The 57,085-nt window shown below is 69.9% G+C and carries 54 protein-coding genes (1 of these 54 cut by a window edge); 16 read left to right on the forward strand and 38 right to left on the reverse strand.

What is annotated here, in order from left to right; all coding sequences use genetic code 11:
- Positions 1-125: 125 nt before the first annotated feature.
- From A5730_RS21320 to A5730_RS21330, 3 genes are read left to right on the forward strand one after another with little or no spacing between them, the layout of a single operon-like run.
- Entirely contained in the window at positions 126-1,298 is a 1,173-nt protein-coding gene (locus tag A5730_RS21320; protein ID WP_067904960.1) for a thiolase family protein, read from the forward strand.
- A 7-nt stretch (positions 1,299-1,305) separates the two neighbouring features.
- Positions 1,306-2,394 (forward strand): NmrA family NAD(P)-binding protein, encoded by a 1,089-nt coding sequence (locus A5730_RS21325; protein ID WP_067904963.1) that lies wholly within the window; start codon positions 1,306-1,308, stop codon positions 2,392-2,394.
- Positions 2,391-2,882, forward strand: a complete 492-nt coding sequence (locus tag A5730_RS21330) for a DUF302 domain-containing protein (RefSeq protein WP_067904966.1) — start codon at positions 2,391-2,393, stop codon at positions 2,880-2,882. The genes A5730_RS21325 and A5730_RS21330 overlap by 4 nt, the downstream gene beginning before the upstream one ends.
- A 27-nt stretch (positions 2,883-2,909) precedes the next feature.
- On the opposite strand, the gene A5730_RS21335 is transcribed toward A5730_RS21330, so the two are convergent.
- The 9 genes from A5730_RS21335 to A5730_RS21375 form a co-directional block, all read right to left on the reverse strand.
- A complete protein-coding gene (locus A5730_RS21335; RefSeq protein WP_067904970.1) occupies positions 2,910-4,004 on the reverse strand; it encodes an amidohydrolase family protein in 1,095 nt (364 codons plus the stop codon).
- Positions 4,005-4,205: 201 nt separating this feature from the next.
- Entirely contained in the window at positions 4,206-4,742 is a 537-nt protein-coding gene (locus A5730_RS21340; RefSeq protein ID WP_067904973.1) for a hypothetical protein, read from the reverse strand.
- A gap of 19 nt (positions 4,743-4,761) precedes the next feature.
- Positions 4,762-6,258: an NAD(P)/FAD-dependent oxidoreductase gene (locus tag A5730_RS21345; RefSeq protein ID WP_067904976.1), complete on the reverse strand. Its 1,497-nt coding sequence runs from the start codon at positions 6,256-6,258 to the stop codon at positions 4,762-4,764.
- Positions 6,259-6,333: 75 nt separating this feature from the next.
- Positions 6,334-7,440, reverse strand: a complete 1,107-nt coding sequence (locus tag A5730_RS21350; protein ID WP_231994751.1) for an AraC family transcriptional regulator — start codon at positions 7,438-7,440, stop codon at positions 6,334-6,336.
- Positions 7,441-7,491: 51 nt separating this feature from the next.
- Positions 7,492-8,775, reverse strand: a complete 1,284-nt coding sequence (locus tag A5730_RS21355; protein WP_067904979.1) for a fatty acid desaturase — start codon at positions 8,773-8,775, stop codon at positions 7,492-7,494.
- Between the two features lie 87 nt (positions 8,776-8,862).
- The gene (locus tag A5730_RS21360) at positions 8,863-10,056 is read right to left on the reverse strand and encodes a ferredoxin reductase (RefSeq protein WP_369829908.1); all 1,194 of its coding nucleotides are present in this window, start codon (positions 10,054-10,056) and stop codon (positions 8,863-8,865) included.
- Positions 10,057-10,155: 99 nt separating this feature from the next.
- The gene (locus A5730_RS21365) at positions 10,156-10,659 is read right to left on the reverse strand and encodes a hypothetical protein (protein WP_067904982.1); all 504 of its coding nucleotides are present in this window, start codon (positions 10,657-10,659) and stop codon (positions 10,156-10,158) included.
- Positions 10,660-10,786: 127 nt separating this feature from the next.
- Positions 10,787-11,647 carry a polyphosphate kinase 2 gene (ppk2, locus tag A5730_RS21370; RefSeq protein ID WP_067904986.1) on the reverse strand — a complete coding sequence of 287 codons (861 nt, stop codon included), beginning with the start codon at positions 11,645-11,647 and terminating at the stop codon, positions 10,787-10,789.
- Positions 11,648-11,690: 43 nt separating this feature from the next.
- Positions 11,691-13,109: a wax ester/triacylglycerol synthase family O-acyltransferase gene (locus A5730_RS21375; protein ID WP_067904989.1), complete on the reverse strand. Its 1,419-nt coding sequence runs from the start codon at positions 13,107-13,109 to the stop codon at positions 11,691-11,693.
- A 175-nt stretch (positions 13,110-13,284) separates the two neighbouring features.
- Between A5730_RS21375 and A5730_RS21380 the strand changes: the two genes are divergently transcribed.
- Complete coding sequence (locus tag A5730_RS21380; protein ID WP_067904993.1) at positions 13,285-13,824, forward strand: Rv3235 family protein; 540 nt, start codon at positions 13,285-13,287, stop codon at positions 13,822-13,824.
- Between the two features lie 5 nt (positions 13,825-13,829).
- Here A5730_RS21380 and A5730_RS21385 read toward each other — a convergent pair whose 3' ends face one another.
- The 5 genes from A5730_RS21385 to A5730_RS21405 form a co-directional block, all read right to left on the reverse strand.
- Positions 13,830-14,987, reverse strand: a complete 1,158-nt coding sequence (locus tag A5730_RS21385; protein ID WP_067904996.1) for a cation:proton antiporter — start codon at positions 14,985-14,987, stop codon at positions 13,830-13,832.
- A 4-nt stretch (positions 14,988-14,991) separates the two neighbouring features.
- A complete protein-coding gene (locus A5730_RS21390) occupies positions 14,992-15,474 on the reverse strand; it encodes a cation:proton antiporter regulatory subunit (RefSeq protein WP_055399072.1) in 483 nt (160 codons plus the stop codon).
- A gap of 69 nt (positions 15,475-15,543) precedes the next feature.
- Positions 15,544-16,299 carry a methanethiol S-methyltransferase gene (gene mddA / locus A5730_RS21395; protein ID WP_067905201.1) on the reverse strand — a complete coding sequence of 252 codons (756 nt, stop codon included), beginning with the start codon at positions 16,297-16,299 and terminating at the stop codon, positions 15,544-15,546.
- A 69-nt stretch (positions 16,300-16,368) separates the two neighbouring features.
- Positions 16,369-17,916, reverse strand: coding sequence for an HD domain-containing phosphohydrolase (locus A5730_RS21400; protein ID WP_082946945.1), 1,548 nt, complete (start codon positions 17,914-17,916; stop codon positions 16,369-16,371).
- A 33-nt stretch (positions 17,917-17,949) separates the two neighbouring features.
- On the reverse strand, positions 17,950-18,696 hold the full coding sequence (locus A5730_RS21405; RefSeq protein WP_067905002.1) for a hypothetical protein: 747 nt from the start codon (positions 18,694-18,696) through the stop codon (positions 17,950-17,952).
- Between the two features lie 93 nt (positions 18,697-18,789).
- On the opposite strand from A5730_RS21405, the gene A5730_RS21410 reads away from it, so the two are divergent.
- Complete coding sequence (locus tag A5730_RS21410) at positions 18,790-19,323, forward strand: hypothetical protein (protein WP_156745883.1); 534 nt, start codon at positions 18,790-18,792, stop codon at positions 19,321-19,323.
- Between the two features lie 9 nt (positions 19,324-19,332).
- Here the strand turns inward: A5730_RS21410 and secA are convergent, their stop codons facing one another.
- From secA to A5730_RS21475, 13 genes are all read right to left on the reverse strand, one after another.
- A complete protein-coding gene (gene secA / locus A5730_RS21415) occupies positions 19,333-22,158 on the reverse strand; it encodes a preprotein translocase subunit SecA (RefSeq protein ID WP_067905007.1) in 2,826 nt (941 codons plus the stop codon).
- Positions 22,159-22,237: 79 nt separating this feature from the next.
- Positions 22,238-22,909: a ribosome hibernation-promoting factor, HPF/YfiA family gene (gene hpf, locus A5730_RS21420; RefSeq protein ID WP_067905010.1), complete on the reverse strand. Its 672-nt coding sequence runs from the start codon at positions 22,907-22,909 to the stop codon at positions 22,238-22,240.
- 323 nt (positions 22,910-23,232) lie between these two features.
- Entirely contained in the window at positions 23,233-23,865 is a 633-nt protein-coding gene (locus A5730_RS21425; protein ID WP_067905013.1) for a ComF family protein, read from the reverse strand.
- Between the two features lie 35 nt (positions 23,866-23,900).
- On the reverse strand, positions 23,901-25,658 hold the full coding sequence (gene lpqB / locus A5730_RS21430) for an MtrAB system accessory lipoprotein LpqB (protein ID WP_156745884.1): 1,758 nt from the start codon (positions 25,656-25,658) through the stop codon (positions 23,901-23,903).
- Positions 25,658-27,343, reverse strand: coding sequence for an MtrAB system histidine kinase MtrB (mtrB, locus tag A5730_RS21435; RefSeq protein WP_082946939.1), 1,686 nt, complete (start codon positions 27,341-27,343; stop codon positions 25,658-25,660). Before mtrB ends, lpqB begins: the two co-directional genes overlap by 1 nt.
- A 13-nt stretch (positions 27,344-27,356) precedes the next feature.
- A complete protein-coding gene (gene mtrA / locus A5730_RS21440; protein WP_007168097.1) occupies positions 27,357-28,043 on the reverse strand; it encodes a two-component system response regulator MtrA in 687 nt (228 codons plus the stop codon).
- An 80-nt stretch (positions 28,044-28,123) separates the two neighbouring features.
- Positions 28,124-28,756 carry a dTMP kinase gene (locus tag A5730_RS21445; protein WP_067905021.1) on the reverse strand — a complete coding sequence of 211 codons (633 nt, stop codon included), beginning with the start codon at positions 28,754-28,756 and terminating at the stop codon, positions 28,124-28,126.
- Positions 28,757-28,861: 105 nt separating this feature from the next.
- Positions 28,862-30,334, reverse strand: coding sequence for an adenosylhomocysteinase (gene ahcY / locus A5730_RS21450; protein ID WP_055399088.1), 1,473 nt, complete (start codon positions 30,332-30,334; stop codon positions 28,862-28,864).
- Between the two features lie 97 nt (positions 30,335-30,431).
- Entirely contained in the window at positions 30,432-31,055 is a 624-nt protein-coding gene (locus A5730_RS21455; RefSeq protein ID WP_055399178.1) for a TetR family transcriptional regulator, read from the reverse strand.
- A 50-nt stretch (positions 31,056-31,105) separates the two neighbouring features.
- Positions 31,106-31,288, reverse strand: a complete 183-nt coding sequence (locus tag A5730_RS21460) for a rubredoxin (RefSeq protein WP_055399090.1) — start codon at positions 31,286-31,288, stop codon at positions 31,106-31,108.
- On the reverse strand, positions 31,285-31,458 hold the full coding sequence (locus tag A5730_RS21465) for a rubredoxin (protein ID WP_067905024.1): 174 nt from the start codon (positions 31,456-31,458) through the stop codon (positions 31,285-31,287). Before A5730_RS21465 ends, A5730_RS21460 begins: the two co-directional genes overlap by 4 nt.
- Entirely contained in the window at positions 31,455-32,708 is a 1,254-nt protein-coding gene (locus tag A5730_RS21470) for an alkane 1-monooxygenase (RefSeq protein WP_067905027.1), read from the reverse strand. The genes A5730_RS21465 and A5730_RS21470 overlap by 4 nt, the downstream gene beginning before the upstream one ends.
- A gap of 240 nt (positions 32,709-32,948) precedes the next feature.
- Positions 32,949-34,460, reverse strand: coding sequence for an APC family permease (locus A5730_RS21475; protein ID WP_067905030.1), 1,512 nt, complete (start codon positions 34,458-34,460; stop codon positions 32,949-32,951).
- Positions 34,461-34,559: 99 nt separating this feature from the next.
- Here A5730_RS21475 and A5730_RS21480 point away from each other — a divergent pair, with 99 nt between their 5' ends.
- A complete protein-coding gene (locus A5730_RS21480; RefSeq protein ID WP_197506312.1) occupies positions 34,560-35,942 on the forward strand; it encodes an NAD(P)/FAD-dependent oxidoreductase in 1,383 nt (460 codons plus the stop codon).
- On the opposite strand, the gene manA is transcribed toward A5730_RS21480, so the two are convergent.
- The 4 genes from manA to A5730_RS21500 all read right to left on the reverse strand — a co-directional run bounded on the left by manA (position 35,920) and on the right by A5730_RS21500 (position 40,236).
- On the reverse strand, positions 35,920-37,146 hold the full coding sequence (manA, locus tag A5730_RS21485; RefSeq protein WP_067905037.1) for a mannose-6-phosphate isomerase, class I: 1,227 nt from the start codon (positions 37,144-37,146) through the stop codon (positions 35,920-35,922). The two genes, A5730_RS21480 and manA, sit on opposite strands and share 23 nt — an antisense overlap.
- Positions 37,147-37,154: 8 nt before the next feature.
- Positions 37,155-38,255, reverse strand: a complete 1,101-nt coding sequence (locus A5730_RS21490; RefSeq protein ID WP_067905040.1) for a TobH protein — start codon at positions 38,253-38,255, stop codon at positions 37,155-37,157.
- Positions 38,252-39,649, reverse strand: coding sequence for a phosphomannomutase/phosphoglucomutase (locus A5730_RS21495; RefSeq protein WP_067905043.1), 1,398 nt, complete (start codon positions 39,647-39,649; stop codon positions 38,252-38,254). Before A5730_RS21495 ends, A5730_RS21490 begins: the two co-directional genes overlap by 4 nt.
- Before the next feature lie 122 nt (positions 39,650-39,771).
- Positions 39,772-40,236, reverse strand: coding sequence for a DUF3499 domain-containing protein (locus A5730_RS21500; RefSeq protein WP_082946940.1), 465 nt, complete (start codon positions 40,234-40,236; stop codon positions 39,772-39,774).
- 172 nt (positions 40,237-40,408) lie between these two features.
- Here A5730_RS21500 and A5730_RS21505 point away from each other — a divergent pair, with 172 nt between their 5' ends.
- Complete coding sequence (locus A5730_RS21505; protein WP_047322002.1) at positions 40,409-40,831, forward strand: metallopeptidase family protein; 423 nt, start codon at positions 40,409-40,411, stop codon at positions 40,829-40,831.
- Positions 40,832-40,851: 20 nt separating this feature from the next.
- On the opposite strand, the gene A5730_RS21510 is transcribed toward A5730_RS21505, so the two are convergent.
- A complete protein-coding gene (locus A5730_RS21510) occupies positions 40,852-41,190 on the reverse strand; it encodes a WhiB family transcriptional regulator (RefSeq protein ID WP_055399109.1) in 339 nt (112 codons plus the stop codon).
- Positions 41,191-41,542: 352 nt separating this feature from the next.
- Here A5730_RS21510 and cofD point away from each other — a divergent pair, with 352 nt between their 5' ends.
- Genes cofD through A5730_RS21530 form a run of 4 tightly spaced genes read left to right on the forward strand, consistent with a single transcriptional unit; the run spans position 41,543 to position 46,025 of the window.
- Entirely contained in the window at positions 41,543-42,544 is a 1,002-nt protein-coding gene (cofD, locus tag A5730_RS21515) for a 2-phospho-L-lactate transferase (RefSeq protein WP_067905049.1), read from the forward strand.
- Complete coding sequence (locus A5730_RS21520) at positions 42,541-43,881, forward strand: coenzyme F420-0:L-glutamate ligase (protein ID WP_067905054.1); 1,341 nt, start codon at positions 42,541-42,543, stop codon at positions 43,879-43,881. Before cofD ends, A5730_RS21520 begins: the two co-directional genes overlap by 4 nt.
- A 27-nt stretch (positions 43,882-43,908) precedes the next feature.
- Complete coding sequence (locus tag A5730_RS21525; RefSeq protein WP_067905056.1) at positions 43,909-45,492, forward strand: class I SAM-dependent methyltransferase; 1,584 nt, start codon at positions 43,909-43,911, stop codon at positions 45,490-45,492.
- The gene (locus tag A5730_RS21530; RefSeq protein ID WP_067905060.1) at positions 45,489-46,025 is read left to right on the forward strand and encodes an NUDIX hydrolase; all 537 of its coding nucleotides are present in this window, start codon (positions 45,489-45,491) and stop codon (positions 46,023-46,025) included. The genes A5730_RS21525 and A5730_RS21530 overlap by 4 nt, the downstream gene beginning before the upstream one ends.
- 87 nt (positions 46,026-46,112) lie before the next feature.
- Here A5730_RS21530 and A5730_RS21535 read toward each other — a convergent pair whose 3' ends face one another.
- Genes A5730_RS21535 through rfbD form a run of 3 tightly spaced genes read right to left on the reverse strand, consistent with a single transcriptional unit; the run spans position 46,113 to position 48,970 of the window.
- Entirely contained in the window at positions 46,113-47,192 is a 1,080-nt protein-coding gene (locus A5730_RS21535; RefSeq protein WP_067905063.1) for a sugar phosphate nucleotidyltransferase, read from the reverse strand.
- The gene (locus tag A5730_RS21540) at positions 47,185-48,093 is read right to left on the reverse strand and encodes a glycosyltransferase family 2 protein (RefSeq protein WP_055399121.1); all 909 of its coding nucleotides are present in this window, start codon (positions 48,091-48,093) and stop codon (positions 47,185-47,187) included. Before A5730_RS21540 ends, A5730_RS21535 begins: the two co-directional genes overlap by 8 nt.
- Positions 48,086-48,970 (reverse strand): dTDP-4-dehydrorhamnose reductase, encoded by an 885-nt coding sequence (gene rfbD, locus A5730_RS21545; RefSeq protein ID WP_067905066.1) that lies wholly within the window; start codon positions 48,968-48,970, stop codon positions 48,086-48,088. Before rfbD ends, A5730_RS21540 begins: the two co-directional genes overlap by 8 nt.
- Positions 48,971-49,069: 99 nt before the next feature.
- On the opposite strand from rfbD, the gene A5730_RS21550 reads away from it, so the two are divergent.
- The 4 genes from A5730_RS21550 to ctpC all read left to right on the forward strand — a co-directional run bounded on the left by A5730_RS21550 (position 49,070) and on the right by ctpC (position 53,810).
- Positions 49,070-50,542, forward strand: a complete 1,473-nt coding sequence (locus A5730_RS21550) for an LCP family protein (protein WP_067905069.1) — start codon at positions 49,070-49,072, stop codon at positions 50,540-50,542.
- On the forward strand, positions 50,530-51,249 hold the full coding sequence (locus A5730_RS21555) for a TIGR03089 family protein (RefSeq protein ID WP_197506310.1): 720 nt from the start codon (positions 50,530-50,532) through the stop codon (positions 51,247-51,249). The genes A5730_RS21550 and A5730_RS21555 overlap by 13 nt, the downstream gene beginning before the upstream one ends.
- Positions 51,250-51,338: 89 nt before the next feature.
- Positions 51,339-51,620, forward strand: a complete 282-nt coding sequence (locus A5730_RS21560) for a DUF1490 family protein (protein WP_067905072.1) — start codon at positions 51,339-51,341, stop codon at positions 51,618-51,620.
- Positions 51,621-51,632: 12 nt separating this feature from the next.
- A complete protein-coding gene (ctpC, locus tag A5730_RS21565; RefSeq protein ID WP_067905075.1) occupies positions 51,633-53,810 on the forward strand; it encodes a manganese-exporting P-type ATPase CtpC in 2,178 nt (725 codons plus the stop codon).
- A gap of 9 nt (positions 53,811-53,819) precedes the next feature.
- On the opposite strand, the gene A5730_RS21570 is transcribed toward ctpC, so the two are convergent.
- On the reverse strand, positions 53,820-54,599 hold the full coding sequence (locus tag A5730_RS21570) for an alpha/beta fold hydrolase (RefSeq protein WP_067905078.1): 780 nt from the start codon (positions 54,597-54,599) through the stop codon (positions 53,820-53,822).
- 172 nt (positions 54,600-54,771) lie between these two features.
- On the opposite strand from A5730_RS21570, the gene A5730_RS21575 reads away from it, so the two are divergent.
- The gene (locus tag A5730_RS21575; protein ID WP_067905081.1) at positions 54,772-55,965 is read left to right on the forward strand and encodes a CoA transferase; all 1,194 of its coding nucleotides are present in this window, start codon (positions 54,772-54,774) and stop codon (positions 55,963-55,965) included.
- 4 nt (positions 55,966-55,969) lie between these two features.
- On the opposite strand, the gene A5730_RS21580 is transcribed toward A5730_RS21575, so the two are convergent.
- Positions 55,970-56,410 carry a response regulator gene (locus tag A5730_RS21580; protein ID WP_067905084.1) on the reverse strand — a complete coding sequence of 147 codons (441 nt, stop codon included), beginning with the start codon at positions 56,408-56,410 and terminating at the stop codon, positions 55,970-55,972.
- On the reverse strand, positions 56,407-57,085 hold the 3' end of the coding sequence (locus A5730_RS21585; RefSeq protein WP_369829909.1) for a CHASE3 domain-containing protein. 857 nt of this gene lie beyond the right edge of the window; only the last 679 of its 1,536 coding nucleotides appear in the window; its start codon lies off the right edge, out of view — the gene reads right to left on this strand; it ends in the stop codon at positions 56,407-56,409. Before A5730_RS21585 ends, A5730_RS21580 begins: the two co-directional genes overlap by 4 nt.

Consider the following 57,085-nt stretch of genomic DNA (forward strand, 5'->3'; position numbering starts at 1 on the left):
GGTCGGCCAGCGGTCCCTGCAGCAGTGTCATAGATCACCTCCCCGGCTGGGTTGCTTTTAGTGTACCCAGATGTTTACCTGAGTACAGCGATCTATACCTAGATGCTGGGACTCGAGGAGGAGCCATGAACCGCGACGCCGTCATCGTCGGAGCCGTCCGCACGCCCATCGGCAAGGGCAAACCCACCGGCGCCCTGCACGACGTGCTGCCGGCCGACCTGCTGGCGCACAGCCTGCGGGAAGTGGTGGCCCGCACCGGCGTGGACCCGGGGCAGATCGACGACGTCATCGCCGGAGCCGTCGCCCAGGTCGGCGACCAGGCCGTGAACATCGCCCGCAACGCGCTGCTGGGCGCGGGATTCCCGGAATCGGTTCCCGGCGTCACGATCGACCGGCAGTGCGGCAGCAGCCAGCAGGCCATCAGCTTCGCCGCCCAGGGCGTGATTTCCGGCGCCTACGACCTCGTCGTCGCCGCCGGTGTGGAGTCGATGGGCCGCGTCCCGATGGGCACCTCGGTGCTGCCGGGCAGCAACCCGTTCGGCGACGACATGACGCGGCGCTACCCCGACGGTCTGGTGCCGCAGGGCATCAGCGCCGAGCTGATCGCGGCGCGCTGGGGCTTCTCGCGCACCCAGCTCGACGAGTTCTCCGCCGCCAGCCACGACAAGGCCGCCCGCGCCACCAAGGACGGGCTGTTCGACAACGAGCTGATTCCAATCGCCGGGCTTGCCACCGACGAATTCATCCGCCCCGGCACCACCGTCGAGACGCTGGCCGGCCTGTGGCCCGCGTTCTACAGCGAGGCGATGAAAGCCCGCTTCCCGCAGATCAATTGGGAGATCACCGCGGGCAACTCCTCGCCGCTGTCCGACGGCAGCGCCGCGGTCATGATCACCACCAGTGAAACGGCCAAGAAGCTCGGCCTGCGCCCGCTGGCCCGCATCCACACCACCACCGTGGTGGGCTCCGATCCGCTCTACATGCTGACCGGGGTCATCCCGGCCACCGAGAGGGTGTTGAGCCGCGCCGGCCTGACGCTCGCCGACATCGACCTGTTCGAGGTGAACGAGGCCTTCGCGCCCGTCGTGCTGGCCTGGGCGCAGGACACCGGCGCCGACCTGGCCAAGACCAACGTCAACGGCGGCGCGATCGCGATCGGCCACCCGCTGGGCGCCAGCGGCGCGCGCATCATGACCACTCTCGTGAACGCGTTGCAGCAGCGCGGAGGCCGGTACGGGCTGCAGACGATGTGCGAGGGCGGCGGCATGGCCAACGCCACCATCATCGAGCGGTTGTGAGACGACGATGTCCTCGCAGCGCACCTCGAAGCTCTTCGTCATCGGCGGCACCGGCGCCCAGGGCATGCCCGTCATTCGTGCCCTGGTCGCCGACAAGAAATACTCGGTTCGATTCCTGAGCCGCGACCCCGCGTCCCGGCGGGCCAAGGAGCTCCTCGCCCTCGACAACGTCTCCGTCCTGGAAGGTTCGTTCGCCGATGAAGCGGTCCTGCGCGAAGGGTTCCGCGGCGCCGACGGAGCGTTCATCAACATCGACGGGTTCAACACCGGCGAGAAGACCGAGATGTATTGGGCGATGCGCGCTTACGAGATAGCCGTCGAAGAAGGCGTCAGGTTCTTCGTCTACGGCAACCTCGACTATGGGCTCAAGAAGTCGGGATATGACTCCCGATTCCGCACCGGCCACTATGACGGCAAGGGCCGCGTGGGTGAGTGGATCCTGTTTCAGAATCAGGTGAACGGCAATCGAATGGGCGCGGCGGTGTTCACGACCGGCCCGTACATCGAGATGGTGATTTCGCCCGGGACGCCGATGGCACCCAGCATCGAGGACGGCGTGGTGACGTGGCGGGTTCCGCTCGGCGAGGGAGCCGTACCCCACGTGGCTCTCGAAGACTGCGGGTATTACGTCCGTTGGCTTTTCGACCATCCCGAGCGCGCGAATGGCCTCGATCTCGAAGTCGCCATTGACCAGATCCGCTACGCCGATCTTGCCGCGGCGTTCGAGAAGGTCACCGGGCGTCCGGCCCGCTACATCGACACCGATCTGGACACCTACTGGCGCGAGGGTCCCCTCAGCAGAGCCGCGGATGCACCCGCCGGGTACAACGCGGACCCGAACGACAAGAGCACCATGAACATCCGCGACAACTTCACCGGGTTCTGGAACTTGTGGAGGTACGAGATCATCAAGCGCGATTACGCCCTGCTCGACGAGATTCACCCGCATCGGATCAAGAGCGCCGAGGAGTGGCTCCGCCGAGAGGACCGGTTGGGACGAGAGCTGGGCAAGGGCGGCCTGTGGGAGCGGGTTCAACCGGAGAACCGGACCCCGATCCTCAAGATCGGCGAGGACCGAAGGACGGGAAGATTATGACCGAGACGGTTTTCAACGGCGTGCGCGTGCGTTACGAGAGCGCCAAGAGCTACGACGAGGTGCTCGCCGCGCTCCTGGCCGACATCGGCGAGCGACCCGTCCCCATCAACGACATCGCGGCGGCCACCGACTGCTGGGACGCTTACCGGCAGCGCGTCGAAACGCACGTCGGGCCAAGCGGATTCATGCTGTTCGGCGCCTTCGATCACGGGGCGTGGATCGCCAAGGCCGGCATCGACCGCAGGGTGACCCGCGTCATTCTCGGCAACCCGCTGATCGCGATCACGATGCTGCGCCACGACGTGACGGCGGGCCTGTTCGCCCCGGTCGAGCTGCTGATCACCGACGAGGGCGAAGGCAGCAGCCTGACCTACGTCAAGCCGTCGTCGCTGATGGTCGTCGAACCCAACCCCGAATTGCTGAGCGCCGCACTGCAACTCGACGCCAAGCTGGCCGCGCTGGCCGAAAAGGTGACCGGCGGGGCCTAACCCCATACGCCGCCGGATGGTGCGCGGTCAGGGTTTCTGTGGCTCGCGACGGCCCAGCAGGAGCCGCTCGGCGTTCAGATGGGCCAGCTTGGACTTGTCTTCGGCGCTCAGGGGTGCCCCGTTGATGAAGGCCCGCGCGTCTCGGTAGCCGGCGGTCGCCCCGGCGAGATCCGGGCCTCCTCCCCCGAGCGCGGCGCTGTACGGGTCGTCTTGGGCGAACATCAGGCGATCCGGTCCCAAAACGTCGAGCGTTTGTCGCAGCATGCGGTGGCTGAAGACGCCACCGGCCGTGACGTACACGTTGTTGGTAATGTAGTCGAGGACGCGTCGGTCCAGGCCGGTGTCGGTGATGCTGAGGGCGTCGGCGCGATCGGCGAAAGAGACGAGCATCTCCCCCCAGTGGCCGAGGATGATCTGCAGGTCGGGATGCCGGTCGAATGTTCCGGCGAGGATCAGCCGCAACGCGGCGAGACCTGCCTCGGCGTGCCAGCCCCACCCTCCGGTGGCCAGCATCAGGTTTGTCGCGAACCCGAAACCGCCGTAAGACGTCTCTCGCACGGCGGCGGGCGGTATGCCGGGATGGATGTAGACGGGCACCCCGAGCTCCGCGGCCGCCTCGAAGACCGGCCGAAAAGCGGCGTGGTCCAGAAGGTCTGGACCGGTACGGGGAAACACCATCGCACCGACGAACCTCAGTTCGAGAATGCAGCGGCGCAGTTCGTCGGCGGCGGCGTCGGGATCGGGAGTAGGCAGGGTGGCGAACGCCGCGAAGCGGTCCGGCCGGCGCCGCACCGCCTCGGCGAGGAAGTCGTTGGCGTCGCGGGCCAGCGGCACGGCCACCGCCGGCGGCAGCGGCTGGGTGCCGGGGGTGGTGATGGAGAGCACCTGGACGTTGACGCCGGCGGCGTCCATGCGGGCCAGGCGCTCTTCGCCGACGTCGAGCAGCCGACGACTGGTGTCCTCGGGATTGCTGAGCCACGTGACGGTGTCATCCCCACCGCATTCGACGAGCGTCTCCCGAAGCCCGGCGGTCCACGCGTGTTCCTCCACGGCGATCACCCGCGACACCTGAAAGCCGTTGTCGGGTAGCGCTTGTGCTCCTTGTGCCGAAGGTGGCGACATCACGGTTACCTGACCTCCTCAGCCGCGGGGTTTCGGTGCGGGCGCCCGTCCAGGGCCGGCCGACCGCATACCACTATAACCGGACCATAGTCCGGTTATTCCGTCGGCCGCTCCCGCCGTCGCCGATCACATCCCGCCTCTTCCCGAATCTCGCTGCGCCGCAGAGAAAGACGCCGAGCGTGAATGAGCGGGGCTGGTGACTCAGAGCCAGCCGGTGCGTGCGGCCGCGACCGGCTCGGGCGGTGACGGGGCCAACTCGCCGTCCCGCACCCCGTCGAGCATCCGTTTCACCGCCGCCACGATTTCCGGTGCGGCCGCGGCCAGACCGGCCTTATCGGCCTCGGGAACCTGGTCGGGATCGACGCCCGCGCGCGCCAGCACGGCGGCCGGGTCGGCAAGCTGATCGGCCAGCCAGGCCACCGGGTCGGCGGACAGCTCCGGGACGAAATGCCGGCGGCCGGGTTCCCAGCCGTCGAACTTCGGGTGGTGATGGGCGCGGTCCAGCGTGCCCGGCGGGCTCTCGGTGGAGCCGAACAGATCGACCCGCCACACCGGGCGGTTGAACCCGATCGGGACGCCGGCGTAGATCGAGCCCTGCGGCTCGTCCCGGTCGACGAGGCGCAGTTCCAGGCGCACGCCCCGCTCCGGGGTCTCCTGACCTTCCAGCGGGCGCGGGTCGACGAAGAACATGTCGCCGACCACGACACCCAGGGTTTCGAATCCGAACGCTGCGAGCATGTCGTCGAGCGTAGTCCCGTCAGGCGCCGACCTTGCTGGCCGCGCGCTCGGGTGAGACCACCTCGTAGTCCGCCAGCGCCACTGCCCTTGTGCGGCGCTGGTATTCGTGCACCAGCCCCGGCCAGTTCGTGGTGACCCGGCCCGAGGCGGTGCGGTACCAGGAGTCGCAGGTGGTCCACACGCCGGCGTCGAGGCGGGCCTGGACCTCCGCGTCGTAGGCCTGTTCCACGTCGGCCCGCACCTCGAACGCGCGCCCCCCGCCGCCGCGGGCGAGCTCCTCGGTGAGCTGGCGGATGTAGCGGGCCTGCTGCTCCATCATCAGGATGATCGAGCTGCTGCCCAGGTTGGTGTTCGGCCCGTAGATCAGGAACATGTTCGGGAAACCCGGCACGGCCATGCCCAGATGGGCACGCGCACCGCCCGCCCACTCGGCGTGCAGGTCACGGCCGTCGCGGCCGGTGATCGTCATCGGGGCCAGGAATTCGGTGGCCTTGAACCCGGTGCCGCAGATGATGACGTCGACGTCGTGCAGCCGGCCGTCGGCGGTGCGCACCCCCGCCGGCGTCACCTCGCTGATCGCCTCGGTCTGCACGTCGACGTTGTCGCTGGCCAGCGCCGGATACCAGTCGTTGCTGAACAGCACGCGCTTGCAGCCGATCGGATAGTCGGGGGTGACCTTGGCCCGCAGCACCGGATCCTTGATGTGCCGCTTGATGTTTGCCGACGCGACGATGCCGATCAGCCGGGCGAGCGGGGCGACCCTGGTCAGCGCGAGTCCGAAGAACTCCGAGATCTCCCAGATCAGCCCGCGCATGGCGGCGGCGAACCCCGGCGCCTTGGCGAACGCGGCGTGGTGCGCTCGGGTGTAGGCGCGGTCCGGCTTCGGGATGATGTACGGCGCGGAGCGCTGAAACACGGTGACGCGCCCCGCGGTCTGGCGGATGCGCGGGACGAACTGGATCGCCGACGCGCCGGTGCCGAGGACCGCGACGCGCTTGCCGGTCAGGTCGACGTCGTGGCGCCACTGGGCCGAATGGAACGAGGGGCCCGCGAACGTGTCGAGTCCCGGAATGTTCGGGAACGCCGGCCGCGACAGCTGGCCCACCGCGGGCACCAGCACGTCGGCCTCGAAGGCATCGCCGGCCGAGGTTTCCACCCGCCAGGTGGCGGTGTCGTCGTCGTAGCACGCCGAGGTGACCTCCACCCCGGTGTGCACCAGGTCCCGCAGGCCCAACCGGTCGGCGGTGTCGTGGATGTAGCCGAGGATGTCGGGCTGCTCGGCGTACCGCCGCCCCCAGTTCGTCTTGCGGGCGAAGGAGTAGGAGTACAGGTTGGACGGGACGTCGCAGGCCGCACCGGGGTAGGTGTTCTCCCGCCAGACGCCGCCGACGTCGTCGGCCTTCTCCAGCACCGTCACGTCCGCCAGACCGTCCCTGGACAGCTCGTAGGCGGCGGCGATGGCGGCGAAGCCGGCCCCGATCACCAGCACGCGGGGCTTGCGAGTAGTCGAAGTCATGCGACAAACGTTAGGGCCGCGCGACGCGTCAGAGGGAACCGATTGCGGTCGGCAAATCCATGATTCCGGCCACAATCAGACGGCCCGCAGCCGGGCCCGGGGCGCGACCGAGCGCTGATAACGCGCCGGGGTCGTGCCCGTCCACCTCTTGAACGCGGCGATGAAGCTCGTCGCCTCCGCGTAGCCCAACCGCAGCGCGACGTCGTCGACCGACAGCGCGCCCGTCGCCAACAGCTCCTCGGCGAGCACCCGGTGCACCTCCTCGAGCAGATCCCGAAACGACGTGTTCTCCTCGGCCAGGCGCCGGCGTAGCGTCCGCTCGCTCATCGCCAGTTGCCGGGCGACGGCGGAGATGGTGTGGGGCGCGCCGTCGACGGAGGCCAGCCGCTCGCGGACGCGGCGGGCGACACCGGTGCGCTGCCGGCGGCGCTCCAGCAGGGCGCGGCACTGCTGCTCGCACATGGCCACGGTCTGCTCGCTGGCCTGGGGCAGCGGGTTGTCCAGCAGGGCGGCGGGCCAGCGCGCCACGCTGGCCGGCGCGTCGTAACCCGGTCTCACACCAAAGGCCTTGCGGGCCAAGGCATCCGATGACGGCGCGGGACCCGTGAAATCGATCGAGGTGAACGGAACGGGGCGGCCCAACATCTCCGCCATGACCCGGGCGATGGCCGCCAGGTCGCGACGCACCAGGAACTTCGCCACCGGACCGGTCAGGTCGGGCAGGTCGAGCCGCAACGCCGCCACCGGCCCCTCCACCATGACGGTCGGCAGGCAGAAGCCGTAGCTGAGGTCGTAGAACCGCGCCGCGAACCGCACGGCGTCGCCCAGCGTCGAGCTGGTCAGGCAGGCGAAGCCGAAGATGCCCAACGACCCGACGTGATAGCTGCCGCCCACCCGCACGCCGAGGTCGGCCGCGTTGCCCAGCAGGTTCACCAGGTTGGTCGCGACCGCCAGCTCTTGACGCCCGACGATCATCCGCTGGTGGTCGCGCAGGTCGGCCTCCGATAGGCCGGTGCCGTCGAGCACGTCGGCCGCGGCAAGCCCGTTCTCGCAACCGAATTCGGTCATCAACGCGACGCTGGCCGTGCTCCGCGGAAAGTCCCAGTGCGAGACCTGCGACCCGACGAACACCGGCACGTATCCCAGTATGGCGAACGGCGACGCCGCCGAACGTGCACTCACGGCGACAATCAGCCCGAAATATCGCCCTCAGTACACGCTCGGCGCGGAGTGCTACGCCGCCAGGTCGTCAGCGCGCCGCGCCTCGCGCTGCGCGCGCTTTCCGCGCCGCCAGCCGCGCACGGTCTCGATGGCTGTCTTCAGCCCCCGCCGCCGGCCGGTCTCCGGGTCGGTGCCCGCGAAGCCGGGCTCCAGTTCGGCGAACATCCGCTCGCTGCGGGTTTCCGGCGCGTTGTCGGCGTCGTCGCGCAGGTACTTGTTGGGCAGCGACAGCTTGGCCAGCGTGCGCCACGTCTTGGCGTACTGCACCAGGAACGAGCCGGTGGTGTAGGGCAGGTCGTACTTGTCGCACACCTCGCGCACCCGCACCGCGATCTCCTCGTACCGGTTGCTCGGCAGGTCCGGGTACAAGTGGTGCTCGATCTGGTGGGACAGGTTGCCGCTCATGAACCGCAGCACCGGCCCGGCGTCGAAGTTGGCGCTGCCCAGCATCTGGCGCAGGTACCACTGGCCCTTGGTCTCGCCGATCATGTCGGTCTTGGTGAATTTCTCCGCGCCGTCGGGGAAATGGCCGCAGAAGATGACGGCGTTGGCCCACACGTTGCGGATGATGTTGGCGGTGGCGTTGGCCGTCGCCGTGGACCGGTAGCTGGCACCCGGCGACAGCGAGGTCAGCGCCGGGAACGCGACGTAGTCCTTGAAGACCTGCCGGCCGGCCTTGGCCAGGAACTCGTCGACCCGCTGCCGCGCGTCGTCGTGCTCCATCCGCTTCTTGACGATCTTGCCGATCTCCACGTGCTGCAGGCCGACGCCCCACTCGAACAGGAGCATGAGCATGGTGTTGTAGACCAGGTTGAACATATTGAAGCGCTTCCAGCGCTGGTCGCGGGTCACGCGCAGCAGGCCGTAGCCGACGTCGTCGTCCATCCCGAGGATGTTGGTGTACTTGTGGTGCACGAAGTTGTGGGTGTAGCGCCAGTGCTTCGACGACCCGCTCATGTCCCACTCCCACGTCGAGGAGTGGATCTCCGGGTCGTTCATCCAGTCCCACTGGCCGTGCATGACGTTGTGGCCGATCTCCATGTTCTCGATGATCTTGGCCACGCCCAGGGTGACGGCCCCCGCCCACCACGCGGAACGGCGGGAACTCGCGGCCAGCATCAGCCGGCCCGAGACCTCCAGCGCGCGCTGCGCGGCGATGGTGCGGCGGATGTAGCGGGCGTCCCGCGCCCCGCGAGAGTCTTCGATGTCCTGGCGGATGGCGTCCAGCTCAACGGCCAGGCTCTCGATGTCGGCGTCCGTCAGATGGGCGAATACGTCGACGTCTGTGATCGCCACGTCTTCCTCCCTACGGTCGATTGCTAAAGCAGTTCCAGACCTACGCTATCGTAACCTACGAATCCGTAGGTTACCTGTGAGTAGCCTTTAGATGTCGAGCACACAATCGCCCGACGCGGCCGACACGCAGGTCTGAATCCGGGTGCCTGGGTCGTGTTCCGCGCCGGTGCGCAGGTCGCGCACGTGGCCCTCCACCAGGCCGACCACGCACGACTGACATATACCCATTCGGCAGCCGAAGGGCATCTGCACGCCGGCGCTTTCGCCGGCGTCCATCAACGACGTCGCCGCGTCGGCGGCCACCGAGCGACCACTCTGGGCGAAGGTGACCGTTCCGCCGGCGCCCGCGGGCGCCGCCTTGGACACGGCGAAGCGTTCCAGGTGCAGCCGCTCGCCGATGCCGGCCGACGACCACACCCTCTCGGCCTGCGTCAGCATGCCCTCCGGCCCGCAGGCCCAGGTGTGACGCTCGCGCCAGTCCGGGACCTCGTGGTCGAGCAGGGCGAGGTCCAAGCGGCCCCGGCTGCGGGTCTCCCGCAGCTGCAGGCGATAGCCCGGGTGATCGGCGGCCAGCGCGGCCAGCTCCGCGCGAAACATCACATCCGATTCGGTGGGCGCCGAATGCACGTGGGTGATGTCGCCAATCTGGTTGCGGCGCACCAGAGTTCGCAGCATGGACATCACCGGCGTGATTCCGGACCCCGCGGTGAGAAAGAGGATCGACGGCGGCGCCGGGTCGGGCAGTACGAAGTTGCCCTGCGGCGCGGCCAGCCGGACGACGGTCCCCCGCTCGACGCCGGCAACCAGGTGGGTCGACAGGAAGCCCTCGGGCATCGCCTTCACGGTGATGGTGACGGTGCGCGACGACCCGGAACCGGACGTTTCGGCGGGGCTGGAGGTGAGCGAATACGACCGCCAGCGCCAGCGCCCGTCCATCAGCAGGCCGATCCCGATGTACTGACCCGGCTGGTAGTCGAAGTTGAACCCCCAACCCGGCTTGATCACCAGCGTCGCGGAATCCTCGGTCTCGCGGCGCACCTCGAGGACGCGGCCGCGCAGCTCGCGCGCGGACCACAGCGGGTTGGCCAGGTGCAGGTAGTCGTCGGGCAGCAGCGGTGTGGTGATGCGCGCGGCGATCTTGCGCAGCGCGTGCCAGCCGGGGTGCCGGTCGGCGCCGGCGACCACGGGCCGCTTGGTCTCGACGACGTTGCCCGTGATCGAGGGGTTACGTCTGCCCAGCGGAAGCTCCTGAGGTTTGCGCGGCGTCTTGGTTGCGCTCACCATTGTGGTCGATTCTGAGGGCCTCACGAAACCTACGGTACCGTAACCTACGGTTGCGTAGCTAGGTCGGCGGCACCGAATGCGTCACATCGTTGCCCGTCAGAGCAGCTCGAGCAGGAACGGAAGCTCCTGGTTGGCGTACCACGCCAGGTCGTGATCCTGGGCGTCGCCGACGATCACCTCGGCGTCCTCGTCGCCCAGGTCGGCGGCGTCGATGACTTCGATCGCTTTGGTCACGTCCGCCTCCGCCTCCGCGTTGTCGACGTACGCGGCGATCACGTCCTCCAGCGCGACGGGCGCGTCCAGTCTCACCACGGCGTCGTCGAGGTCGGGCCGAAAGCTGACGTCGGAGGCCTCGGCGGCCAGCACCGCGCGCCGCGGCGGCAGGGATCCCTCCGCGTCCGGGTCGGCCAGCAGGCGCAGCGACGCCAGCGCCGCCTCGCGCAGCGCGACCTCGGCGAGCTCGTCGTCGTCCCCCTCGGCGTAGGACTCGCGCAGCGTCGGCGTCAGCGCGAACGCCGTGCCGTTGACGGGCCGCAACGAGCCCTCGGCCACCAGCCGCTGCAACATCGCGAGCGTGGCCGGTATGTAAACGATCGTCATATCGATGCCTGCCGACCCGTCCCCCGCAAGCGGGAGGTACCCCCAGCGACCGGCTCCGCCGCTCTTGCGATCGTCATGCTCCGATGATGCCGACCCGCTGCGACCGGCTCCGCCGCTCTTGCGATCGTCATGAAGCCCCGACCAGGGTCGCCGCATAGTCCTCGACGTACCTGGACAGCTCGCGCGGCGGACGCTGATAGTTCCCGCTCACCACCGGCGTCTTGGGCAGCTTGACGTGGGGCCGCTCGACGTCGTGATAGGAGATGCTCGACAGCAGATGCGCCATCATGTTCAACCGTGCGTGTTTCTTGACGTCGGATTCCACCACGTACCAAGGGCTGACGGGGGTGTCGGTGTGCACCATCATCTCGTCCTTTGCGCGTGAATAGTCCTCCCGGCGATACAGCGATTCGGTGTCCATCGGGCTGAGTTTCCATTGCCGCACAGGATCATTCAGCCGCGCCTTGAACCGGCGCAGTTGCTCGGCCGCGGAAACCGAAAACCAATATTTGCGCAGCAGGATCCCGTCATCGATCAGCATCTGCTCGAAGATCGGGGTCTGCCGCAAGAACAGCGCATGCTCTTGCGGCGTGCAGAATCCCATCACCTTCTCCACACCGGCGCGGTTGTACCACGACCGATCGAACAACACGATCTCCCCTTTGGCGGGAAGGTGGGCGATATAGCGCTGGTAATACCACTGGCCGCGTTCCCGATCGGTCGGTGCGGGCAACGCGACGATGCGGGCCGAGCGCGGGTTGAGGTATTCGGTGATCCGCTTGATGGTTCCGCCCTTGCCCGCGCCGTCGCGACCTTCGAAGACGATCACCACACGTTGGCCGGCATGCCGTACCCACTCTTGCAGCCTCACGAATTCCGTTTGCAGCCGGAACAATTCGGCTTGGTATACGGCGGCGGAAATTTTGGGCGGGTTCGGCGGCGTGGATTTCGCCGCCTTCGCCTTGGGGCCCTTTGTCGCGGTACTCACACCAACGAATGATAGAACCGGCCGGCGCTTTCACCCCGGGTAATTAGCGGGAAGCTTCCAGCAATTCCTCCAGCGATTGGCTCAACAGGCCGGGCAGCAACTCGACGTCGCTCATCGCCTCCCGGTCGGCGTTGATGCCGAAGTACAGCATGCCGTTGTAGGAGGTCACGCTGATGGCCAGCGCCTGGTTGTGCAGCAGCGGCGGCACGGCGTAGGTCTCCAGCAGCTTGGTGCCGGCGACGTACATCTGCGACTGGGCCCCGGGCGCGTTGGTGATCAGCAGGTTGAACGTCCGCCGGGAGAAGCTGGGGAAGCTGGTGGCGACGCGGATGCCCATCGCGTGCAGCGTGGGGGGCGCGAACCCCGACAGGGTGACGATGGTCCTGGCGTCCACCAGGCGGGCGCCCGTGGGGTTCGACTCGGTGGCGTGCGCGATCTGCGACAGCCGCACCACCGCGTTCGGCTCCCCCACCGGCAGGTCGACCAGGAACGGCGTCACCTGGCTGATGGCCTGCCCAGGGCCGGTCGCGTCGAGCTGACCGTCGGCGTAGATGGGCAGCGGCGCCATGGCGCGCACCGTCGCGGTCGGCGACACCGCAACCCCGCGTGACATCAGCCAGTTGCCCAGGGCGCCGGCGATCACCGCGAGCACCACGTCGTTGACGTCGCAGTCGTATCGCGCGCGCAGCGTGCGGTAGTCCTCGAGGTTGCAGCTGGCCACCGTGAACCTCCGGTGGCGCGAGACGGTGGCGTTCAGCGGGCTGCTCGGCGCGGTGCCGCGCGCCACGGCCCGCGCGAAATCGACCACCCGGCGGCCCGCCGCGAGGAGCTCGCCATGGTTGGTCACCAGGCCGCCGATGGCCGACCCGACGGCCTGCAGCTGGGTGCCCGGCCCGACGAACCAGTCGCCGATGGCGCCGAAGATCAGCCGCGCGTTACCCGGGTCGCGCTCGGGGACCCAGATATCCTCGGGCAGCGCCGGGGGGCGCCTGGTGCGGTCGGCGATGACATGGTTGATCTCGAGCGCCGCCATGCCGCTGATCAGGGCTTGATGCGACTTGGTGTAGAGGGCGACCCGGTTCTTGGCCAGACCCTCGACCAGGTACATCTCCCACAGCGGCCGTGACTTGTCCAGCGGCCGGGCGGCCAGCCGGGCGATGAGCTCGTGCAGCTGTTCGTCGCTGCCCGGCGAGGGCAGCGCGGAGCGCCGCACGTGGTAGGTGATGTCGAAGTCGGCGTCGTCCACCCAGACCGGCCGGGCCGAGCCGACCCGCACCTCGCGGACCTTCTGGCGATAGCGCGGGATCTGGGGCAACCGATGTTCCACGGTGGCCAGCAGCGTCTCGTAGCTCAGCCCCGCGCGGGGCCGGCGCAGGATCGACAGCGATCCGACGTACATCGGGGTGGCCGTGTTCTCCAGCCGAAAAAACGACGCGTCCGATGGGGACAACCGGGTCACCATGGGGGCGCAGTCCTCCTCATCGAATCATCGCCCTGCTGGGAAAGGCGATGTCCCGCCCACCGTAATCGCCCGGCCGAGCGCGGGCACGCGCGAGCCCGAGTTGTGCCATGATGACGACTGCCTGCCACTCTCCAGCGGGCTCTTGCGAGTTCGGCCGAAGAGTTGGAGAGTGCGCGTGAACACCAGTCCAGTCGCGGGTCCTTCCGGCGCCTTCGCCGTCCTACCCGTCGTCGACTACGAGCCACCCCCACAAGACATATCGCAGAACGCGCCCGCGTGCCGCCCGTCGACGCGCGCGCCGCTGCGCCGGCGCAGCCCGCACGCGCCGCACCGCCCCCATCCGCCCGGCAGGCAACCCGCGGAACAGCCCCGCCCCGTCATGTCGGCGGCGATGCGCCAGGCGGCGACCTTCGCCGACGCCGCGTTGCGCCGGGTGCTGGAAGTCATCGACCGCCGCCGCCCCGTCGCCCAACTGCGCGCGTTGCTGACGCCGACCCTGATGGATTCCGTTGTCGCGGTGGGCCATTCGGCCGCCGGCCAGCAGGGCGCCGCGGTGCTGCGCCGGCTGCGGCTGCAGCCGGCGGGTCACCGCGACCCCGACACCGCCGCCGAGGTGTTCGGCTCCTACAGCCGCGGGAACCGGGTCCACGCCATCGCCTGCCGCGTCGAGCGCGCGCCCGCCGGGTGGCTGGTGGTGGCCCTGCACATCGGTTGACTCCCCTAGCGCGGGGGCCCGGCGCTGGGCGCGAGCGGGCCGCCGGTATAGCGGGCCAACACGGGACCCACGATCGCCATGATGAAGACGTACGACGTCGCCAGCGCGGCGACGGCGGGGATCGACGTGCCCGCCAACCCGATGATGATCAGCGAGAACTCGCCCCGCGCGATCAGGGCGGTGCCCGCGCGCAGTTGCCCGCGGCGGGCCACCCCGTCGCGCCGGGCGGCGAACACCCCGGTGGCCACCTTGGTCGCCGCGGTGACCACGGCCAGTATCAGCGCCGCCGGCAGCATCGGGACGAGCTCGTGCGGGTCGACCGAGAAGCCGATCGCCAGGAAGAAGATCGCGGCGAACAGATCGCGCAACGGGCCCAGCACCTCGCGCGCCCGTTTCGCCGTCTCCCCGGTCAGTGTCAGCCCCACCAGGAACGCGCCCACGGCGGCCGACGCGTGCAGCGATTCGGCCATCGCGGCCACGATCAGGGTGATGCCCAGCACCCGCAGCAGCAGCTGTTCGGAATCGGGATGTTCGACCAGGCGTCCGACGTGGTGGCCCCAGCGGTAGGACGCGGCGAACGCCGCCAACAGCGCGGCCACCGCCGCCACCATCCCGACGACGGCGTGCAGCCACCCGCCGCCCGAGGCCAGCACGGCGAACAGCGGCAGGTAGGCCGCCATCGCGAAATCCTCCAGCACCAGCACGGACAGCACCGCCGGCGTCTCCCGGTTACCGAGCCGGCGCAGGTCCTCCAGCAGGCGCGCGATGACGCCCGAGGAGGAGATGTAGGTGACGCCGGCCAGGCACAGGATGGCCACGCCGTCCAGTCCCAGCAGCCAGCCGGCGACCGCGCCGGGGGTCGCGTTCAGCACGGCGTCCACGCCCGCGGACGGCAGGTGGTGCCGCAGGCTGGCGGCGAATTCGGCCGCGGAGAACTCCAGGCCCAGGGTCAGCAGCAGCAACACGACGCCGATGGGCGCGCTCGTCGTGATGAACTGGCCGCCGGCGGCCAGCGGCAGTATTCCGCCCTTACCCAGCGACAGTCCCGCCAGCAGGTAGACCGGAATCGGCGACAACGCGAATCGGCGTGCCACGGCGCCCAATACGGCCAGCGTGGCCAGGAGGGCGCCGACTTGTAGCAACAGCGCCCACGAAACTTGCACCGGCTCAGCCCTTGTCGATGATCTGCTCGACGCCGGCGATGCCGTCCTGGGTTCCGATTACGATCAAAACGTCTCGCGCATGCAGCATTTCGGCCGGCCCGGGCGAGGCGAGCACCTCGTCGTTGCGCACGATCGCGACGATGGAGGCGCCGGTGCGGGTCCGCGCGTGGGTGTCGCCCAGCGGGTGGTCGACGAACGGGCTGCTGGCCAGGATGTGAACCTGTCCGGTCTCGAGTCCGGGTATCTCGCGGGCCAGCTCGGTGAACCGCTCGGCGATCCGGGGCGCGCCCAGGATCGCGGCCACCGCCTCGGCCTCTTCCTCGCTGAGGTGCAGCAGCGGGCGGGCCTCGTCGGGATCCTCCCGGGCATAGACGACGACCTCGAAGTCTCCGCTGCGCCGCGCGATGATGCCGATGCGGTCGCCCTTGTGGTCGGTGAACTCGTAGCGAAGGCCGACGCCCGGCAGCAGCACCTCCTTGACATCCATACCGTCAATCCTGACAGGTCGGACGGCGGCGCCGGTGCCGGATCGGCGGGCTCCTAGAGAACTGCTGAATCAGCCCTGCCGCGCCATCTCGGTGCTGTGCCGGCGCGGAATCGGCAGCAGCATGGACACCTCACGGCGGTAGTCGGCGTACTGGTGACCGAGCGCCGCGATCAGGTCGCGCTCCTCGAGCTGCGTGGCGATCAGGATGTAGCCCGTCATGCCGATCGAGAACAGCAGGTGTCCGGCCGTCATGACGGGCGCGGCCCAGAACGCGATGACCATGCCGAGCATCAGCGGGTGGCGCACCACCCGGTAGAGCAGGCGGACGCGGAATTCGATGCTGGTGTACGGCTGTTGGCGCGACGCCAGGTACACCTGCCGCAGCCCGAACAGGTCGAAGTGGTTGATCAGGAAGGTCGCCAGCAGCGCGATCGCCCAGCCGAGCCAGAACAGCGCCCACAGCACCCCGCGGGCCGCGGGCATCCGCACATCCCAGATCACCGTCGGCATCGTTCGCCATTGCCAATACAGCAGGGCCAGCACCACGCTCGAGAACAGCACGTAGGTGCTGCGCTCGATCGCCGACGGGACGAAGCGCGTCCACCAGCGCTTGAACCCGGGCCGGGCCATCACGCTGTGCTGGATCCCGAACAGGGCGACCAACGCCGCGTTGATCGGCATCGCCTCGGCGAGCGGCGCGGCGAGCCCGCGGTCGACGCTTCGTGGCACCGCGAAGTTGCCCACGAAGGCGATGAGATACAGAAAGGCCGCGAGGAAGAGCAGGTACGCCGCGGCGCCGTAACCAAGCGTCAAGTATCGCTTCATGGGCTTAGTGTCCGCCGCGTGGAAGCGCGCGACCATAGGTCGTTTGCCTCATCTTTGCCGGGCGGGGCACTAGGTATTTTTGACCAGTCCGTTGCGCAGCGCGTACATGCTGGCGCCGATGCGGTTCGATACGCCGATCTTGGCGTAAGTTCGCTCGACGTGGTTGCGGGCGGTTTTCTCGCTGATCACCAGCGACGCCGCGATGTCCTTGTTCGAGGCGCCGCGCGCGACCAGACACAGCACCTCGATCTCCCTGGGCGTCAAGCCGTCCGGGCGCACGTTGGGCCGTTGCGCCGGCTGGCCCGCCGCGTGCAGCACCGCCTCGACGGCCACCGACTCGAGTTCGCCGGCCTGCACCCGCCCGCGCAGCCGCCGGGCCGCCGCGTCCGGGGACATCGCTTCGCGGTACGGCCTGGGTTCGCAAGCGGACTGATAGGAGACCGCTGCCGCCAGGATGCGGTCCGGTAGGCCGAGCGCCGACCCGGCGAGCCCGCGCGGATATCCGGAGCCGTCCAGGCATTCGTGGTGGTTGCCCGCGACCTCCGCGAGCTGCCGAAGCGCCGGAACCAGGTTGAGGATGCGCACCGTCAGGTACGGGTGCAGCCTCACGCGTTCGAATTCCGCTGCCGTCAACGGCCCTTGCCGGGACCAGATCTGATTAGACACCCCGATGCGGCCCAGGTCGTGCACGTGACCGGCGCGCCGCGTCAACGCCACCGCGTCGGCGTCCACGCCCGCGGCCCGCGCCGCGTCCCCGGCGAGCCGGGCCACCGCGCGTGAATGGCCAAGGGTGAAAGGGCATTTCAAGTCGACGAAGTCGCCGAGCGCGACGAGCAGGGCGTCCAGCGACCGGTCGTCGAGACGGCCTTGATCGGGCGCCGCCGCCAATGCCGCCGCCCACGCGTCGCCGGCCGGCGGGCCGGCCAGGACCTCCTCCGCGTCGCGCAAGAACGCGTCGACGACCTTCGGATCGAACTGCCCGCCGCACCGGTCGCGCGCCATGGCCACGGCCCCGGCCACACCGTAGTTGCGGTGGTGCACCTCGACCATGTCGGCCATTTGGGCGATCCGCATCTGAATCGGAATCTCGTCGCCCTGCGCGCCGGCGGGCAGGCCGCCGCCGTCGTAGCGCTCGAACGCGAACGCCACCGCCGCCTGGACGTTGGGGCCCAAGCCGATTCGGTCGGCCAGCACCGCCGCCGAGGTGCAATGCGAGTGAATCAATCGGGAGATGTGGCCGCGCGCGTTGGCGAAAAGCGTTGCCATCAAGCTCAATCGGTGCGCCAACGGCTGGCCGCGGCCCACGTTGCCGGCCAGGAACCGCAGGTACGGCAGCCCAGACCAGTCGACCAGGTACGAGTCGTGGCGCACGGCGATGTCGTCGCCAAACCAGCGGGCGTATTCGTGGGAGTCGGCGTGACAGCCGATCCACATGACCAGCGTCGTGTAGTAGGTGCAGTCGCGTTGTTCCCGGTCGAGCGCGAGGCGGTCGGCGAGCCTGGTCGCGATGAGCGCCGCCCGCAGCATGTGCTCGGCGGGCTGCCCCAGGCCCAGGTCGATCGCCACCGACAGCGCCGCCAGCAGTTCGGCGCGGGTCGGCAATTCGGGCTCCGACATGGGCCTCATTGTGCCCAGCTCATCGGCCCGCGGTCAGCCGATTGGCGCAGTGCGCCCCACGCCGTGGTGGCGGGCGGCGTCGAACGTTTCGAAATGCCCCGAGCCGACGACGAACAGGCCGCGCTGCGGCGGCCGGAAACCGGCCAGCCGCGGCTGATCCGGCAGCGGGCCGACCGGTCCCAGGTCGGCCCCACGCCACGCGGCGCGCGAGTCCGTCACCGCCCACAACTGTGCCGGGGCGATCATGAAGCGCTGCCCGTTCGGCGCCGTCCCCGCGAGCCGGACCCGGCCGGCCCGCAGGGTGGGGCCGGCGGCCCGGCCCATGGCGGCCAGCATGGCCCGGTTCGTCCACGCGCGCGCCGGCAACCGGCCGCCCACCGCGCTCATCAGCCGGGTCGACGGGGTGGTGCCGATATCGATATGCCAGGCAAGCAGATTCGGGATCTCGACGAACAGCGACCAGGGGGTGACCCAGGCGACGTCGATGTCGCATTGCACCGCGTCGTTGGGGGTCGCCGAGCTGAAGAATCGGGCGCAGCTCTGCGGTCCCGGCGTGGTGGCGTAGAAGGTCCACTTCCCGTCGGGGTCGCGGTGCCACACCGATCGGTAGCCGGGCGAGAACGACGTGGCGGGAAAGTGCCGCAGCGCCAGATAGTGTCCGCTGGCGAACGGGAGGCCCATCACGCCGAAGCCGACGAAGCGTTCGTCGTCCCCGGCGGGCAGGCGGGGATTGCGCAGGACGGCCGTGGCGGCGTCCAGTGGGGTGCGTGCTGTGGTCATGTGTGAATGGTGCGCGCGGACGCGCCCGCACCGCATGGGGCGGCTGCCTCAAATCCTCGGCGCCGCGCCGTCGCGCAGTACGATCATGTGCTGATGGACGACCCGCAGCAGCGCATCGCCGAACTGGAACGCCAGCTCGCGCAGCAAAAGCGCATCACGGAGTTAGAGCGCCAGCTGGCCGACGCCAGGGCCGCCGCTGGAGGGGATCAACCCGTCGAGCGACGCCAACCGCAGCCCATCGCGTACGCCGCGCCAACGCGCAAGCGCGCCGGGGCCGGGTGGGTCTTGCCCGTCGTCGCGGTACTGGGCGGGGTGATCGGGTTGTGCGCCGGGGTCGGGGCGGCGGTGACCGCGGTCATCCCGTCGGCCGCGCTGTGGATGAGCCCGATCGTCTGCCGCAGCGGGTATGAGATGGCTTATAACACTTCGCATTACAGCTACAAGCCGGGCCAGTCGGGCACCACCGTGAGCTTCCAGTGCGTCGGCGACGGCGGCGCCTACGACGTCAACGACTTCGCGGTCTTCGCGTTGCAGTCCCTGCTCGCCGGGCTCGTGCTGTGCGTCGCCGCGGCCGTTGGCCGCGCGATCTGGCGCCGCACGCATCGCCGCACGCCCGGCGGGAGATAAAGGCGCGCCCTAGCGCCGCTTCACCGATTTCGGCGGCTTGGCGCCGCGGCCCTGCTGCCTGGCGGCCGCACGCCGTTCGCGCCGGGAGCCTCCCCCGGACACGCCCGCCGGCGTCTTCTGACCGTTGCCGCCGTTGCGCTGTACCTGCGCCGAGCCGTCCTCCGACGGGCCCGAGTAGGTCATCGCCGGCGCCTCGTTCTCGATTCCCTTGGCGCGCAATTGGGTTGGCGCCTCTTCGCGCGCGGGCGGGGCGGTCTCGCCCTGATCGGCCGCGGCTCCGAGTTCCTTGAGTCCCTCCGGCGTTTCCACCGGGGCGACCTGCGGGCTCGGGACCGCCTCGACCGTCACGTTGAACAGGAAGCCGACCGACTCCTCTTTCATGCCGTCGAGCATGGCCATGAACATGTCGTAACCCTCGCGCTGGTATTCCACCAGCGGGTCGCGCTGCGCCATCGCGCGCAGCCCGATGCCCTCCTTGAGGTAGTCCATCTCGTAGAGGTGTTCGCGCCACTTGCGGTCGATGACGTTGAGCAGCACGTTGCGTTCGAGTTGACGCATCGCGCCCTCGCCGGCGATCTCCTCGAGCTCGGCTTCCCTTGCGGCATAAGCGCGTTCGGCGTCCTTGAGCAGCTCGTCGAGCAGCTCCTCGCGGGTGAGGTCGTCGCGCTCGGAGTCGGCGTCCAGGCGCATCAACGTGTGGTGGTCGATGCCGACCGGGTACAGCGTCTTCAGCGCCGTCCACAGCGCTTCGAGGTCCCAATCCTCGGCGTAGCCGTCGGCGGTCGCGCCGGTGACGTAGGCGGTGACCACGTCGCGGACCATGTCGAGCGCCTGCTCCTTGACGTTCTCGCCCTCCAGGATGCGGCGGCGCTCGGCGTAGATCACCTTGCGCTGCTGGTTCATCACCTCGTCGTACTTGAGGACGTTTTTTCTGACCTCGAAGTTCTGCTGCTCGACCTGCGTCTGGGCGCTCTTGATCGCGCGGGTGACCATCTTGGCCTCGATCGGCACGTCGTCGGGCAGGTTCAGCCGGTTCAGCATCGCCTCGAGGGCGGCGCCGTTGAAGCGGCGCATGAGCTCGTCGCCCAGCGACAGGTAGAAGCGCGACTCCCCCGGGTCGCCCTGGCGGCCGGAGCGGCCGCGCAGCTGGTTGTCGATGCGTCGCGACTCGTGGCGTTCGGTCCCCAGCACGTACAGGCCGCCGGCCTCGACCACCTCGGCGGCCTCCTTGCCGGCCTCCTCCTTGACCTTCGGCAGCTCCTCGTGCCACGCGGCCTCGTACTCGTCGGGGGTCTCCACCGGATCCAGGCCACGCTCGCGCAGCCGCTGGTCGGTGAGGAAGTCGACGTTGCCGCCCAGCACGATGTCGGTGCCGCGGCCGGCCATGTTGGTGGCCACGGTGACCCCGCCGCGCCGGCCGGCCACCGCGACGATGCCGGCCTCCTGCTCGTGGTACTTGGCGTTGAGCACGTTGTGCGGCACGCGGCGCTTCTGGAACTGCCGCGACAGGTACTCGGAGCGCTCGACGCTGGTGGTGCCGATCAGCACCGGCTGGCCCTTCTCGTAGCGCTCGACGACGTCGTCGACCACCGCGATGTACTTGGCCTCCTCGGTCTTGTAGATCAGGTCGGACTGGTCGGCGCGGACCATCGGCTTGTTGGTCGGGATGGGCACCACCCCGAGCTTGTAGATCTCGTGCAGCTCGGCCGCCTCGGTCTGGGCGGTACCGGTCATGCCGGCGAGCTTGTCGTAGAGCCGGAAGTAGTTCTGCAGCGTGATGGTGGCCAGCGTCTGGTTCTCGGCCTTGATCTCGACGTGCTCCTTGGCCTCGATGGCCTGGTGCATGCCCTCGTTGTAACGGCGGCCGTAGAGCACGCGGCCGGTGAACTCGTCGACGATGAGCACCTCGCCGTCGCGGACGATGTAGTCCTTGTCGCGGTTGAACAGCTCTTTGGCCTTCAGCGCGTTGTTGAGGTAGCTGACCAGCGGCGAGTTGGCGGCCTCGTAGAGGTTGTCGATGCCGAGCTGGTCCTCGACGAACTCGACGCCCAGCTCGTGCACCCCGACCGTGCGTTTGCGCAGGTCCACCTCGTAGTGGACGTCCTTCTCCATCAGCGGCGCCAGCCGGGCGAACTCGAGGTACCAGTTGGAGGCGCCGTCGGCGGGCCCGGAGATGATCAGCGGGGTGCGGGCCTCGTCGATCAGGATGGAGTCGACCTCGTCGACGATGGCGAAGTTGTGCCCGCGCTGCACCAGGTCGTCGAGTGAATGCGCCATGTTGTCGCGCAGGTAGTCGAAGCCGAACTCGTTGTTGGTGCCGTAGGTGATGTCGGCGGCGTACGCCACCCGCCGCTCGTCGGGCGTCATCTGCGCGAGGATCACGCCGACGTCCAGGCCGAGGAAGCGGTGCACGCGGCCCATCCACTCGCTGTCGCGTTTGGCCAGGTAGTCGTTGACCGTGACGACGTGCACGCCCTTGCCGCCGATGCCGTTGAGGTAGGCCGGCAGCACCGAGGTCAGCGTCTTGCCCTCACCGGTCTTCATCTCGGCGACGTTGCCGAAGTGCAGCGCCGCGGCGCCCATCACCTGCACGTCGAACGGGCGCTGGTCGAGCACCCGCCAGGCCGCCTCGCGGGCCACCGCGAACGCCTCGGGCAGCAGGTCGTCGAGGCTTTCGCCGTCGGCGTGCCGCTTCTTGAACTCGTCGGTCTTGGCGCGCAGCTCCGCGTCGGTGAGCTTTTCGACCTCGTCGGACAAGGTGTTGACGTAGTCAGACACCCGCTTGAGACGCTTGAGCATGCGACCTTCGCCGAGGCGCAGCAACTTCGACAGCACAGCAATGTCCCCTGTTGGTAGGAGTCTTTCGTTAGGCGACTCCCATGGTAGGTGACGACCCGCTGAGAGCCGGCGAACCTCAGGACAGCCTGATCAGCCCGTAGTCGTAGGCGTGGCGGCGGTACACCACGCACGGCCGTTCGGTCTGCTTGTCGTGGAACAGGAAGAAGTCGTGCCCGACGAGCTCCATCTCGTAGAGCGCGTCGTCGACCGTCATCGGCCTGGCCGGGTGTTCCTTGGTCCGCACGATCCGGCCGGGCTCGTGGTCGGTGTCGGCGCCGTCATGGTCGACGGGCGGCTCGGGCGTGGGTTCGGGGCGCGGCGGTGGCACGACCGCGGTGGCGGCGGCCAGCGACACCGGGGTCTTGTCGCCGTAGTGGACTTTGCGGCGGTCCTTGGCGCGGCGCAACCGGTTCTCGAGTTTGTCGACCGCGGACTCGAACGCCGCGTAGAAGCTGTCGGCGCAGGCCTCCGCGCGGCTCACCGGCCCACGGCCGCGGGCGGTGATCTCCACGCGTTGACACGACTTGCGCTGTCGGCGGTTGGGCGCGTGTTTGAGCTCGACATCGAAGAGATAGATGGAGCGATCGAACCGTTCGAGGCGGGCGAGTTTCTGGGAGACGTACACCCGGTAGTGGTCGGGGATTTCTACATTGCGGCCCTTGAAGACGACTTCGGCTTCGGTCATCGCCGGTGGGGCTTGGCCGTCGGTTTGCGTCGGCGGTGGGTCAAGAATTTGACCGGAATCCACGGATAGCCTTGACATACGTGACAACTCGTTTCTCTTTCACGTCGCACGCGCCCTGCGTGCCCGGCTTGCTTACGACGCGCCGACGAGGTGGGGAGAGCGGGTCTTTGGGTAAATCACCGCTGCAGGCTGCTCGCCGATGCAAGGTGTCGAATACTCACCCCTTCCCGCGAGTGGGGTCTCAACCTGGGAATGCCGCGACCAGTGAGTCAGACCAGTGAGTTGATTAACGTTGTTCTCGACGTTAGCTCTTGTTCGCCTCGCCATGCCACTGATTTCGCGGAGCTGTTGCGAGTTCTTCACATACTCTTGGCGGCCGCACAGCCTCACGCGGCCGCGACCGTGAGCACGGCCGCGACTCGGACGCCGGCGGCGTCCAGCGCCCGCACCGATTCGCGGGCCGTCGCCCCGGTGGTGACGATGTCGTCGATGATCAAGACCTCGCCACGCGGCCGCGTCCCGCGCAGGAGCACCCGGCCCGCGACGTTGCGCTCGCGGGCGCCCGTGCCAAGCCCCACCGAGTCGCGAGCGAGCGCCCTCATCCGCAGCGCCGGGGCGACCGTGATGGCCGGGTGGCCCGCCACCGCGGCGCGCGCCAGCCTCGTGACCGGGTCGCCGCCGCGCCGGCGCGCCGCCGAACGACGCGTCGGCGCCGGCACCACGGCCAGCGGGGTCTCGACGATGCCCCACGACAGCAGCCGGTGCACGCCGGTGGCCAGCGCCCGCGCCAACGGGCCGACGAGATCGGCGCGGCCGTGCTCCTTGAGCGCCAGGATCGCCTGCCGGCGGGCGCCGGCGTAGCGGCCGAGCGCGAACACCGGCACCCCCGGGTCGACGCGGGGGCTCACCACATGCGGCTGGTCGGCGGTCACCCTCAACTCCCGGGCGCAGGCCGCACACCAGCGGGTCGACGGGGCGCCGCAGCCGCCGCACTGCAGCGGCAGGATGAGGTCGAGCATGGGGGTCAGTGTCGCGGGCGGGGGTGACAAGCGGGTCAGCCCGGCAGCACCGGCGCGGCCCCGAACACCATCAGCCCGGGCACCTCGGACCAGCCCTGCTGGCCCTCGGCCGCCGCCGCCGAATACTGCAGCACCCCTTGGGACGCGCCGACGTAGACGGTCGACGGGTTGGCCGCGACCGTCAGCACCGGCATCTGCAGGCCGCGGGCGGGCGCGTCGGAGTTCACCCCGTCGAGGTTGACGTAGGACACCGGGTGGCTGGGGTCGGTGCGGGTCACCACGATGTCGTCGCCCGTGCGCCACGACAGCGAGACCACCGAGTTGCCCAGCCCGAAGCCGAGCCGCCGCGGATACGTCAGGGCGTACTGGCCGGCCTGGGTCTGCTCGACGCTGGCCATAATCACCTGACCGCCGATCACCATCGCGGCCCGCGTGCTGTCGCGGGACAGCTGCAGGTCGGTGATCGGGCCCGGGAACCGGCTGGACACGGCCACGGAATCGACCGGGATGCGGGCGGGTTGGCCCGAGGCCGGTTCCTGGATCGCGCGCAACACGTTGTTGCCGTCCACCACCACCCAGACCGCGTCGTCCAGCGACCAGCTCGGCCGCGACAGGCCGTGCCCGTCGGCGGACTGCACCGCCTCGCCGCCGAGGTCGCCGATCCACAGCGACGCCGCCTCGTCGGGCGCGCCGCGGTGCAGGGTCACGACCGACGCCACCTGCCGCCCGCTGCGCGACAGCGCCGCGCCGGTCTGGTCGCCCATGCGCCCGAACGCCCCGGGCACGTTCGCGAAGTGCTGGCCGTCCAGCGACACCAGCGACCCGTTCACCAAAGCGTGCAGCCCCGCGCCCGCGCCGTCGGCCACGCCCGGATCGGTGGCGGCGACGTCGGAGGTGGTCCAGCCCTCGGCGAACCTGTCGTCCAGCGGCGCGCCGTCGGCGTTGATCACATACGGCCCCCGGATGTCCGCCCGGGCCAGCGTCCAAATGATCTGCGCCGCAAGCAAAGCCCGGCTGTGCGGATCGGTGGTGGACAGCTTCTCCAGTTCGATGCGCGCGCCGCCGTAGCCGCGCCCGATGCCGTTCTTGCCGCCATCGGCGCGGGTCACCGGCCCGCGCAGCCGCAGCGGCGGGGCGAGCAGGTTGCGGACCGTGTGCGCCATCTCGGGCCGCGGCCCGGCGATCAGCTTGGAGACCAACTCGGTGGCCAGCTGATCGTGGTCGGCTACCGCGACGTAGCGCGGATCCGGAACCACCGTCTTGCCGGTCGGGTCGGCGAAGTACAGCGTGTTGCGCTTGTAGGTCGACTGGAACTGCTGCCAGTCCAGGAAGACCCCGTTGGGCAGCCGGTCGATCCGCCACCCGCCGGAGGTCTTCACCAGCTCGATCGGGCCCGGGTCGGGCAGCACCCCCTCGGCCGTTTCGAACACCCCCATGTCCGACAGCGACCCCAGGATGTCCGCCCGCATGGTCGCCGAAACCCGTTCGGCTGCACGGGTTTCCACGAACACCACGTGGTCGATCAGCAGCGCGCTACCGGCGTCATCCCAGGCGTTGGAGGCCGACTGGGTCAGGAACTGCCGCGCGGCCAGATGCCGGTTCGCGGGATCGGCTGTGGCCTTGAGGAATTCGCGCAGCAGCACGTCGGGATCCATGCCCGGCGTCGGCTTGGGCAGATTCGACGGCGCCGGCCGCTCGACCGTGCCGATGGCCTGTGGCGCCGACGAGCTGGGCACGCCGGCGCAGCCCGCCAGCAGCACCGCGAGCAGCAGCAGCCCGATCAGGCGCCGCATCACCCGCTCCTCTCGGCCGGTTCACGCAGCCGCGAACGTTCTTTCGCCGGCGGTGGGGTCGCCGGGCCCGTGGTGGCCGTCGGCGGGATGGGCTTCATGGGCAGCGGGCTGGTGGTCACCTTGTGGCCGCGAACCAGCGGGAGCGTCAGCCGGAAGCAGGAACCCTCGCCGGGCTCGCCCCACGCCTCCAGCCGGCCCTGGTGCAGGCGCGCGTCCTCCACGCTGATCGCCAGGCCGAGCCCGGTGCCGCCGGACCGGCGCACCCGCGACGGGTCGGCCCGCCAGAACCGGCTGAACACCAGTTTCTCCTCGCCGGGCCGAAGGCCCACCCCGTAGTCGCGCACGGTGACCGCGACGGTGTCCTCGTCGGCGCCCATCCGGATCTGCACCGGCTTGTGCTCGGCGTGGTCGATGGCGTTGGCGATCAGGTTGCGCAGGATCCGCTCCACCCGCCGGGTGTCGACCTCGGCGATCACCTCCTCGTCGGGCAGGTCGACGAGCAGCTCGATGCCGGCGTCCTCGGCCAGGTGGCCCACGTTGCCGAGCGCGCTCTGCACGGTGGTGCGCAGGTCCACCGCCTCGACCGACAGCTCGGCGACACCGGCGTCGTGGCGCGAGATCTCCAGCAGGTCGTTGAGCAGCGACTCGAACCGGTCCAGCTCGTTGACCATCAGCTCGGTGGACCGGCGCAACGTCGGGTCAAGATCCTCGCTGTGGTCGTAGATCAGGTCGGCGGCCATCCGGACCGTGGTCAGCGGCGTGCGGAGTTCGTGGCTGACGTCGGAGGTGAACCGGCGCTGCAGGTTGCCGAACTCCTCGAGCTGGGTGATCTGGCGGGACAGGCTTTCCGCCATGTCGTTGAACGACACCGCCAGCCGGGCCATGTCGTCCTCGCCGCGGACCGGCATCCGCTCGGACAGGTGGCCCTCGGCGAACCGTTCGGCGATCCGCGACGCCGACCGCACCGGGACCACCACCTGGCGGGACACCAGCAGGGCGATCCCGGCGAGCAGCACCAGCAGCACGGCGCCGCCGGTGATCATGGTGCCGCGGACCAGCGTGATGGTGGCCTGCTCGTTCTTCAACGGGAAGATGAGGTACAGCTCCAGGTTGGCCACCTGCGAGGAGGCCGGCGTCCCCATGATCAGCGCCGGGCCGGAGAAGCCGTCGGTGTGCACGGTGGCGTACTGGTAGGACGCCTGCCCGGCCTTGACGAACCCGCGCAGGGAATTGGGCACCTGGTCGACGGGCCCGGCCGTGGTGGCCGCGCGCGGCCCGTCACCCGGCACGATCAGCACCGCGTCGAAGGCGCCGGCCAGCCCCGCGCCGGACGCCGGGTCGGTCTTGGAGGTCAACGTGTTGCGGGCCAGCTGCAGGCTGCTGTCCAGCGAGCGGGTCTCTTCACCGCTGACGATCCCGCCGACGGTGGTGCGCGCGCGCTCGATCTGCTCGATGCCGGCCCTGACCTTCACGTCGAGCACCCGATTGGTGACCTGAGAAGTCAACACGAAGCCGAGCGCCAGGATCACCGCCAGCGAGAGCCCGAGGGTCAGCGCGACGACACGCAGCTGCAACGACCGGCGCCAAGCAACGGCCACGGCGCGACTCACCGCACCCATGCCGCGGGTCATGGGACCCGAGCGCCCCCAGCGGCTTCTAGTCCGTCGCGGCGAGCGCCAAATCAACGACGCTCCCGGATCACGGAGGTCCGGCCTTGTATCCCACTCCTCGAACGGTCAGCACCACGGTCGGGTTCTCCGGGTCCTTCTCAACCTTGGCCCGCAGACGCTGGACGTGCACGTTCACCAGGCGGGTGTCCGCCGGGTGCCGGTAGCCCCACACCTGTTCGAGCAGCACATCACGAGTAAACACCTGCCGCGGTTTGCGCGCCAACGCGACCAGCAGGTCGAACTCCAGCGGCGTCAGGGAGATCTGCTCGCCGTTGCGGGTGACCTTGTGCGCCGGCACGTCGATCTCGACGTCGGCGATGGAGAGCATCTCCGCCGGCTCGTCGTCGTTGCGCCGCAGCCGCGCCCGCACCCGCGCCACCAGCTCCTTGGGCTTGAACGGCTTCATGATGTAGTCGTCGGCGCCGGACTCGAGCCCGAGGACGACGTCCACGGTGTCGGTCTTGGCCGTCAGCATGACGATCGGCACGCCCGAATCGGCACGCAGCACGCGACAGACGTCGATGCCGTTCATGCCGGGCAGCATCAGGTCCAACAACACCAGATCGGGGCGCAGTTCGCGCACCGCGGTCAGGGCCTGGGTGCCGTCACCGATGACCGCGGTGTCGAAACCCTCCCCACGCAACACGATGGTGAGCATCTCGGCCAGCGAAGCGTCGTCATCGACGACGAGAATCCTTTGCCTCATGGAGTCCATGGTGTCACCAGATCGGGACAAACCCGGCACGCCACACGGGCGTTTCGTGCCCGATACCGCCAAATCGTGACAATTCTGTGCTAACCGGCGGTCAAAGTCGCCGCCAGCTCGGCCGGATCGACGTCCGCGTCGGCGACCAGCCAGGGCCCGCCCCAGCTCGCGGCGGCCAGCTCGGCGTACACCGCGCCGGTGCGCAGCTGCAGTTGGTCGTCGCGCTCGTAGCTGTCGCGGGCCCGCCCGGGATCGGACTGGGCCCGGCTGCGGGCGCGCTGCCCGGCCAGCTCCACCGGCACCGCGAGCAGCACCTGCCAGTCGGGCGCGGGCAGCCGCAGCCGCCGGTACTCGAGCTCGAGCACCCACGTGGCCGCCGCGCCGGCCGCGTCCTCGTGCAGGCGCGCGGCGCTGTAGGCCGCGTTGGACGCGACGTAGCGATCCAGGATCACCACGTCGTGGTCGCGGCAAAGCGCCTCGATGTCCTCGACGGCCCCCGCCCGGTCGAGCGCGAACAGCATCGCCATCGCGTAGACCGACGACGCGAGATCCCCGTGCTGGCCATGCAGGGCCTCGGCCGCGACGTCGGCGGTCACCGATTGGCCGTAGCGCGGAAAAGCCGTGATAGCCACGGACTTTCCCGCCGCCTGGAAGGCTTTGCGCAGGCCCTCGGACAACGTCCGCTTGCCCGCGCCGTCCACCCCTTCGATCGCGATGAGCACGGCGCCGAGCCTATCGCCGCTGCCGGCGGAAAGCCGCGCGAACGTGCGGCTGGCCGCACACTCGGCGCCGAACGTGCGGCTGGCCGCATGCTCGGCACAACCGGCTCAGTAGCGGTAGTGGTCGGCCTTGTAGGGGCCGTCGACGTCGACGCCGATGTACTCGGCCTGCTCCTTGGTCAGCTTGGTCAGCGTGCCGCCGAGCGCCTCGACGTGGATGCGGGCCACCTTCTCGTCGAGGTGCTTGGGCAGCCGGTAAACCTCGTTGTCGTACTCGTCGTTCTTGGTCCACAGCTCGATCTGGGCGATCACCTGGTTGGAGAAGCTGTTGCTCATCACGAACGACGGGTGGCCGGTGGCGTTGCCCAGGTTCAGCAGCCGGCCCTCCGACAGCAGGATGATCGACTTGCCGCTGTCGGGGAACGTCCACACGTCGACCTGGGGGCGGATGTTGGTCTTGGTGGCGCCGGAGCGCTCCAGCTGGGCCACCTGGATCTCGTTGTCGAAGTGGCCGATGTTGCCCAGCACGGCGTAGTCCTTCATCGCCTTCATGTGCTCGAGGGTGATGATGTCCTTGTTGCCGGTCGCGGTGATGACGATGTCCGCGGTGCCGATCGCGTCCTCGACGGTCTCGACGTCGTAGCCCTCCATCAGGGCCTGCAGCGCGTTGATCGGGTCGATCTCGGTGACGACGACGCGCGCACCCTGGCCCTTGACCGAGTCGGCGCAGCCCTTGCCCACGTCGCCGTAGCCGCAGACCAGCACTTTCTTGCCGCCGATCAGCACGTCGGTGCCGCGGTTGATGCCGTCGATCAGGGAGTGCCGGCAGCCGTACTTGTTGTCGAACTTGGACTTGGTCACCGAGTCGTTGACGTTGATCGCCGGGAAGGCCAGGTCGCCGGCCGCGGCGAACTGGTAGAGCCGCAGCACGCCGGTGGTGGTCTCCTCGGTGACGCCCTTGACGGACTCCGAGATCTTGGTCCACTTGTCCTTGTCGGTCTCGAAGCGGTTGCGCAGCAGCTCCAAGAAGACCTTCCACTCGGTGGGGTCGTCCTCCTCGGCGGGCGGCACCACGCCTGCCTTTTCGTACTGCGCGCCGCGCAGCACCAGCATGGTGGCGTCGCCGCCGTCGTCGAGGATCATGTTGGCCGGCTCGTCGGGCCAGGTCAGCATCTGCTCGGCGGCCCACCAGTACTCCTCGAGCGTCTCGCCCTTCCACGCGAACACCGGGACGCCCTTGGGCTCCTCGGGCGTGCCGTAGGGGCCGACGACCACCGCGGCGGCGGCGTGGTCCTGGGTGGAGAAGATGTTGCACGACGCCCAGCGAACCTGCGCACCCAGCGAGACGAGGGTCTCGATGAGCACCGCGGTCTGCACGGTCATGTGCAGCGAGCCCGAGATCCGTGCGCCCTTGAGCGGCTGCACTTCGGCGTACTCGCGGCGCAGCGACATCAGACCCGGCATCTCCTGCTCGGACAGCTCGATGTCCCGGCGACCGTATTCCGCCAACGACAGGTCGGCGACCTTGAAATCGATGCCGTTGCGGACGTCGGCGGTCAGCGAGCTTTCGGTCGTCGTCATAAAAGTTCTCATTCCTTCTGCGGCTTAGGTTCCAAGCGGATTACTTAGCTTAGGTATACGCTCTTGCGCCACTGTAGTCGGCGGCCCCGGCCCGCCGTCAGGGGACGTTGACGACGCCGTGCCGCTCGGCGAACGGCGTCATCAGCCGCGCCAGATCGGCCGCCACATCTCCCCCACCTTCGGCGGGAGGTGCCCCCAGATCGGCCTCGGGCGGCATCGACACGTAACTCATCGCCAGCCGCACGATCGCCCGCGCCAGCACGCCGGCATCCTCGTCGCTGGTGGCCACCCAGCTCTGGGTGAAGGCGGTGCTCAGCCGCTCCGACGCCCGGGTGATGATCGGGCCGCTGTCGGTGGTGATGATCTGCAGCAGGTCCGGCTTGGCGACGCCGGTCAGCAGGGAGATCACCAGCGGGTCGGCCGCCGACTCCGCGAAGAAGGCACGAAAACCCTGCAGAAACGCTTCGTAGATGTTGCCCACGTTGGCGTCGATCGCGCCTCCGACCGCGTCGACCAGCCGGTCGGCCAGGCGCAGGGCGTACCCCTGCGCCAGGCCTTGCCGCGAGCCGAACTCGTTGTAGATGGTCTGCCGGCTGATGCCCGCGGCACGGGCGACGTCCGACAGCGTGATGGCGGACCAGTCGCGGCTGCCCAGCAGCTCGCGCATCGCGTCCAGCACCGAGTCGCGCAGCAGGACGCGCGACGCCTCGGGGTAGGGCATCCGCTTCACAGGCGCGACAATAGCCGCTTTCACGGCGGCGCTGGTGCCGATCACGACCGGGCTATCTCCACCATTTCGAAGTCGGATTTCGCGGCGCCGCAGTCCGGGCAGCTCCAGTCGTCGGGGATGTCGTCCCAACGGGTTCCGGGCGCGATGCCGTCCTCGGGCCAGCCCTTGGCCTCGTCGTACTCGAACCCGCACTGCACGCAGATGAAGAGCTTGTAATCGGTCATCGGATGGCTCCTATCTCCTGGAAATCGATCTTTTCGCGCACCGCGCAATCCGGGCAGCACCAGTCGTCGGGGATGTCGCCGAAGGGCGTGCCCGCGGGAAAGCCTTCCCGCGGATCGCCTTTCGCCTCGTCGTAGGTGTAGTCGCAGCCCGGGCAGCGGTAGGCCGTCATGCCGACGCCCCGTAGCGGGCCAGCACCCGCTCGCGCACCCGCGGGTGGATGTTGACCTTGGTGATGTCGCCGTCGTAGTGCTCGAGCACCCGGTGGTCCATCACCCTGCGCCACAGCGGCGGCACGTAGGTCAGCGAGATCATCGACGCGTAGCCGCTTGGCAGGTTGGGCGCGCCTTCCATGCTGCGCAGCGTCTGGTAGCGGCGAGTGGGGTTGGCATGGTGGTCGCTGTGCCGCTGCAGGTGGTAGAGGAACAGGTTGGTGACGACGTGGTCGGAGTTCCAGCTGTGCACCGGCGCGCAGCGCTCGTAGCGACCGTTCGCGTTCTGCTGCCGCAACAGCCCGTAGTGCTCCAGATAGTTGACGGCCTCGAGCAGGCTGAAGCCGAAGACGGCCTGGATGATCACGAACGGGATGAGCGCCGGGCCGAAGACCGCGATCAGCACGCCCCACAACACGATTGACATCAGCCACGCGTTGAGGACGTCGTTGGACAGATACGTGGCCGGGTTCCACGGGTTCTTGTCCTGGCGGCGCAGGCGCTGGGCCTCCAGCCGCAGCGACGAGCGCAGGCTGCCGAACACGCTGCGCGGCAAGAACTCCCAGAAGGTCTCCCCGAAGCGGGCCGACGCGGGGTCTTCCGGCGTGGACACCCGCACGTGGTGGCCGCGGTTGTGCTCGATGTAGAAGTGGCCGTAGCAGGTCTGCGCCAGGGTGATCTTGGACAGCCACCGCTCCAGCGCGTCCTTCTTGTGGCCCATTTCGTGGGCGGTGTTGATGCCGACGCCGCCGAGGACGCCCACCGACAGCGCCACGCCCAGCTTGCCCGCCCAGCCCAGCGGGCCTCCCGAACCAGGTGGGAAGCCCAGCCAGCTCAGGTTCGAGGCGGTGAACAGGTACGCGCCGAAGACCACGCTGAGGTACTGGAACGGGATGAAGATGTAGGTGCAGTAGCGGTAGTACTTGTCGTTCTCCAGCTGCTCCATCACCTCGTCGGGCGGGTTCTGCCCGTCGGGCCCGAAGCGCAGGTCCAGGATCGGCAGCAGGACGTAGACCAGGATCGGCCCGATCCACAGCGGCGCCTGTGCGGCGGCGTGCCAGCCGAGCTGGTTGAGCCCCCAGACGATCGGCAGCATCACGAACAGCGCCGTCGGGGCGATCAGTCCCATCAGCCAGAGGCGCCGCTTCTTGTCCCGCCAGACGGGCGGCTCGGCCGCTTCCGGGTTTAACTGCCGTTCGACTGTGGTCATATGCCAAACCTCCTTGTGAGTCACACCACGCTTGGGGTTGACAATATCGACTATTACGTCTCCTGTCTAGACACAGAGTGCCCTTTTGTAAAGCGCCTCGTTGAGCGTGCGTCCATGGCGTCGAATGTGCAGTGAGGTCGCGGACCGGGCCCGTTTTCCGCCCGGGGCGCACCGCGAAAGCCGCAAGCGCACGCCAAGGCCCGGCGCGCACACCGGACGAGCTGATCTGCGCCCGCTGGCCTATGCCGCGGTGGAAGTCGCGTCGGGGTCGGGTTCCTTGTCGGGATGCCCGGCGTCGCGCGTGCCCTGCACGGAGTGCCGGTAGCCGTAGCCGACGTAGATCGCGGTTCCCACCACGAGCCAGACGCCGAACCGCACCCAGGTCAGCGCGGTGAGGTTGAGCATCAGCCACACGCAGGCGCAGATCGACGCGATCGGCAGGGCCGGCACCCACGGCGCCCGGAAGCCACGCTCCAGGTCGGGGCGGGTGCGGCGCAGCACGACGACGCCGGCCGAGACCAGGACGAACGCGAACAGCGTGCCGACGTTCACCATCTCCTCGAGCTTGGCGATCGGAAACACCGAGGCCGTCGCGGCCACGACGATCGCGACGAGCACCGTGATGCGCACCGGGGTGCCGCGCGCACCGGTCTTGGCCAACTGCCGGGGCAGCAGGCCGTCGCGCGCCATCGCGAACAGGACGCGGCACTGGCCGAGCATCAGAACCATGACCACGGTGGTCAGTCCGGCGAGCGCCCCGATGGCGATGATCTTGCTGGCCCAGTTGATGCCGTTGGCCGTGAACGCCGTGGCCAGGTTCGCCGGCTTGTGGCCGGGCGCGGTCTTGAGTTGGGTGTAGGACACCATCCCGGACAACACCACCGACACCGCCACGTAGAGCACGGTCACGATGGCCAGCGACGCGAGGATGCCCCGCGGGACGTCGCGTTGCGGGTTCTTGGTCTCCTCGGCCATGGTGGCGACGATGTCGAACCCGATGAACGCGAAGAACACGATCGAGGCGCCGGCCAGCACGCCGTACCAGCCGTAATGGCTGCTGTGTGCCCCGGTCAGCAGCGACAGCACCGACTGGTTGACGCCGGAGGCCTCGTGCCCGGCCTCGGGCTTGGGAATGAACGGGGAATAGTTGGAGGCCTTGATATAGAAGGCTCCGACGACGACCACCAGCAGCACCACCGACACCTTGATGCCGGTGATCACCGCGGAGAACCGCGAGGACAGCTTGGTGCCCAGCGCGATCAGGGTCGCCACCCCGGCGACGATCAGCAGCGCGCCCCAGTCCAGGTTGACCGACCCGAACTGACTGGTGCCGCCGGCGAATCCGAACACGTTGCCCAGGTAGCTCGACCATCCCTTGGCCACGACCGCCGCGCCGATGGCCAGCTCGAGCAGCAGGTTCCAGCCGATGATCCAGGCCAGGAATTCGCCGAAGGTGGCATAAGAGAAGGTGTAGGCGCTGCCGGCGACCGGCAGGGTCGAGGCGAACTCGGCGTAGCACAGCGCCGCGAGCGCGCAGGTGACGGCCGCGATCACGAACGAGATCCAGATCGCCGGGCCGGTGATGTCCCCCGTTGTCGACGCGGTCACCGTGAAAATTCCGGCGCCGATCACCACGGCCACCCCGAAGACGACCAGGTCCAGCCAGGTCAGCTCCTTGCGTAGCCGGGTGTCGGGCTCATCGGTGTCGGCGATCGATTGTTCGACCGACTTCATGCGCCATCGATTGGCCATCCGCCGCCCTTTCCCAACGCGTGGGACCCATTGGTCCGTCACAGTACTGGGTACTCTGCCGAGATGCCGGACACCAAAGCAAACACCAGGGACCATGCGGTGGTCATCGGAGCGAGCATCGCCGGCCTGTCCGCCGCGCAGGTGCTCTCCGACGCCTATGCCCGGGTCACCGTCTACGAACGCGACGAGTTGCCGAGCACGCCGACGAACCGGGCGACGGTCCCCCAGGACCGGCACCTGCACATGCTGATGGCCCGTGGCGCAATGGAGTTCGAGAGCCTGTTCCCCGGCCTGCTGCAAGACATGGTCGCCGCCGGGGTGCCGATGCTGGAGAACCGGCCCGATTGCATTCACCTCGGCGCCGCCGGTCACGTGCTCGGGACCGGGCACACCCTGCGCGACGAATTCACCGCGTACGTGCCCAGCCGCCCTCACCTGGAGTGGCAGTTGCGCAAACGGGTCCAGGACACCGCCAACGTCACGATCGCGCGGCGCTCGGTGGCCGAACCGCGGTTCGACCCGGTGCGTCAACGGGTGACCGGGGTGCTGCTGGATCCGGCGGGCGACGGCGGCGGGGAGCCGGAATTCGTTGCCGCGGACCTCGTCGTCGACGCGGCCGGCGGGGGCACCCGGCTGCCGGTCTGGCTGACGCAATGGGGATACGAGCGGCCGGAAGAGGAAGTCCTCGACATCGGCATCTACTACGCCACCCAGCAGTTCCGCATCCCCGACGGGCTGATCGCCGAGAAGGTGGTGGTCGCCGGCGCCTCGCACGACAAGTCGCTGGGGCTGGGCATGCTGTGCTACGAGGACGGCACCTGGGTGCTGACCACCTTCGGGGTGGCGAATGTCAAACCGCCGCAGACCTTTCCCGAGATGCTGGCGCTGGCCGAGGAGCTGGTGCCGGCGCACGTGAACGCGGCGCTCAAGCAGGCCGAGCCCATCGGCGAGCCGGCGTTCCACGCCTTCCCGGCCAGCAAGTGGCGGCGCTACGACAAGCTGGACCGCCTACCCGCCGGCATCCTCCCGTTCGGCGACGCCGTGGCCAGCTTCAACCCCACCTTCGGGCAGGGCATGACGATGACCTCGCTGCAGGCTGGGCATCTGCGCCGCGCGCTGCAGCTGCCCGACGACGAGGTGGCCACCGCGCTGAGCCGGGCGACGGCCAAGAGCACCTTCCCGGTCTGGACGATGAACGCCATCGGCGACGTCACCTTCCACCACGCCGAGCCGAAGCAGCCCGCCCCGTGGTGGTGGCGGCCGTCCGGCGCGCTGTTCGACCAGTTCCTCGGGGCCGCGGAGACCGATCCCGTTCTGGCGGAATGGTTTTTGCGGCGGTTCTCGCTGCTGGACAGCCTTTACATGGTTCCGCCGCCGCGCATCGTCGGCCGGACCATCGCACACAACATGCGGCTGTGGCTGGGCGAGCGCCGCCAGGCTGTGAAGCACAGGCGCGCCGTCACAGTCCCACAGTCGCCCTGAACAACTTGGTGGGCTCGCGCGCGACCAGCCGGATCGGGGCGTCGTCGGCCGCCACCCACGCGGCCATCCCTCGCTGCAGCGTCAGCGATCCGGACTTGCCGTGCACCGTCGTGCAGCCCTCGGTGCACAGCAGGATCTGCGGGCCCTCGTGGCTGCACGACGCGTCGACCTCGTGACCCAGATACTCGCCGTCAAGCTCCAGCAGCGCGACGGCGAACTCGTCGGCCGGGGTCTCGTAGATCAGGCCGAAGCCCTCGCGGCGCATCGGGGCCCGCACCTGCTCCTCGGTGGTGGGCGTGAAGTTCAGCACCCGCAACAGCTCGGGGACGTCGACGTGCTTGGGGGTCAGGCCGCCGCGTAACACGTTGTCCGAGTTGGCCATCACCTCCAGCGCGAAGCCGCGCAGGTAGGTGTGCAGGCTGCCGGCCGAAACGAAGATCGCCTCGCCCGGGGCCAGCGTGATGCGGTTCAGCAGCAGTGCCGCCAGCACGCCGGCGTCGCCGGGGTAGCGCTCCCCCAGCTCCAGCACCGTCTTGACCTCGCCGGCGAATTCCGTTGCCCCGGAGCTGATGTACTGGATGGCGCCGTCCAGCACCGCGGGCACCAGCACGTCGATGTCGGGCTGCGGCGCGGTGATCCAGGTGGTGAACAGCGCGCGCAGGCCGTCGGCGTCGGATTGGTCGTTGAGCAGGTCGATGAACGGGTCGAGGTCGGAGACGGCCAGCGCCCGCAGCAGCTCGATGGTGCGCGAGGCCTGGCGGAATCCGGCGAGCGCCTCGAACGGCTGCAGCGCCACCAGCAGTTCGGGTTTGTGCGACGTGTCGCGGTAGTTGCGCACCGGGGAGGTCAGCGGAATGCCCAGCCGCTCCTCCCGCAGGTAGCCCTCGGCGGCCTGGGCCGCGCTCGGGTGGGCCTGCAGCGACAGTGGCTCGTCGGCCGCGAGCACCTTGACCAGGAACGGCAGCACGTCACCGAACCGGGCCCGCGCCCCGGGACCGAGCTGGCCCTCCGGGTCGGCGACCAGCGCGTCGAGCAAAGAGATCTCGCCCGCGTCCGTTTCCAGCCAGGCCGGGTCGCCGGGGTGGGCGCCGAACCAGAGCTCGGCCTCGGGATGGGCGGCCGGTACCGAACGCCCGGTGAATTCGGCTATGGCGGTACGCGATCCCCAGGCGTACGTCCGCAACGCCCCGCGAAGCAGTTCCACTGTTCTATCTATCCCCGCGCCAGGCGCGCGTAAACCGCGGCCATCTCCAGTCGAACGGCCAATACTGCCAGTTGCTGCTCGGCGCTGATGGCACCGCCCAACGCCGGCGCCACCGTCGAGCCGGCCGAGCCGCCGGGCCCGTCGGGCACGTCTTCGGCGGCGAGCAGGTACACGTCGTCGAGCCCGGCGGTCCGGGCGGCCACCACCGGCTGTTCGGCCCGCAGGGTCAGGGCCAGCACCAGCAGCCGCTGGGGCAGCGGCCCGTCGATCTGTTCGTCGTGGAAGATCGCGTCGGCGGGATCCGGCAGGCCGCCGGCCCCCCCGGCGCGCAGCGCGACGACGGCGTCCGCCAGACCGGTGGCGGCGACCACCTGATGGGCCACCCGCAGCAGCACCGAGCTGCCGTGCCGGGCCAGCGCCAGCGTCGCGGCGCAGTCGCCGGTCAACGCGACCTGCCGGCCGGCCAGGCGCGCCGCGATGGTCTTGGCCGGGTTGGTGAACAACTCGCGGGCCGCGCTGTTGCGCAGCGCCTCGGCGTCCAGCTCGTCGGCCAGCGCCCGCAGGTCGACGCTCGGTCGTTGGTCCACCGCCTGCACGACGGCCAGGCCGGCGGCCAGGTAGCGGCACACGCCGAACTCGTCGGGGATCGGAAGCCGGGGCGCCAGCACCGCCGCGCGGCCGGCGGTGGCATCCCGCAGCGGACCCTCGTACGGCGCGACGACGACGACCCGCGCCCCGCGGCGCGCCGCGGTCACGGCCGCGGTGACCAGCGCCGGATCGCCGGGATCGTCGCCCGCGACCACCAGCACGTCGAGCGGACCGATCCACGGCGGCACCTCGGCGGTCAGCGCGATCGGCTCGGAGGCCGCACCGGCCACCGTCGCGGCGACCATCGCGCCGGCGGCCTCGGCGGCCCCGCGGCCGGCCACCCAGATCAAGCTGCGCGGCCGATCGTCGGACCGCAGCGGGTCCAGCTCACCCTCGTCGACGGCGGCGGCGACGGCGCGCACCTGCGCCCCGGCCGACGAGGCCGAGCGCAGCAGGCCGTCCCGGTCGGCGGCGAGCAGGCCCTCGGTGTCTTCGAGATCGATCGCCCGCACGGCGTTCACGTCGCGGCCTCCGCAGGCGCGGACTGGCCGCGGATCTCGGCGCTGACCTCGGCGACCACCGCGTCGACGTCCTCGGTGCTGCGCGCCTCCACGTTGAGCCGCAGCAGCGGCTCGGTGTTGGAGCTGCGCAGGTTGAACCAGCTGCCGTCGCCGAGGTCGACGGTCACCCCGTCCACGTGGTCGATGGAGTGGATGCGGCTGCCGAAGCACTTGAGCACCGCCTCGGTGCACAGCGCGGCGTCGGACACCGTGAAGTTGATCTCGCCGGACGATTCGTAGCGCTGGTAGTCGGCGGTCAACTCCGACAACGGCCGGTCCTGCTCGCCGAGGGCGGCCAGCACGTACAGCGCCGCCAGCATCCCGGAGTCCGCGCCCCAGAAGTCACGGAAGTAATAGTGCGCCGAGTGTTCCCCGCCGAAGATGGCGCCGGTGTCGGCCATCATCGCCTTGATATAGGAGTGCCCGACGCGGGAGCGCAGCGGCGTGCCGCCGCGCTCGGTGACCAGCTCCGGCACCGCCCGCGAGGTGATGACGTTGTGGATGATGGTGGCACCGATCTCCCGGCCCAGTTCCCGCGCGGCCACCAGGCTGGTGACCGTCGACGGCGACACCGGGCGGCCGCGTTCGTCGACGACGAAGCAGCGGTCGGCGTCGCCGTCGAAGGCCAGCCCGATGTCGGCGCCGGTCTCGCGGACGTAGGCCTGCAGGTCCACCAGGTTGGCCGGATCCAGCGGGTTGGCCTCGTGATTGGGAAACGAGCCGTCGAGCTCGAAGTACAACGGCAGCAGGGTGATCGAGTCGATCGCGCCGAGCACGGCGGGCGCGGTGAGACCGGCCATGCCGTTGCCGGCGTCCACCGCGACCCGCAGGGGCCGCAGCCCCGAGGTGTTCACCAGCGAGCGCAGGAACGCGCCGTAGTCGTCGAGCACGTCGCGGTCGGTGACGGTTCCGGGTTGTCCGTCGTAGCGCTCGACCCCGGCGATGACGTCCTCGCTGATCGCGCGCAGGCCGCTCTCGGCGCCCACCGGCTTGGCGGCGGCGCGGCACAGCTTGATGCCGTTGTAGGCCGCCGGGTTGTGGCTCGCGGTGAACATCGCGCCCGGGCAGTCCAGCGACCCCGAGGCGAAGTAAAGCTGATCCGTGGAGGACAGGCCGATCCGCACCACGTCCAGGCCCTGGCCCAGGACCCCGGCCGCGAACGCCTCGGCCAGCCCCGGCGAACTGTCCCGCATGTCGTGGCCGATCACCACCCGCCCGGCACCCTCGCCGCGCATCAGCTTGGCGAAGGCCGCCCCCAACGCGGTGACCAGAGGCTCGTCGATCTCCTCGCCGACCAGCCCTCGCACGTCGTAAGCCTTGACGACACGATGCACAGTCGCGGCGAGCCGAGACATGCGGGGGCCTCCTGACGCCTTCGAATTGCTTCGTTCCTTCGCCTCTTGGCCGTCAGCCTATCGGCCCGGAGGAAACACGGGACCGCAGTGGTGCGCGGGGATTGCCCGCGATGCCGGAACGGCTAGTCACTGGGGTCGGGCAACACCCGCAGATGCCCGCGGCGCCGGCCGGAACGATGCTCGGGCGGCGCCAGCACACTGCTGCTGGGCGCGGTGGCCTGCGACCCGCCGTGATGGACGAGCGGGTCGCCGAAGCCGTCAAATCCGTTGCGCGGCGCGCCGGCGCCCCCGTAGGCCACGCCGCGCTCGCCGGGAGCGCGCTCGCGCACCGCGTCGGCGAGGGCGACCAGGTCGTCCTCATCGGGATGGGTGGGCTCGGTGAAGAGCGGGCCGGCGTGGCGCACGAGATCCCACCCGCGGGGCGCGGTGATCCGGCCGGCGTGGCCGACGCACAAGTCCCACGAATGCGGTTCCCGCGCGGTCGCGAGTGGGCCGACCACTGCCGTCGAGTCCGAGTAGACGAACGTCAAGGTCGCCACGGCGTAGTGCGGACACCCGGGCCGACAACAGCGACGGGGAACGTTCACGCCGAAAGGCTATCGTGCGCAAACGTCCGTGAAGCGCCGGACACGCGCAACTCCTCGGCGCCCGATGTGCAACCGTTACCATCGGCCCGTGGGCGATTCGCGCAGCTCCCCGCACAGGGGTCGGTCTCCGGGCCGGTTCGCCTCCCACCGGTCGTCGCGGCGGGGCCGCGATGTGCGCGGTCCGCTGCTGCCGCCGACGGTGCCGGGCTGGCGCAGCCGGGCCGAGCGGTTCGACATGGCGGTGCTCGAGGCCTACGAACCGATCGAGCGGCATTGGCAGGCCCGGCTGGCCGAGTTGGACGTGGCGGTCGACGAGATTCCCCGCATCGCGGCCAAGGATCCCGACAGCGTGCAGTGGCCGCCGGAGGTGATCGCCGACGGGCCGATCCCGCTGGCGCGATTGATCCCGGCCGGCGTCGACGTCCGCGGCAACGCCACGCGGGCGCGAATTGTCTTGTTCCGCAAGCCGATTGAGCGACGGGCCAAGGACACCGTCGAGCTCGGTGATTTACTGCACGAAATCCTGGTGGCCCAGGTGGCCATCTACCTCGATGTCGAACCGTCGGTCATCGACCCGACGATCGACGACGAATAAATGACGGCGGCGCGGGCGCGCTAGATGATGCCGCGCTTGAGGCGCCGGCGCTCGCGCTCGGAGAGACCGCCCCAAATGCCGAAGCGCTCGTCGTGCTCTAGGGCGTACTCCAGGCACTCATGACGCACCTCGCACCCCAGGCAGATCTTCTTGGCCTCGCGGGTGGATCCGCCCTTCTCCGGGAAGAAGGCCTCGGGATCCGTTTGGGCGCACAGCGCCCGGTCCTGCCACTGGTCCGCAACGGGCATCGGCATCGGCTCGGGCTCGAATGCGACTGGCGCATCAGGAACCACGGTCAGGTGCGGCCGCGCGGGCAGGGCCGGCGCCGAAGCGATGGGGGTGTGCGGCGTGCTCGCCATGACTCCTCGAAGATGTTCGTAAGACATACGGTCGTCCGCCTCCTCAGTTTGATTGAGAGAGTGAGTGGTTCCCACTTTTCTGATGTGTACAGACAATTCGAACAAGTGATCGAATCTCGGTCTGCGACACCGGAACCGGCCGGCCAACCGGGAAATGACACTGTTGTGATTAGACACGGGTTGACCTGCCGGGTCAAGCATTACGGCGCATTTCCATACCATCTCGTGACCGAATTACGGCGTTTCCGTTGTTTTGCGCATTCGGCGTGTCGATCACACCGCCCGCAACTATGCTTAAGGGCCGCGTAACGGCCCCGACACCGCACGGTCGCCGGGCAGTACTGTCGTCCAAGTGAAGGTCACCGTTCTGGTCGGTGGGGTTGGCGGCGCCCGCTTCCTGCTGGGGGTTCAACAGCTGCTCGGGCTCGGTCAGTTCGAAACGCAACGGCACCCGGATGCGGGAACCAGCAACCACGAACTCAACGCCATCGTCAACATCGGCGACGACGCCTGGATTCATGGACTGCGGGTCTGCCCGGATTTGGACACCTGCATGTACACCTTAGGTGGAGGCGTAGACCCGGAGCGAGGGTGGGGTCACCGCGACGAAACCTGGCACGCCAAAGAGGAATTGGCGCGCTACGGCATGCAACCGGACTGGTTCGGTCTCGGCGACCGGGATATCGCCACCCACCTGGTGCGCACCCAGATGCTCAACGCCGGCTACCCGCTGTCACAGATCACCGCGGCGCTGTGCGACCGCTGGCAACCCGGCGCCCGTCTGCTGCCGGCCAGCGACGACCGCTGCGAGACCCACGTGGTGATCACCGATCCCGACGACGGCAACCGGCGGGCCATCCACTTCCAGGAGTGGTGGGTGCGCTACCGCGCCGACGTGCCCACCCACAGCTTCGCCTTCGTCGGCGCCGAAAAGGCCTCCGCCACAAGTGAAGCGGTGGCGGCCATCGCCGACGCCGACGTCATCCTGCTGGCGCCGTCCAATCCGGTGGTGAGCGTCGGCGCCATCCTTGCCGTCCCCGGCATCCGTTCCGCGCTGCGCTCGGCGAGCGCCCCGGTCGTCGGCTACTCGCCGATCATCGGTGGAAAGCCATTGCGCGGCATGGCCGATGCGTGCCTGTCGGTGATCGGGGTCCCATCCACCGCGGAGGCGGTCGGCCGGCATTACGGGGCGCGCCGCGGCACCGGGATACTCGATTGCTGGCTGGTGCACGAGGGCGATCACGCCGACATCGACGGCGTGGCGGTGACCGCCGTTCCGCTGTTGATGACCGACCCCAAGGCGACGGCCGAGATGGTCGCCGCGGGGCTCGAGCTTGCGGGCGTGACGGCGTGACCGAACACGGCACCGCCGCGGCGATCGAGATCCTGCCCGTCGCGGGGCTGCCCGAATTCCGGCCCGGCGACGACCTGAGCGCGGCGCTGGCCGCGGCCGCCCCCTGGCTGCGCGACGGCGACGTCGTGGTGGTGACGAGCAAGGTGGTGTCCAAGTGCGAGGGCCGGCTGGTGCCGGCGCCGCAGGACGCCGAGGAGCGCGACCAACTCCGCCGCAAGCTGGTCGACGACGAGGCGGTGCGGGTGTTGGCGCGCAAGGGCCGGACCCTGATCACCGAGAACCGCATCGGGCTGATCCAGGCCGCCGCGGGCGTGGACGGATCCAACGTGGGCCGCGACGAACTGGCGCTGCTGCCGCTCGACCCGGACGGCAGCGCCGCGGCCCTGCGCGCCGGGCTGGCCCGGCTGCTCGGCGTCGACGTCGCCGTCGTCATCACCGACACCATGGGCCGCGCCTGGCGCAACGGCCAGATCGACGCGGCGGTGGGCTCGTCCGGTCTGGCTGTGCTGCACGGCTATTCGGGGGCGCTCGACCGGCACGGCAACGAGCTGGTGGTCACCGAGATCGCGGTCGCCGACGAGGTGGCGGCGGCGGCCGACCTGGTGAAGGGGAAATTGACCGCCATGCCTGTGGCCGTGGTGCGCGGCCTCACGGTGAGCGACGACGGCTCGACGGCGCGGCAGCTGCTGCGGCCCGGCGAGGAGGACCTGTTCTGGCTGGGCACCGCCGAGGCCATCGACGTGGGCCGGCGGCAGGCCCAGCTGTTGCGCCGATCGGTGCGCCGGTTCAGCGCCGAGCCGGTGGCGCCCGAGCTGATCGAAGCCGCCGTCGCCGAGGCCCTCACCGCCCCGGCCCCGCACCACACCCGCCCGGTCCGGTTCGTCTGGCTGCAGGCTCGCGACGCCCGGACGCGGTTGCTGGACCGCATGAAAGACAAGTGGCGCGCCGACCTTTCCGGTGACGGCCGGCCCGCCGACTCGGTGGAGCGCCGGGTGGCGCGCGGCCAGATCCTTTACGACGCACCCGAGGTCGTCATCCCGATGCTGGTCCCCGACGGCGCGCACTCCTATCCCGACGCCGCCCGCACCGAGGCCGAGCACACCATGTTCACCGTCGCGGTCGGGGCGGCCGTGCAGGCGCTGCTGGTCGCGCTGGCCGTGCGGGGGGTGGGCAGCTGCTGGATCGGCTCGACGATCTTCGCCGCCGACCTGGTGCGCGCCGAGCTCGGATTGCCGGCCGACTGGGCGCCGTTGGGCGCCATCGCGATCGGCTACCCGGAGGAAACCGCCGGGCCGCGCGACGCGGTGGACCCCGGGGATTTGCTGATCCGCAAGTGAGCGGCGCCCGTCGGCGATAATCGGCCCATGAGATTCGCGGGCAAGCCGGCGGCGTCCGCCGACAAGGTCCGCGGCGGCTACTACACGCCCGCGCCGGTGGCCCGGTTTCTGGCCCGCTGGGTCGGCGAGGCCGGCCCGCGCATCGTGGAACCCTCCTGCGGCGACGGCGCGATCCTGCGCGAGCTGGCCGCCCTCGGCGGCGGGGTGCGCGGCGTCGAGCTGGTGCCCGAAGAGGCGGCCAAGGCGCGCCGATTCGCCCCCGTCGACGCCGCGAACCTGTTCGCCTGGCTCCCCGCGGCCGAGCCCGGCGGCTGGGACGGGGTCGCGGGGAATCCGCCCTACATCCGGTTCGGCAACTGGGCGCCCGAGCACCGCGACCCCGCGCTGGAACTGATGAGGCGCGCGGGTTTGCGGCCGACCCGGCTGACCAACGCGTGGGTCCCCTTCGTGGTGGCGAGCTCGATCCTGGTGCGCGAGGGCGGCCGGGTGGGGCTGGTGCTGCCCGCCGAGTTGCTCCAGGTCTCTTACGCCGCGCAGCTGCGCGAGTTCCTGCTGAGCCGCTTCGCCGACATCACGCTAATCACGTTCGAGCGCCTGGTCTTCGACGGCATCCTGCAGGAGGTCGTGCTGTTCTGCGGGGTCGCCGGCGCCGGGCCGGCCCGCATCCGCACGGTCCACCTCGCCGGCGCCGACGCGCTCGCGGACACGGACCTGGACGTCGAGTCGGCTCCCGCGCTGTTGCACGAAAACGAGAAGTGGACCAAGTACTTCCTGGACCCGGCCGCGATCCGGCTGCTGCGCACGCTCAAGCGATCGCCGGCCCTGACCCGGCTCGGGTCGGTCGCCGCGGTGGACGTGGGCATCGTGACGGGCCGCAACAGCTTCTTCACCTTCACCGACGCCCAGGCCCGCGAACTCGGGCTGCTCCCCCACTGCGTCCCGCTCGTGTCGCGCAGCGCGCAGCTGTCCGGACTGGTCTACGACACCGACTGCCGCGCAAGCGATGTCGCCACCGGCCGCCGCGGCTGGCTGCTCAACGCGCCACCCGACCCGGTCGACGCCGCCCTGATCGCACACATCCACAACGGCGAGGCCGCCGGGGTGGACGGCGGCTACAAGTGCTCGATCCGCAAGCCGTGGTGGACCACGCCGTCGCTGTGGGTCCCGGACCTGTTCATGCTGCGCCAGATCCACCTGGCGCCGCGCCTGACCGTCAACGCCGCCGCCGCGACGAGCACCGACACCGTGCACCGGCTGCGGCTGACCGCGGGCTCCGATTTCGAAGACGCGACCGCGCTGGCCGCCGTCTTCCACAACAGCGTGACGTTCGCCTTCGCCGAGATCATCGGCCGCAGCTACGGCGGGGGCATCCTGGAGCTCGAACCCCGCGAAGCCGAGCAGCTGCCCATTCCCCCACCGGCGCTCGCCGGCCAGGGCCTCGCCGGCGACGTCGATGTGCTGTTGAAGGCCAACGAGATCGGGATCGCGGTGGTCGTCGTCGACCGCCGCGTGCTTGTCGACGGGCTGGGGCTGCGGCCCGAGGCGGTGGCGGACTGCCGCGCGGCCTGGGCGTCGCTGCGGGATCGCCGGAAACGGCGGGGTTCCCGGTGAGCGTGCGGGAGTCGGCGATCGCGATGCTGACCGACTGGCGGGCGCCCGACGCGGCGCAGGATTCGTTGCGGCACGCGGTGCTGGCCTTCGTGCTCGCCCGACCGGACGCCTGCCTGCGCGAGTGCGTGCCGGGGCACGTCACCGCCTCGGCGCTGGTGGTCGACCACACCGGCGACCGGGTGCTGCTGACCCTGCATCCGCGGGTGGGCCGCTGGGTGCAGCTGGGCGGCCACTGCGACGACGAGGACGGCGACATCGTCGCCGCCGCGCTGCGGGAGGCCACCGAGGAGTCCGGCGTCACCGGTCTGCGCATCGAGCCCGAGCTGGCCGCCATCCACGTGCACCCGGTCACCTGCTCGCTGGGCGTGCCCACCCGGCACCTGGAGCTGCAGTTCGTGGCGCACGCGCCGGCCGGCGCGCGGATCGCGATCAGCGACGAGTCCGACGATTTGCGGTGGTGGCCCGCCGACGCGCTGCCCGAGGGCACCGACCATGCGCTGGCGTTTTTGGTGGGGCAGGCGCGACGCCGTTAGCCGCCTATAGCCGCCGAGTGTGGGGCTAGCCGCACGCGCGGCGGCGAGTGTGCGGCTAGCCGCACGCTCGCGCAGGGGGTCCCGCGGCTAGACGTCGGACGAGTAGCGGATCCCGCCGTCGGGAATCGAGACGCCGGGCCACACCCGGGCGCCGCGCAGCAGCTCGCAGCGCGCCCCGATGTCGGCGCCGTCGCCGATCACGCCGTCGCGGATCAGCGCCCGCGGCCCGATGCGCGCGCCGAAGCCGATGATCGAGCGCTCGATCACGCTGCCGGCCTCGACCTTGACGCCGTCGAAGATCACCGCCCCGTCCAGCCGGACGCCGGGGCCGATCTCGGCGCCCCGCCCGACGACGGTGCCGCCCACCAGCACCGCGCCCGGTGACACCGCGGCGCCGTCGTGCACCAGCTGCTCGCCGCGGTGGCCGTGCAGGGCCGGCGACGAGACGATTCCCCGGACCAGGTCGGCCGAGCCCCGGACGAAGTCCTCCGGCGTGCCCATGTCGCGCCAGTAGCTGGCGTCGACGTAGCCGCACACCTTGACGTCCGGATCGGCGAGCAGGGCCGGGAACACCTCGCGTTCGACCGACACCTCCCGGCCCCGGGGGATCCGGTCGATGATGTCGCGGGCGAACACGTAGGTGCCGGCGTTGATCTGGTCGGTCGGCGGGTCCTGCGTCTTCTCCAGGAAGGCGGTGACCCGGCCGTCCTCGTCGGTGGTGACGCAGCCGAAGGCCCGCGGGTCGCCCACCCGCACCAGGTGCAACGTGACGTCGGCCTGCTGGGCCCGGTGGAACTCGATCATCTGGCCGAGGTCCGACCCGGCGAGGACGTCGCCGTTGAACACCATCACGGTGTCGTGCCGCAGGTGTCCGGCGACGTTGGCGATGCCGCCGCCGGTGCCCAGCGGCCGCTCCTCGGTGACGTATTCGATCTGCAGGCCCAGCTTGGACCCGTCGCCGAACTCGGCCTCGAACACCGCGGCCTGGTACGAGGTGCTCAGGATGACGTGCTCGATGCCCGCCGCGGCGATCCTCGACAGCAGGTGGGTCAGAAACGGCAGCCCGGCCGTGGGCAGCATGGGCTTGGGCGCCGACAGCGTCAGCGGCCGCAGCCGGGTGCCCTTGCCGCCGACCAGAACCACGGCATCGACCTGGGGGTTAGCCATGTGAGCGCCGCCCTTCCGCCAGTTTGCGTCTCCGATCCCGCAGGGCGCCGCGCACCATCAGGCGGGAGCGCAGCGCCAGCGAGGCCCGCAGCGTCCACCGCAGCGGCGCCCGCCACCAGCCCGAATGCCGGTCCGCCAGGAACAGGTAGGTGCTCTGGTGGTGCGCCGCCAGGTGGCTGGCCGGGTCGTGCCCGGTGGAGTGGCCCTTGTGGTGCAGCACCTCGGCCGACGGCACGTAGACGCTCAGCCAGCCGGCCCTGCCGAGCCGGTCACCCAGGTCGACGTCCTCCATATACATGAAGTAGCGCTCGTCGAACCCGCCGACCTGGCCGAAGGCGGACCGGCGCACCAGCAGGCACGAGCCCGACAGCCAGCCCACCACCCGCTCGCTGGGTTCCTGCCGTTCCTGGCGGTAGGCCGCCGTCCACGGGTTGCGCTTCCAGAACGGACCGACAACCGCGTGCATGCCGCCGCGGACCAGGCTGGGCAGGTGGCGCGCCGACGGGTACACCGAGCCGTCGGGATCGCGGATCAGCGGGCCCAGCGCGCCGGCCCGCGGCCAGCGGGCGGCGGCGTCCAGCAGGGCGTCGATGCTGCCCGGCCCCCACTGCACGTCCGGGTTGGCCACGATCACCCAGTCGGCGTCGACGTCCGCCGACTCGGCGAGCTGCGCGACCGCGCGGTTCACCGCGGTGCCGTAGCCGAGGTTGGCCCCGGTGTGGAACAGCCGCACGTTCGGGTACCGCTCGACGGCGGCCTGCGGGGTGCCGTCGGTGGAGCCGTTGTCGGCCATCAGCACGCACACCGGCCGCTCGGTGGCCAGCGACAGCGAGGCCAGGAAGCGCTCGAGGTGTGGGCCCGGTGAGTAGGTCACCGTCACGACCGGCAGAACGTCAGTCACGCGTAGAGGGTAACGGTCGAGCGGCCGCCAGCGCCGCGACAAGCGCAGGGCGCCAGGGCCTTAACGGTCGCAGCCCGGCCGCGGCGGACTGCCGGCCGGACAGCGCGGTGTAGGGCGGGCGCGGCGCGGGCCTGGGGAACTCCGCGGTGCTGACCGGCTGCACCCGCTCCGGGTCGGCGCCGCATTCGGCGAACACCGCGCGCGCCTGTTCGAAGCGGGACACCGCGCCCTCGTTGGCGGCGTGCAGGATGGGCCCGGGCACGTTGTCGTCGATGACCTGCAGCAGCGCGCCGGCCAGGTCGCCCACGTAGGTCGGTGACCCCACCTGGTCGGCGACCACCCGCACCGGGCCGTCGCCCGCGGCCAGCCGGCGCATCACGGCGACGAAGTCCTTGCCGGTGCCGCCGGTGTAGACCCATGCGGTGCGCACCACGACCGCCTCGGGCAGCGCCGCCAGCACGGCCCGCTCGCCGGCGAGCTTGCTGCGGGCGTACACGCCCCGCGGGTCGGTCGGGTCGTCGGGCTCGTAGGGGCGCGGCTGCGCGCCGCCGAAGTCGCCGTTGAACACGTAGTCGGTGGAGACGTGGATCAACCGGGCGTCGGCGCCGGCGCAAGCCTTGGCCATGTGCTCGGGGCCCTCGGCGTTGACGGCGTAGGCGCCGGCCTCGTCGCTCTCGGCGCCGTCCACGTCGGTGTACGCCGCGCAGTTGATCACCACGTCGCCGCGCTCGATGATCCGCTCGGCGGCGGCCGGGTCGGTGATGTCCCACTCCGACGACGTCAGCGCCAGCACGTCCCGCCCCTGATCGGCCGCCAGCGAGCGCAAATGGGCGCCCAGCTGCCCACCGGCGCCGGCGATCACAATCCTGCTCGACATGGTTTGAGTCTGGCATGCCAGGGAAAGCGCGGGCGAACGCCCGGGGCGCGCGGGGCTTCGCTACCCACGAAGCACGTGTGCCGCAAGTAATCTAGTGGGATGCCTGTGCAACGTGTGGTTCGTGTGATAGCCACTGCGCTCACGCTCGTCGTCGTTCTCGGCACCGGGCTGGCGTGGAGCAACGTCCGCTCGTTCGAGGACGGCATCTTCCACATGTCCGCACCCTCGCTGGGCAAGGGCGGCGACGACGGCGCGATCGACATCCTGCTGGTGGGCCTCGACAGCCGCACCGACGCCCACGGCAACCCGCTGTCCGCCGAGGAGTTGGCCTCGCTGCGGGTCGGCGACGAGGAAGCGACCAACACCGACACGATCATCCTGATCCGCATCCCCAACAACGGGAAGTCGGCCACCGCCATCTCGATCCCCCGCGACTCCTACGTCGCCGCGCCGGGCCTGGGCAAGACGAAGATCAACGGCGTCTACGGCCAGGCCCGCGAGGCCAAGCGCACCAGCCTGGTCAAGGCCGGCGACTCGGCCGCGGACGCCGCGGCACAGGGCACCGAGGCCGGGCGCGAGGCGCTGATCAAGACCGTCGCCGACCTCACCGGCGTCACCGTCGACCACTACGCCGAGATCGGCCTGCTCGGCTTCTCCCTGATCACCGACGCGCTGGGCGGCGTCGACGTCTGCCTCAAAGAGCCGGTGTTCGAACCCCTTTCGGGCGCCGACTTCCCGGCCGGCCAGCAACGGCTCGACGGCCCGGAGGCGCTCAGCTTCGTCCGGCAGCGCCACGAGCTGCCGCGCGGCGACCTGGACCGCGTGGTGCGTCAGCAGGTGGTGATGGCCTCGCTGGCCCACCGCGTCATCTCCGGCAAGACGCTGTCCAGCCCCAGCACGCTGAAGCGGCTGGAGGCCGCCGTGCAGCGCTCGGTGGTGATCTCGTCGGGCTGGGACGTGATGGACTTCGTCCAGCAGATGCAGAAGCTGGCCGGCGGCAACGTCGCGTTCGCCACCATCCCGGTGCTCGACGGCGCCGGCTGGAGCGACGACGGCATGCAAAGCGTGGTGCGGGTGGACCCGCACCAGGTCGCCGACTGGGTCAGCGGGCTGCTGCACGAGCAGGAGCAGGGCAAGACCGAGGAGATCGCGTACACCCCGGCCAAGACCACCGCCAGCGTGGTGAACGACACCGATATCAACGGCCTGGCGTCGGCGGTCTCACAGGTGTTGACCGCCAAGGGATTTGGCGCGGGCACGGTCGGCAACAACGACGGCGGCCACGTCAAGGGCAGCCAGGTGCGCGCCGCCAAGTCAGACGACCTGGGCGCCCAGGAGGTGGCCAAGGAGCTGGGCGGGTTGCCGGTGGTCGCGGATCCGTCGCTGGCGCCGGGCTCGGTGCGGGTGGTGCTGGGCAACGACTACAGCGGCCCGGGCTCGGGGCTTTCCGGCACCGGCACGGTGATGCCCGCCAAGGTGTCCAACGTCGGCTCGGTGGCGGCCGACCCGAACGTCCCGGCGCCCTCGCCGATCCTGACGGCCGGTTCCGACAAGCCCGAGTGCATCAACTGAGCACGCTCTCCGCCGCGATCCTCGACCCGATGCTGCGGGCCGACCCGGTGGGCCCGCGCATCACCTACTACGACGACGCGACCGGCGAGCGCATCGAGTTGTCGGCGGTGACGCTGGCCAACTGGGCCGCCAAGACCGGCAACCTGTTGCGCGACGAACTGGGCGCCGGGCCGGGCAGCCGGGTCGCGATCCTGCTTCCGGCGCACTGGCAGACCGCGGCCGTGCTGTTCGGCGTGTGGTGGATCGGCGCCGAGGCGGTGCTCGGGGCGCACGGCCCGGCGGACGTCGCGCTGTGCACCGCCGACCGGCTGGACGAGGCGGACGGGCTGGGCGCCGCCGAGGTGGCGGTGCTGTCGCTGGATCCGTTCGGGCGCCCCGCCGGCGACCTGCCGATCGGCGTCACGGACTACGCCACGGCCGTGCGGGTGCACGGCGACCAGATCGTTCCCGAGGGCCGGCCCGGGCCCGCGCTCGACGGGCGGTCGGTCGACGAGGTCCTGGCCGCGTGCCAAAGATCGGCCGCCGCAAGGGAATTGGCGGCCGCCGACCGTGTCCTGTCCACCGCCGCGTGGTCGCAACCCGACGACCTGGTGGACGGCCTGCTGGCCATCCTGGCCGCCGGCGGGTCGCTGGTACAGGTGGCCAACCCCGACGCGTCGGCGCTGGCGCGCCGGATCGAGACGGAGAAGGTCACCAAGACGCTGTAGCCGGCCGATTCATATTGATATCGCTATATTTCAATGTTAACGTCGAGCGAGCATTAGCTGACGCGGCGACGACACGGAGGTCCGGGCAAATGGCGGGGTACGCGCTCTTGGCGAAGGCGGCATCGACGGTGGTCACCGGCCTCGTCGGCGTGACGGCCTACGAGGTGGTGCGCAAGGCCGTGGCCAAGGCACCGCTGCACGAGACCGCGGTGTCGGCGGCGGAGCTGGGCCTGCGTGGAACCCGCAAGGCCGAGGAGGCCGCCGAGTCGGCGCGGCTGAAGCTCGCCGACGTGATGGCCGAAGCCCGCGAACGCATCGGCGAGGAGGCGCCAACCCCGGCCGTCGCGGACGTCCACCAGCACGACCACTGATCTTTCGCGGACATGCCCGCCCACCTGGCCGTGGTGCCCGACATCGCCACGAATGACGCTGCGCTGCGGGTCATTTCGGACGCCGCCGGACGTATGCGGGTCTCCGTTGAATGGCTGCGGGACGATTCGCGCCGCGCGGTGGCCGTCGAGGAGGGGGTCGCCGCGCAGGACGGCGTGCGCGTGGTGCACGCCTACCCGCGCACCGGTTCCGTCGTCGTCTGGTATTCGCCGCGGCGCTGCGACCGCGCCGCGGTGCTGGCCGCGATCGGCTCCGCCGCCCACGTCGCCGCCGAACTGATCCCGGCGCGCGAGCCGCACTCGTCGGAGATCCGCAACACCGATGTGTTGCGGATGGTCGTCGGCGGCGCGGCGCTGGCCCTGCTCGGCGTGCGGCGCTACGTGTTCGCCCGGCCGCCGCTGCTGGGCCCGAACGGCCGGGTGCTGGCCACCGGGGTCACGATCTTCACCGGCTACCCGTTCCTGCGCGGCGCCCTGCGCTCGCTGCGCTCGGGGCGCGCCGGCACCGACGCCCTGGTGTCGGCGGCGACGGTGGCGAGCCTGGTCTTGCGGGAGAACGTGGTGGCCCTGACCGTGCTGTGGCTGCTCAACATCGGCGAGTACCTGCAGGACCTCACCCTGCGCCGCACCCGGCGGGCCATCTCGGAGCTGCTGCGCGGCAGCCAGGACACGGCGTGGATCCGGCTGGCCGACGGCCAGGAGGTGCAGGTCCCCATCGACAGCGTGCAGATCGGCGACGAGGTGATCATCCACGACCACGTCGCGATACCGGTCGACGGCGAGGTGGTCGACGGCGACGCGATCGTGAACCAGTCCGCGATCACCGGCGAGAACCTGCCGGTTTCGGTGATGGTCGGCGCGCACGTGCACGCCGGGTCGGTCGTGGTGCGCGGCCGGCTGGTGGTGCGCGCCCAGGCCGTCGGCAACCAGACCGCAATCGGGCGCATCATCACCCGGGTGGAGGAGGCCCAACACGACCGGGCGCCCATCCAGACCGTCGGCGAAAACTTCTCCCGCCGTTTCGTTCCCACCTCGTTCGTCGTCTCGGCCCTGACCCTAGCGGTCACCGGGGACGTGCGCCGCGCGATGACGATGCTGCTGATCGCGTGCCCCTGCGCGGTGGGTCTGTCCACGCCGACGGCGATCAGCGCCGCGATCGGCAACGGCGCGCGCCGCGGCATCCTGATCAAGGGCGGATCCCACCTCGAACAGGCCGGCCGCGTGGACGCCATCGTGTTCGACAAGACCGGCACGCTCACCGTCGGCCGCCCGGTGGTCACCAACATTATTGCGCTGCACAAGGATTGGGAGCCCGAGGGGGTGCTGGCCTACGCGGCCAGCTCGGAGATCCACTCCCGCCATCCGCTGGCCGAGGCGGTGATCCGCTCGACCGAGGAGCGGCACATCACCATCCCGCCGCACGAGGAGTGCGAGGTGCTGGTGGGCCTGGGCATGCGCACGTGGGCCGACGGCCGCACCCTGCTGCTGGGCAGCCCCGGGCTGTTGCGCGCCGAGAAGGTGCGGGTGTCGAAGAAGGCGTCGGAGTGGGTGGACAAGCTGCGCCGGCAGGCCGAGACCCCGCTGTTGCTCGCCGTCGACGGCAAGCTGGTGGGGTTGATCAGCCTGCGCGACGAGGTGCGGCCCGAGGCGGTCGAGGTGCTGAAGCGCTTGCGGGACAGCGGAATTCGCCGGATCTTGATGCTCACCGGCGACCATCCCGACATCGCCCAGGTGGTCGCCGAGGAGCTGGGGATCGACGAGTGGCGCGCCGAGGTGATGCCCGAGGACAAGCTCGAGGTGGTGCGCGCGCTGCAGAACGACGGCCACGTGGTCGGCATGGTCGGCGACGGCATCAACGACGCCCCGGCCCTGGCGGCCGCCGACATCGGGATCGCCATGGGCCTGGCCGGAACCGACGTCGCCGTGGAGACCGCCGACGTGGCGCTGGCCAACGACGACCTGCATGGGCTGCTCGACGTGCGGGACTTGGGCGCCCGCGCGGTGGACGTCATCCGGGAGAACTACGGCATGTCGATCGCCGTCAACGCCGCCGGGCTGATCATCGGCGCGGGCGGCGCGCTGTCCCCCGTGCTGGCCGCCATCCTGCACAACGCCTCGTCGGTCGCGGTTGTGGCCAACAGTTCCCGGTTGATCCGGTATCGGCTGGATTGATCCGGGCGATTACGCGGGTGATTGTGCGGCCGTCACGCTGAGAATGGTCCGCGCAACTAACTCCGGATCGTCCATCATCGGATCATGCCCGGCGTCGGGCAGAGTCAGGAACGTCGCGCCCGGAAGACGCTCGCGGGCGTTGGCCTCGTACCAGGCGACGGGGATGGCGACGTCCTTCTCTGACCACACCACCGTCACCGGGCACGGCAGTGAATCCAGCGGTGCGATCTGCTGGTCGTCGGACGAGCCGACCTCGTCCGCAACCGTGCATCCCAGGAAGTCGTCGAGGATCTCGACTCCCCGGCGTGCGCTGATCCGGTCGCCGTGACACGCGCCGGTCTGGAACACCAGCCGACGGGCCCTCGCCGACTTCAACATCAGCGGCATGATCGGTCGGGCCATGCGCAACGCCCCCCTGCCTCCGTGGACGTGCGCCATCGATTTCGCCCGCAACCCGTCACCGGTCGCCCAAAAGCCGCCGGGCGCGAACGCGCACACCGTGGCCGCCCGCCCGCGGCGGGCCAGTTCGATCGCCAGGAAGCCGCCCATCGAATGGCCGGCGAGATGCGGGCGCTGCAGGCCCTGCTCGTCGAGGTAATGCTCCGCCCAGTCCACCATGTCGTCGACGGTCACGGGCCGTCGCTGCACCGCGGGTCCGCCCCGGTGGCCCGGGGCAGTCGGGGCATATACCTGGTGATAGCTCGAAAGCTGGGGGATGACATCCTGCCATGCCAAGCCCGAAGCGGTCAGGCCGTGGAGCAACACCAGCGCCGGCCTGTCGGAAGCCATGAGGAAGTCTGACACCGCTGCCTTCGACATGCCACCCCGTCGTTATTCTGCCTAGCCCGTAGAGGGCAGCAGCCTCGAGCGGCGCGGTGGGCGCACAGTTCGGACACCCCTGAATCGGCTGTCGGCCGACACGGGTTACCTTTGCAGCGCACCACGGCACGGAAGGCCACCCATGGCAAACAGCACCCCCGCCAAGCCACTTGACGGATTCCGGGTACTCGACTTCACGCAGAACATCGCCGGGCCGCTGGCCGGGCAGGTGCTGGCCGACCTGGGCGCCGAGGTGATCAAGGTCGAGGCGCCTCTGGGCGAGGCGGCCCGGCAGATCACCGCGGTCCTGCCCGGGCGCCCGCCGCTGCCCACCCTGTTTCTGCCCCACAACCGGGGCAAGAAATCGGTGGCGGTCGACCTCACCGACGACGAGGCCAAGCAGCAGATCCTGCGACTGGTCGACACCGCCGACGTCGTGCTGGAGGGGTTTCGCCCCGGCGTGATGGAGCGCATGGGCCTGGGACCCGACGACTTGCGGGCCCGTAACCCCCGGCTGATCTACGCGCGCCTGTCGGCCTATGGCGGCAACGGCCCGCACGGCAGCAGGCCCGGCGTCGACCTGATGGTCGCCTCGGAGTCGGGCATGTCCACCGGCATGCCGACGCCGACCGGCAAGCCGCAGATCATCCCGTTCCAGCTCGTCGACGCAGCCAGCGGTCACGTGCTGGCCCAGGCGGTGCTGGCCGCCCTGCTCAATCGCGAACGCCACGGGGTGGCCGACGTGGTGCGTGTCGCCATGTACGACGTCGCGGTGAACCTGCAGGCCAGCCAGCTCACCATCCATTTGAACAAGCCCAGCGCGGCGCCCAGGCCGGACGCGGCGCCAAAAGCCAAGAAGCGCAAGGGAGTTGGCTTCGCCACCCAACCGTCCGACGCGTTCAAGGCCGCCGACGGCTACCTCGTGATCAGCGCGTACGTGCCCAAGCACTGGGCGAAGCTGTGCGACCTCATCGGCCGGCCCGATCTGCTGACCGACGAGCGGTTCATCGACCAGCGTTCGCGCGCAATGAATTACCCCGAACTGACCGACGAGCTCGAGTCCGCGCTGGCGGCCAAGACCGCGGCGGAATGGGTGGCGCTGCTTCAGGAAGGCGGCCTGATGGCCTGCCTGGCGTACACCTGGAAGCAGGTGGTCGACACCCCGCTGTTCGCCGAGAACGAGCTGGCGTTGCGGGTGGGCAGCGGCGACGACGCGATCACGGTGGTCCGCATGCCCGCGCGCTATTCGAGCTTCGACGCGGTGGCCACCGACCCCCCGCCCGCGCCGGGGCAGCACAACGACGAGTTCCTCACCGCGCCGCAGGCGGCGCCGTAAGCCGTCACAGGCTGGGCAGGCGCACCACCTGAACGAAGAACTCGTCGATCTGCCGGACCGCCTTCATGAATTGGTCCAGGTCAACGGGTTTGGTCACGTAGGCGTTGGCGTGCAACTTGTAGCTGCGCAGGATGTCCTCCTCGGCCGAGGAGGTGGTGAGCACCACCACCGGGATGCGGGCCAGGTCCGGGTCCGACTTGATCTTCTCCAGCAGCTGGCGGCCGTCGTACTTGGGCAGGTTGAGGTCAAGCAGGATGAGGTCGGGCCGCGGCGCGTCCTCGAACTCACCGCGCCGATAGAGGTAGTCGAGGCCCTCCTCGCCGTCGTGCGCGACGTGCAGCCGGTTCTTGAGCTTGTTGTGCTCGAACGCTTCTCGCGTGATGAGCTCGTCTCCCGGGTCGTCTTCGACGAGCAGGATGTCGATGGCTCTACCGTCGGATGTCATTCGTGCGCTCCTTCCAAAGCGGCTGGGCGTTCGGCGTCCGTGGGGGTTTCGGCTGCGGGCATGGGGAGGGTGAACTCGAACCGGGTGCCGTCGGTGCGGGTGGTGTCGATCCGGATCGTGCCGCCATGGTGCTCGACGATCTTCTTGACCAGCGCGAGCCCGACGCCGGTCCCGGCGTACACGTCGCGGCCGTGCAGGCGCTGGAAGATGACGAAGACCTTGTCGGCGAATTCCTCGGGGATGCCGATGCCGTTGTCCGACACGCTGATCACCCATTCGCCGTCGCGACTGCCAATGCCGGCTTCGCATTCGATGACGACGCGCGGCCGGCGATCCTTGTGCCGGAACTTCACCGCGTTGCCAATGAGGTTCTGCCACAACATGGTCAGCAGCATCGGGTCGCCCTTGATCTGGGGGAGCCGCTCCGGGCGCACGATTTCGGCGTCCGACTCCTCGATCGCGGTGGCCAGATTGGCGATGCCGGAGTCCAGCGTCGTGTCGAGTTCCACGTCGGCTTCCGTGGTGCCCAGCCGGCCCACGCGCGAGAAGGTGAGCAGATCGTTGATCAGCGCCTGCATCCGTTTGGCGCCGTCGACCGCGAAGCCGATGTATTCGTGGCCGCGCTCGTCGAGCTGGTCGCCGTAGCGGCGCTCCAGCAGCTGGCAGAACGAGGCG

It is taken from the genome of Mycobacterium sp. ACS4054 (assembly GCF_001667275.1).
Lineage (GTDB): Bacteria > Actinomycetota > Actinomycetes > Mycobacteriales > Mycobacteriaceae > Mycobacterium.

Bases quoted from the DNA above. Each gene is read 5' to 3' on its own strand.
- A5730_RS21560 (WP_067905072.1), top strand. From the start codon at position 51,339: ATGGCGGGGTACGCGCTCTTGGCGAAGGCGGCATCGACGGTGGTCACC.
- A5730_RS21460 (WP_055399090.1), bottom strand. From the start codon at position 31,288: ATGACCGATTACAAGCTCTTCATCTGCGTGCAGTGCGGGTTCGAGTAC.
- A5730_RS21425 (WP_067905013.1), bottom strand. From the start codon at position 23,865: ATGCTCGACCTCATCCTGCCGCTGCAGTGCGGCGGCTGCGGCGCCCCG.
- A5730_RS21330 (WP_067904966.1), top strand. From the start codon at position 2,391: ATGACCGAGACGGTTTTCAACGGCGTGCGCGTGCGTTACGAGAGCGCC.
- A5730_RS21570 (WP_067905078.1), bottom strand. From the start codon at position 54,599: ATGGCTTCCGACAGGCCGGCGCTGGTGTTGCTCCACGGCCTGACCGCT.
- rfbD (WP_067905066.1), bottom strand. From the start codon at position 48,970: ATGTCGAGCAGGATTGTGATCGCCGGCGCCGGTGGGCAGCTGGGCGCC.
- A5730_RS21390 (WP_055399072.1), bottom strand. From the start codon at position 15,474: ATGGATGTCAAGGAGGTGCTGCTGCCGGGCGTCGGCCTTCGCTACGAG.
- ahcY (WP_055399088.1), bottom strand. From the start codon at position 30,334: ATGACGACGACCGAAAGCTCGCTGACCGCCGACGTCCGCAACGGCATC.
- ctpC (WP_067905075.1), top strand. From the start codon at position 51,633: ATGCCCGCCCACCTGGCCGTGGTGCCCGACATCGCCACGAATGACGCT.
- A5730_RS21325 (WP_067904963.1), top strand. From the start codon at position 1,306: ATGTCCTCGCAGCGCACCTCGAAGCTCTTCGTCATCGGCGGCACCGGC.
- A5730_RS21345 (WP_067904976.1), bottom strand. From the start codon at position 6,258: ATGACTTCGACTACTCGCAAGCCCCGCGTGCTGGTGATCGGGGCCGGC.
- A5730_RS21375 (WP_067904989.1), bottom strand. From the start codon at position 13,109: ATGGTGACCCGGTTGTCCCCATCGGACGCGTCGTTTTTTCGGCTGGAG.
- A5730_RS21335 (WP_067904970.1), bottom strand. From the start codon at position 4,004: ATGTCGCCACCTTCGGCACAAGGAGCACAAGCGCTACCCGACAACGGC.
- A5730_RS21535 (WP_067905063.1), bottom strand. From the start codon at position 47,192: ATGGCTAACCCCCAGGTCGATGCCGTGGTTCTGGTCGGCGGCAAGGGC.
- A5730_RS21525 (WP_067905056.1), top strand. From the start codon at position 43,909: ATGAGATTCGCGGGCAAGCCGGCGGCGTCCGCCGACAAGGTCCGCGGC.
- A5730_RS21320 (WP_067904960.1), top strand. From the start codon at position 126: ATGAACCGCGACGCCGTCATCGTCGGAGCCGTCCGCACGCCCATCGGC.
- A5730_RS21475 (WP_067905030.1), bottom strand. From the start codon at position 34,460: ATGGCCAATCGATGGCGCATGAAGTCGGTCGAACAATCGATCGCCGAC.
- A5730_RS21340 (WP_067904973.1), bottom strand. From the start codon at position 4,742: ATGCTCGCAGCGTTCGGATTCGAAACCCTGGGTGTCGTGGTCGGCGAC.
- mtrA (WP_007168097.1), bottom strand. From the start codon at position 28,043: ATGGACTCCATGAGGCAAAGGATTCTCGTCGTCGATGACGACGCTTCG.
- A5730_RS21400 (WP_082946945.1), bottom strand. From the start codon at position 17,916: ATGTCGGAGCCCGAATTGCCGACCCGCGCCGAACTGCTGGCGGCGCTG.
- A5730_RS21575 (WP_067905081.1), top strand. From the start codon at position 54,772: ATGGCAAACAGCACCCCCGCCAAGCCACTTGACGGATTCCGGGTACTC.
- lpqB (WP_156745884.1), bottom strand. From the start codon at position 25,658: ATGCGGCGCCTGATCGGGCTGCTGCTGCTCGCGGTGCTGCTGGCGGGC.
- A5730_RS21365 (WP_067904982.1), bottom strand. From the start codon at position 10,659: ATGACGATCGTTTACATACCGGCCACGCTCGCGATGTTGCAGCGGCTG.
- A5730_RS21405 (WP_067905002.1), bottom strand. From the start codon at position 18,696: ATGACCACAGCACGCACCCCACTGGACGCCGCCACGGCCGTCCTGCGC.
- mddA (WP_067905201.1), bottom strand. From the start codon at position 16,299: ATGAAGCGATACTTGACGCTTGGTTACGGCGCCGCGGCGTACCTGCTC.
- A5730_RS21455 (WP_055399178.1), bottom strand. From the start codon at position 31,055: ATGCCCTACCCCGAGGCGTCGCGCGTCCTGCTGCGCGACTCGGTGCTG.
- A5730_RS21465 (WP_067905024.1), bottom strand. From the start codon at position 31,458: ATGACGGCCTACCGCTGCCCGGGCTGCGACTACACCTACGACGAGGCG.
- A5730_RS21580 (WP_067905084.1), bottom strand. From the start codon at position 56,410: ATGACATCCGACGGTAGAGCCATCGACATCCTGCTCGTCGAAGACGAC.
- A5730_RS21510 (WP_055399109.1), bottom strand. From the start codon at position 41,190: ATGGCGAGCACGCCGCACACCCCCATCGCTTCGGCGCCGGCCCTGCCC.
- A5730_RS21410 (WP_156745883.1), top strand. From the start codon at position 18,790: ATGGACGACCCGCAGCAGCGCATCGCCGAACTGGAACGCCAGCTCGCG.
- A5730_RS21470 (WP_067905027.1), bottom strand. From the start codon at position 32,708: ATGACCACAGTCGAACGGCAGTTAAACCCGGAAGCGGCCGAGCCGCCC.
- A5730_RS21495 (WP_067905043.1), bottom strand. From the start codon at position 39,649: ATGTCTCGGCTCGCCGCGACTGTGCATCGTGTCGTCAAGGCTTACGAC.
- A5730_RS21550 (WP_067905069.1), top strand. From the start codon at position 49,070: ATGCCTGTGCAACGTGTGGTTCGTGTGATAGCCACTGCGCTCACGCTC.